General features: G+C 71.3%; 58 protein-coding genes (1 of these 58 only partly in view). 27 read left to right on the top strand and 31 right to left on the bottom strand.

The window, feature by feature from the left end; all coding sequences use genetic code 11:
- Positions 1–357, top strand: partial view of an RNA polymerase recycling motor ATPase HelR gene (gene helR, locus ACERZO_RS12015; RefSeq protein ID WP_372664676.1) — the 3' end only. 1,800 nt of this gene lie to the left of the window's left edge; only the last 357 of its 2,157 coding nucleotides appear in the window; its start codon lies off the left edge, out of view; its stop codon occupies positions 355–357.
- A 72-nt stretch (positions 358–429) separates the two neighbouring features.
- Positions 430–1,029 carry a hypothetical protein gene (locus tag ACERZO_RS12010; RefSeq protein WP_372664675.1) on the top strand — a complete coding sequence of 200 codons (600 nt, stop codon included), beginning with the start codon at positions 430–432 and terminating at the stop codon, positions 1,027–1,029.
- Between the two features lie 728 nt (positions 1,030–1,757).
- Here the strand turns inward: ACERZO_RS12010 and groL are convergent.
- The 9 genes from groL to ACERZO_RS11965 form a co-directional block, all read right to left on the bottom strand.
- Entirely contained in the window at positions 1,758–3,449 is a 1,692-nt protein-coding gene (gene groL / locus ACERZO_RS12005; RefSeq protein WP_372664674.1) for a chaperonin GroEL, read from the bottom strand.
- 11 nt (positions 3,450–3,460) lie between these two features.
- Complete coding sequence (locus ACERZO_RS12000; RefSeq protein ID WP_372664673.1) at positions 3,461–4,486, bottom strand: NAD(P)-dependent alcohol dehydrogenase; 1,026 nt, start codon at positions 4,484–4,486, stop codon at positions 3,461–3,463.
- Positions 4,483–5,181 carry a metal-sulfur cluster assembly factor gene (locus tag ACERZO_RS11995; RefSeq protein WP_372664672.1) on the bottom strand — a complete coding sequence of 233 codons (699 nt, stop codon included), beginning with the start codon at positions 5,179–5,181 and terminating at the stop codon, positions 4,483–4,485. The genes ACERZO_RS12000 and ACERZO_RS11995 overlap by 4 nt, the downstream gene beginning before the upstream one ends.
- A complete protein-coding gene (locus tag ACERZO_RS11990; protein WP_086674771.1) occupies positions 5,178–6,215 on the bottom strand; it encodes an amidohydrolase family protein in 1,038 nt (345 codons plus the stop codon). Before ACERZO_RS11990 ends, ACERZO_RS11995 begins: the two co-directional genes overlap by 4 nt.
- Positions 6,216–6,255: 40 nt before the next feature.
- Positions 6,256–6,627, bottom strand: a complete 372-nt coding sequence (mimD, locus tag ACERZO_RS11985; protein ID WP_372664671.1) for a propane 2-monooxygenase effector subunit MimD — start codon at positions 6,625–6,627, stop codon at positions 6,256–6,258.
- Positions 6,624–7,793: a toluene hydroxylase gene (locus tag ACERZO_RS11980; protein ID WP_372664670.1), complete on the bottom strand. Its 1,170-nt coding sequence runs from the start codon at positions 7,791–7,793 to the stop codon at positions 6,624–6,626. The genes mimD and ACERZO_RS11980 overlap by 4 nt, the downstream gene beginning before the upstream one ends.
- A gap of 8 nt (positions 7,794–7,801) precedes the next feature.
- Complete coding sequence (locus ACERZO_RS11975; RefSeq protein WP_372664669.1) at positions 7,802–8,830, bottom strand: NADH:ubiquinone reductase (Na(+)-transporting) subunit F; 1,029 nt, start codon at positions 8,828–8,830, stop codon at positions 7,802–7,804.
- A 20-nt stretch (positions 8,831–8,850) separates the two neighbouring features.
- A complete protein-coding gene (locus ACERZO_RS11970) occupies positions 8,851–10,503 on the bottom strand; it encodes a methane monooxygenase (protein WP_372664668.1) in 1,653 nt (550 codons plus the stop codon).
- Between the two features lie 107 nt (positions 10,504–10,610).
- The gene (locus ACERZO_RS11965; protein ID WP_372664667.1) at positions 10,611–10,859 is read right to left on the bottom strand and encodes a hypothetical protein; all 249 of its coding nucleotides are present in this window, start codon (positions 10,857–10,859) and stop codon (positions 10,611–10,613) included.
- Between the two features lie 167 nt (positions 10,860–11,026).
- Between ACERZO_RS11965 and ACERZO_RS11960 the strand changes: the two genes are divergently transcribed.
- On the top strand, positions 11,027–12,829 hold the full coding sequence (locus ACERZO_RS11960) for a sigma-54-dependent Fis family transcriptional regulator (protein ID WP_372664666.1): 1,803 nt from the start codon (positions 11,027–11,029) through the stop codon (positions 12,827–12,829).
- A 10-nt stretch (positions 12,830–12,839) separates the two neighbouring features.
- The gene (locus tag ACERZO_RS11955) at positions 12,840–13,331 is read left to right on the top strand and encodes a GNAT family N-acetyltransferase (RefSeq protein WP_372664665.1); all 492 of its coding nucleotides are present in this window, start codon (positions 12,840–12,842) and stop codon (positions 13,329–13,331) included.
- 14 nt (positions 13,332–13,345) lie between these two features.
- On the opposite strand, the gene ACERZO_RS11950 is transcribed toward ACERZO_RS11955, so the two are convergent.
- A complete protein-coding gene (locus tag ACERZO_RS11950; protein WP_372664664.1) occupies positions 13,346–13,456 on the bottom strand; it encodes an FAD-dependent monooxygenase in 111 nt (36 codons plus the stop codon).
- Between the two features lie 640 nt (positions 13,457–14,096).
- On the opposite strand from ACERZO_RS11950, the gene ACERZO_RS11945 reads away from it, so the two are divergent.
- The 3 genes from ACERZO_RS11945 to ACERZO_RS11935 all read left to right on the top strand — a co-directional run bounded on the left by ACERZO_RS11945 (position 14,097) and on the right by ACERZO_RS11935 (position 16,256).
- Complete coding sequence (locus tag ACERZO_RS11945) at positions 14,097–14,759, top strand: hypothetical protein (RefSeq protein ID WP_372664663.1); 663 nt, start codon at positions 14,097–14,099, stop codon at positions 14,757–14,759.
- A complete protein-coding gene (locus ACERZO_RS11940) occupies positions 14,756–15,541 on the top strand; it encodes a hypothetical protein (protein WP_372664662.1) in 786 nt (261 codons plus the stop codon). The genes ACERZO_RS11945 and ACERZO_RS11940 overlap by 4 nt, the downstream gene beginning before the upstream one ends.
- 70 nt (positions 15,542–15,611) lie before the next feature.
- On the top strand, positions 15,612–16,256 hold the full coding sequence (locus tag ACERZO_RS11935; protein WP_372664661.1) for a DUF5655 domain-containing protein: 645 nt from the start codon (positions 15,612–15,614) through the stop codon (positions 16,254–16,256).
- Here the strand turns inward: ACERZO_RS11935 and ACERZO_RS11930 are convergent.
- Entirely contained in the window at positions 16,251–17,519 is a 1,269-nt protein-coding gene (locus ACERZO_RS11930) for a YncE family protein (protein ID WP_444843219.1), read from the bottom strand. The two genes, ACERZO_RS11935 and ACERZO_RS11930, sit on opposite strands and share 6 nt — an antisense overlap.
- A gap of 173 nt (positions 17,520–17,692) precedes the next feature.
- On the opposite strand from ACERZO_RS11930, the gene ACERZO_RS11925 reads away from it, so the two are divergent.
- Positions 17,693–18,823 (top strand): helix-turn-helix domain-containing protein, encoded by a 1,131-nt coding sequence (locus tag ACERZO_RS11925; protein WP_372664660.1) that lies wholly within the window; start codon positions 17,693–17,695, stop codon positions 18,821–18,823.
- 90 nt (positions 18,824–18,913) lie between these two features.
- Here ACERZO_RS11925 and ACERZO_RS11920 read toward each other — a convergent pair whose 3' ends face one another.
- The gene (locus ACERZO_RS11920; protein ID WP_372664659.1) at positions 18,914–19,459 is read right to left on the bottom strand and encodes a TetR/AcrR family transcriptional regulator; all 546 of its coding nucleotides are present in this window, start codon (positions 19,457–19,459) and stop codon (positions 18,914–18,916) included.
- Between the two features lie 102 nt (positions 19,460–19,561).
- Here ACERZO_RS11920 and ACERZO_RS11915 point away from each other — a divergent pair, with 102 nt between their 5' ends.
- The gene (locus ACERZO_RS11915) at positions 19,562–20,446 is read left to right on the top strand and encodes an NmrA/HSCARG family protein (RefSeq protein WP_372664658.1); all 885 of its coding nucleotides are present in this window, start codon (positions 19,562–19,564) and stop codon (positions 20,444–20,446) included.
- A 22-nt stretch (positions 20,447–20,468) separates the two neighbouring features.
- Positions 20,469–20,663, top strand: a complete 195-nt coding sequence (locus ACERZO_RS11910; protein WP_372664657.1) for a hypothetical protein — start codon at positions 20,469–20,471, stop codon at positions 20,661–20,663.
- Here ACERZO_RS11910 and ACERZO_RS11905 read toward each other — a convergent pair.
- The gene (locus tag ACERZO_RS11905) at positions 20,660–20,869 is read right to left on the bottom strand and encodes a DUF2945 domain-containing protein (RefSeq protein WP_372664656.1); all 210 of its coding nucleotides are present in this window, start codon (positions 20,867–20,869) and stop codon (positions 20,660–20,662) included. The two genes, ACERZO_RS11910 and ACERZO_RS11905, sit on opposite strands and share 4 nt — an antisense overlap.
- A 55-nt stretch (positions 20,870–20,924) precedes the next feature.
- Between ACERZO_RS11905 and ACERZO_RS11900 the strand changes: the two genes are divergently transcribed.
- Positions 20,925–21,251 carry a DUF3140 domain-containing protein gene (locus tag ACERZO_RS11900; RefSeq protein ID WP_372664655.1) on the top strand — a complete coding sequence of 109 codons (327 nt, stop codon included), beginning with the start codon at positions 20,925–20,927 and terminating at the stop codon, positions 21,249–21,251.
- Here the strand turns inward: ACERZO_RS11900 and ACERZO_RS11895 are convergent.
- The 4 genes from ACERZO_RS11895 to ACERZO_RS11880 are packed head-to-tail and all read right to left on the bottom strand — an operon-like array spanning position 21,217 to position 27,711.
- On the bottom strand, positions 21,217–22,443 hold the full coding sequence (locus ACERZO_RS11895) for an FAD-dependent monooxygenase (protein WP_372664654.1): 1,227 nt from the start codon (positions 22,441–22,443) through the stop codon (positions 21,217–21,219). The genes ACERZO_RS11900 and ACERZO_RS11895 overlap by 35 nt on opposite strands.
- A gap of 31 nt (positions 22,444–22,474) precedes the next feature.
- Positions 22,475–25,465 carry an ATP-binding protein gene (locus ACERZO_RS11890; RefSeq protein ID WP_372664653.1) on the bottom strand — a complete coding sequence of 997 codons (2,991 nt, stop codon included), beginning with the start codon at positions 25,463–25,465 and terminating at the stop codon, positions 22,475–22,477.
- 48 nt (positions 25,466–25,513) lie between these two features.
- Entirely contained in the window at positions 25,514–26,590 is a 1,077-nt protein-coding gene (locus ACERZO_RS11885; RefSeq protein ID WP_372664652.1) for a winged helix DNA-binding domain-containing protein, read from the bottom strand.
- Positions 26,587–27,711, bottom strand: a complete 1,125-nt coding sequence (locus tag ACERZO_RS11880) for an epoxide hydrolase family protein (RefSeq protein ID WP_372665558.1) — start codon at positions 27,709–27,711, stop codon at positions 26,587–26,589. The genes ACERZO_RS11885 and ACERZO_RS11880 overlap by 4 nt, the downstream gene beginning before the upstream one ends.
- A 53-nt stretch (positions 27,712–27,764) precedes the next feature.
- Between ACERZO_RS11880 and ACERZO_RS11875 the strand changes: the two genes are divergently transcribed.
- Entirely contained in the window at positions 27,765–28,733 is a 969-nt protein-coding gene (locus tag ACERZO_RS11875; RefSeq protein WP_372664651.1) for a helix-turn-helix transcriptional regulator, read from the top strand.
- Here ACERZO_RS11875 and ACERZO_RS11870 read toward each other — a convergent pair.
- Positions 28,702–29,181, bottom strand: a complete 480-nt coding sequence (locus tag ACERZO_RS11870; RefSeq protein WP_372664650.1) for an SRPBCC family protein — start codon at positions 29,179–29,181, stop codon at positions 28,702–28,704. The two genes, ACERZO_RS11875 and ACERZO_RS11870, sit on opposite strands and share 32 nt — an antisense overlap.
- Before the next feature lies 1 nt (position 29,182).
- The gene (locus tag ACERZO_RS11865) at positions 29,183–29,518 is read right to left on the bottom strand and encodes an ArsR/SmtB family transcription factor (RefSeq protein ID WP_372664649.1); all 336 of its coding nucleotides are present in this window, start codon (positions 29,516–29,518) and stop codon (positions 29,183–29,185) included.
- Positions 29,519–29,608: 90 nt separating this feature from the next.
- On the opposite strand from ACERZO_RS11865, the gene ACERZO_RS11860 reads away from it, so the two are divergent.
- From ACERZO_RS11860 to ACERZO_RS11830, 7 genes are all read left to right on the top strand, one after another.
- A complete protein-coding gene (locus ACERZO_RS11860; protein WP_372664648.1) occupies positions 29,609–30,826 on the top strand; it encodes an ROK family protein in 1,218 nt (405 codons plus the stop codon).
- A gap of 101 nt (positions 30,827–30,927) precedes the next feature.
- Positions 30,928–31,947, top strand: a complete 1,020-nt coding sequence (locus ACERZO_RS11855; protein ID WP_372664647.1) for an ABC transporter substrate-binding protein — start codon at positions 30,928–30,930, stop codon at positions 31,945–31,947.
- Positions 31,944–32,717: an ABC transporter ATP-binding protein gene (locus ACERZO_RS11850; protein WP_372664646.1), complete on the top strand. Its 774-nt coding sequence runs from the start codon at positions 31,944–31,946 to the stop codon at positions 32,715–32,717. The genes ACERZO_RS11855 and ACERZO_RS11850 overlap by 4 nt, the downstream gene beginning before the upstream one ends.
- Positions 32,714–33,556 (top strand): ABC transporter permease, encoded by an 843-nt coding sequence (locus ACERZO_RS11845; protein ID WP_372664645.1) that lies wholly within the window; start codon positions 32,714–32,716, stop codon positions 33,554–33,556. Before ACERZO_RS11850 ends, ACERZO_RS11845 begins: the two co-directional genes overlap by 4 nt.
- Positions 33,553–34,866 carry an LLM class flavin-dependent oxidoreductase gene (locus tag ACERZO_RS11840; RefSeq protein WP_372664644.1) on the top strand — a complete coding sequence of 438 codons (1,314 nt, stop codon included), beginning with the start codon at positions 33,553–33,555 and terminating at the stop codon, positions 34,864–34,866. Before ACERZO_RS11845 ends, ACERZO_RS11840 begins: the two co-directional genes overlap by 4 nt.
- Positions 34,863–35,759: a TauD/TfdA dioxygenase family protein gene (locus ACERZO_RS11835; RefSeq protein ID WP_372664643.1), complete on the top strand. Its 897-nt coding sequence runs from the start codon at positions 34,863–34,865 to the stop codon at positions 35,757–35,759. The genes ACERZO_RS11840 and ACERZO_RS11835 overlap by 4 nt, the downstream gene beginning before the upstream one ends.
- Positions 35,760–35,810: 51 nt before the next feature.
- Positions 35,811–36,749, top strand: a complete 939-nt coding sequence (locus tag ACERZO_RS11830; protein ID WP_372664642.1) for an alpha/beta hydrolase — start codon at positions 35,811–35,813, stop codon at positions 36,747–36,749.
- Here ACERZO_RS11830 and ACERZO_RS11825 read toward each other — a convergent pair.
- Positions 36,700–37,887, bottom strand: coding sequence for an amidohydrolase (locus ACERZO_RS11825; RefSeq protein ID WP_372664641.1), 1,188 nt, complete (start codon positions 37,885–37,887; stop codon positions 36,700–36,702). The two genes, ACERZO_RS11830 and ACERZO_RS11825, sit on opposite strands and share 50 nt — an antisense overlap.
- Before the next feature lie 80 nt (positions 37,888–37,967).
- On the opposite strand from ACERZO_RS11825, the gene ACERZO_RS11820 reads away from it, so the two are divergent.
- The gene (locus tag ACERZO_RS11820) at positions 37,968–39,428 is read left to right on the top strand and encodes an aminotransferase class I/II-fold pyridoxal phosphate-dependent enzyme (protein WP_372664640.1); all 1,461 of its coding nucleotides are present in this window, start codon (positions 37,968–37,970) and stop codon (positions 39,426–39,428) included.
- On the opposite strand, the gene ACERZO_RS11815 is transcribed toward ACERZO_RS11820, so the two are convergent.
- Entirely contained in the window at positions 39,425–39,904 is a 480-nt protein-coding gene (locus ACERZO_RS11815; protein ID WP_372664639.1) for a hemerythrin domain-containing protein, read from the bottom strand. The genes ACERZO_RS11820 and ACERZO_RS11815 overlap by 4 nt on opposite strands.
- Before the next feature lie 8 nt (positions 39,905–39,912).
- A complete protein-coding gene (locus ACERZO_RS11810; RefSeq protein ID WP_372664638.1) occupies positions 39,913–40,272 on the bottom strand; it encodes a hypothetical protein in 360 nt (119 codons plus the stop codon).
- 98 nt (positions 40,273–40,370) lie between these two features.
- On the opposite strand from ACERZO_RS11810, the gene ACERZO_RS11805 reads away from it, so the two are divergent.
- Positions 40,371–41,459 carry a carboxylate-amine ligase gene (locus ACERZO_RS11805; protein WP_372664637.1) on the top strand — a complete coding sequence of 363 codons (1,089 nt, stop codon included), beginning with the start codon at positions 40,371–40,373 and terminating at the stop codon, positions 41,457–41,459.
- On the opposite strand, the gene ACERZO_RS11800 is transcribed toward ACERZO_RS11805, so the two are convergent.
- Positions 41,456–41,851 carry an STAS domain-containing protein gene (locus ACERZO_RS11800; RefSeq protein ID WP_372664636.1) on the bottom strand — a complete coding sequence of 132 codons (396 nt, stop codon included), beginning with the start codon at positions 41,849–41,851 and terminating at the stop codon, positions 41,456–41,458. The two genes, ACERZO_RS11805 and ACERZO_RS11800, sit on opposite strands and share 4 nt — an antisense overlap.
- 114 nt (positions 41,852–41,965) lie before the next feature.
- Between ACERZO_RS11800 and ACERZO_RS11795 the strand changes: the two genes are divergently transcribed.
- Together ACERZO_RS11795 and ACERZO_RS11790 are read left to right on the top strand one after the other, a co-directional pair.
- On the top strand, positions 41,966–43,099 hold the full coding sequence (locus tag ACERZO_RS11795) for a carboxylate-amine ligase (RefSeq protein ID WP_372664635.1): 1,134 nt from the start codon (positions 41,966–41,968) through the stop codon (positions 43,097–43,099).
- 9 nt (positions 43,100–43,108) lie between these two features.
- Entirely contained in the window at positions 43,109–44,110 is a 1,002-nt protein-coding gene (locus ACERZO_RS11790; protein WP_372664634.1) for an iron-containing redox enzyme family protein, read from the top strand.
- Here the strand turns inward: ACERZO_RS11790 and ACERZO_RS11785 are convergent.
- Positions 44,092–44,304, bottom strand: coding sequence for a CDGSH iron-sulfur domain-containing protein (locus tag ACERZO_RS11785; RefSeq protein ID WP_372664633.1), 213 nt, complete (start codon positions 44,302–44,304; stop codon positions 44,092–44,094). The two genes, ACERZO_RS11790 and ACERZO_RS11785, sit on opposite strands and share 19 nt — an antisense overlap.
- The gene (locus ACERZO_RS11780) at positions 44,291–45,001 is read right to left on the bottom strand and encodes a methyltransferase (RefSeq protein ID WP_372664632.1); all 711 of its coding nucleotides are present in this window, start codon (positions 44,999–45,001) and stop codon (positions 44,291–44,293) included. The genes ACERZO_RS11785 and ACERZO_RS11780 overlap by 14 nt, the downstream gene beginning before the upstream one ends.
- Positions 45,002–45,164: 163 nt before the next feature.
- Between ACERZO_RS11780 and ACERZO_RS11775 the strand changes: the two genes are divergently transcribed.
- A complete protein-coding gene (locus ACERZO_RS11775) occupies positions 45,165–45,320 on the top strand; it encodes a hypothetical protein (protein ID WP_372664631.1) in 156 nt (51 codons plus the stop codon).
- Between the two features lie 46 nt (positions 45,321–45,366).
- On the opposite strand, the gene ACERZO_RS11770 is transcribed toward ACERZO_RS11775, so the two are convergent.
- From ACERZO_RS11770 to ACERZO_RS11755, 4 genes are all read right to left on the bottom strand, one after another.
- Entirely contained in the window at positions 45,367–47,220 is a 1,854-nt protein-coding gene (locus ACERZO_RS11770; RefSeq protein ID WP_372664630.1) for a CheR family methyltransferase, read from the bottom strand.
- Between the two features lie 11 nt (positions 47,221–47,231).
- Entirely contained in the window at positions 47,232–48,002 is a 771-nt protein-coding gene (locus ACERZO_RS11765) for an ATP-binding protein (protein ID WP_372664629.1), read from the bottom strand.
- A complete protein-coding gene (locus ACERZO_RS11760) occupies positions 47,999–49,015 on the bottom strand; it encodes a chemotaxis protein CheB (RefSeq protein ID WP_372664628.1) in 1,017 nt (338 codons plus the stop codon). Before ACERZO_RS11760 ends, ACERZO_RS11765 begins: the two co-directional genes overlap by 4 nt.
- 81 nt (positions 49,016–49,096) lie before the next feature.
- Entirely contained in the window at positions 49,097–50,371 is a 1,275-nt protein-coding gene (locus tag ACERZO_RS11755) for an ATP-grasp domain-containing protein (RefSeq protein ID WP_372664627.1), read from the bottom strand.
- Between the two features lie 84 nt (positions 50,372–50,455).
- Here ACERZO_RS11755 and ACERZO_RS11750 point away from each other — a divergent pair, with 84 nt between their 5' ends.
- Positions 50,456–51,958 carry an FAD-dependent oxidoreductase gene (locus ACERZO_RS11750; protein ID WP_372664626.1) on the top strand — a complete coding sequence of 501 codons (1,503 nt, stop codon included), beginning with the start codon at positions 50,456–50,458 and terminating at the stop codon, positions 51,956–51,958.
- Positions 51,959–52,034: 76 nt separating this feature from the next.
- On the opposite strand, the gene ACERZO_RS11745 is transcribed toward ACERZO_RS11750, so the two are convergent.
- On the bottom strand, positions 52,035–52,550 hold the full coding sequence (locus ACERZO_RS11745; RefSeq protein ID WP_372664625.1) for a DUF1360 domain-containing protein: 516 nt from the start codon (positions 52,548–52,550) through the stop codon (positions 52,035–52,037).
- Entirely contained in the window at positions 52,547–53,341 is a 795-nt protein-coding gene (locus tag ACERZO_RS11740; RefSeq protein ID WP_372664624.1) for an SDR family NAD(P)-dependent oxidoreductase, read from the bottom strand. The genes ACERZO_RS11745 and ACERZO_RS11740 overlap by 4 nt, the downstream gene beginning before the upstream one ends.
- A gap of 96 nt (positions 53,342–53,437) precedes the next feature.
- On the opposite strand from ACERZO_RS11740, the gene ACERZO_RS11735 reads away from it, so the two are divergent.
- Together ACERZO_RS11735 and ACERZO_RS11730 are read left to right on the top strand one after the other, a co-directional pair.
- On the top strand, positions 53,438–54,451 hold the full coding sequence (locus ACERZO_RS11735; RefSeq protein WP_372664623.1) for a DNA topoisomerase IB: 1,014 nt from the start codon (positions 53,438–53,440) through the stop codon (positions 54,449–54,451).
- Between the two features lie 122 nt (positions 54,452–54,573).
- The gene (locus ACERZO_RS11730) at positions 54,574–54,915 is read left to right on the top strand and encodes a hypothetical protein (protein WP_372664622.1); all 342 of its coding nucleotides are present in this window, start codon (positions 54,574–54,576) and stop codon (positions 54,913–54,915) included.
- The last annotated feature ends 342 nt before the right edge of the window (positions 54,916–55,257 follow it).

The raw sequence follows: 55,257 nt of genomic DNA, 5'->3' as shown, positions 1-55,257 counted from the left end.
GCGCCGGACGTCCGGCCGCCGGAGTCGGTGCGGGCGTGCGGGGTCCCGCCGTGGTCCCGGCGCGTCACCGGGGACGAGCTGCCCGCGGCGATCGAGGAGTTCGTCCGCGAGGAGGCCGGGCGGCCCGGGACGAGTGTGGTGATCGGCCCGCCGGGGGTGCCGGGGGCGGTGCTCGCGTCGGAGACGAAGGGACTGGAGTTCGACGCGGTCCTGGTGGTGGATCCGGCGGCGATCCTCGCCGACAGCGCGGCGGACCTGTACGTGGCGTTGACGCGGGCGACGCAGCGGCTGGGCGTGCTGCACGAAGGGGCGTTGCCGCCGGCGCTGAGCGGGCTCGCGGAGGTCGTGCGGAGCTGACCGCGGTTCGGCGGGAGGGAGCGCGGGTACGTCACGGGCGCCCGCGCTCCCCCACCGCGAAAGGCGTTTGCGATGCAGTTCTACGCCGAACGGCCGATCCGCCGCACCGCCCAGCTCGTCAGCGACTTCCTCGCCCTGCTGCTCGTGATCTTCGCGGTCTGGCTGGGGACGTCGGTGTACGACGAGGTGCTGAAGCTGCGCGCCCCCGGGGACGGGCTCGTCGACGCCGGCACGGGGCTGCGGGGGACGTTCGATTCGGCGGCGAACTCGGCGGGCGGGCTCCCGCTCGTCGGCGACGCGCTGGCGAAGGCGCTGCACGGCGGTTCGGACGCCGGCACCAAGCTGGTGAACGCGGGCCACTGGCAGATCGAGGCGGTGGAGAGCCTCGCGTGGTGGATGGCGGCGATCATCATCGCGCTGCCGGTGGTGACGCTGGTGGCGACGTGGGTGCCGCTGCGCTGGCGGTTCACGCGCCGGGCCACGGCGGCGGCGCGGTTGCGCGCGCTCGGGGACGAGGGGCTGGACGTGCTGGCGTTGCGGGCGTTGACGACCCAGCCGCCGCGGCGGCTGGCGTCGATCGGTGAGGTCGCGACGGGCTGGCGGGAGCGGGATCGGGACGTCATCCAAGAGCTGGCGGGGCGCGAACTGGCGCGCCACGGCCTGGTGACTTGACCGCCGAAACGACGTGAATGACTCATTCATGTCGTCAGGCGACAGGGCTCCGGCAAAGTCGGGTGGGTGATGCTCCGCCGGGCACCACCGCCCGCGGAACGCCGGGCCGAAGAGGCGCTTCGGCAGGATGCCGAGCTTCGGCGGTCATCAACGACTCGTTCATCGCATCCGGCGAGGTGAACGACTCGTTCATGCCAACCGCCAACCGCCGCCTGAACGACTGCCCACCGCCTCGCCACAAAGCCGACACCAAAGGCGAGAGGCCCTCGAGAACAGGCACCGACGAGAACCCAGACTCCCCCGCACCCCGATCCGAAGCCAGAACACGGCCGGCAGCGCCGGGTCAAGGCATCTTTCCCGCCTTGACGCGGTGTTGCCGGCCGTAGTCACCATGACAGCTTCGGGGTGCCGGAAGGGCTTTTGACAGGACAGCTGCTCCCGCCCCGCCCGCGGAGCGCCGGACCGAAGAGGCGCTTCGGCAGAATGCCGAGCTTCGACGGTCATCAACGACTCGTTCATCGCATCCGGCGAGACGAACGACTCGTTCATGACGTCACCGGCCCCCGGACCGGCCGCACCGATCCGACTTTGCCGGGACCCTGTCGTCAGGCGACATGAATGAGTCATTCACGTCATGGGCCGCGCCGCGCGACGGCGAAGGTCCCCTCACCGGAGCTCAGGACACCGGTGAGGGGACCTCCGTTCCCCGTGGGCCGCGGACGAAAAGCTCAGCCCACGGAGGGGCCCATCCCGAGGGACTGCGGCGTGCTCGCGTCGGGCGAAGGCTGGTGCAGCCCTTCGTCCAGCGGCCCGAACTCCGTCATCAGGGCCGCGCTGCCGCCCCACGGGGTCTGTTCCTCGGCGATCAGCGAATTGGTCGTCAGCAGCAGGCCCGCCACCGACGCCCCGTTCTGCACCGCCGACCGGCACACCCGCAGCGGGTCGACCACGCCGAGCGCGATCATGTCGCCGTAGCGGTCGTGCAGGGCGTCGAAGCCCTCGTCGGCGCCCAGCTCCCTGGTCCGCGCGACGATCTCGTGCGCCGGGTGGCCCGCGTTGTGCGCGATGAGGAACGCCGGTTCGGCCAACGCGCGCCGCACGATCTCGACACCGATCGCCTGGTCGCCTTCCAAGCCGAGGCCTTCCAGCGCTTTCTCCGCGTGCAGGAGCGCCGCTCCCCCGCCGGCCACGATGCCTTCGGCCATCGCCGCCCGGGTCGCCGACAACGCGTCCTCGACCCGGTGCTGCAGTTCCTTCAGCTCGGCCGGTGTGGCCGCGCCGACCCGGACCACCGCGACCTTGCCGGTCAACGCGCCGATCCGCTCGGTCAGGACGTCTTCGTCGACGCCGAACTGGGCGCGTTCCAGCTCCGCCCGCAGCTGGCCGACGCGGAAGTCCACGGCGGAGGACGACCCCGCGCCGCCGACGATCGTCGTGCGGTTCTCGGTGACCCGGACCTGCTTGGCCCGGCCGAGGTGCTCCAGCGTCATCGTCTCCATCGTGAACCCGGACTGCCGCGAGAGCACCGCGCCGCCGACGATCGCGGCGAGGTCCTCCAGCTTGTGCAGCCGCCGGTCGCCGAAGCCGGGCGCGCGGATCGCGACCGACTGGAACGTGCCGTTCATGTGGTTGTGCACCAGCATGGACAGCGCCGTGCCTTCGACCGTCTCGCCGATGACGACCAAGGGCCGCGGCGCGCGCATCACCTTGTCCAGCAACGGCATCAGCTGCTGCACCTTGGTGATCTTCTCCGCGCACATCAGGATGTACGGGTCGTCGAGCACCGCCTCCAGCCGGCCCGGGTCGGTGACCAGGTACGGCGAGAGGTAGCCGTTGTCGAACTCGAAACCTTCGACGAAGTCGACACTCATCCCGATCGACGGCGACTCCTCGACCGTCACCACGCCGCCGTCGCCGACGGTGTGCAGCGCCTTCGCGATGACCGCGCCGACTGTGTCGTCGTCGTTCGCGGAGATCGCCGCCACCCGGGCGTAGTCCTGTTCGGACACCACCGGGTGCGCCTGCTTCTCCAGGTGCGCCACCAGCAACCCGACCGCGTGGTCGATGCCGCGCTTGACGAGCACCGGGTTGCCGCCGCCCGCGATCGCCCGCATGCCTTCGTGGACGATCGCCTGGGCCAGCACGGTGGCCGTGGTGGTGCCGTCGCCGACGACGTCGTTGGTCTTGATCGCCGCTTCCTTGACCAGCTGCGCGCCCATGTTCTCGAACTGGTTCTTCAGGTGGATCTCGCGCGCGATGGTGACGCCGTCGTTGGTGACCACCGGCGAACCGGTGATCTTTTCGATGATCACGTTGCGGCCCTTGGGCCCCAGCGTGGACTTGACCGCTTCGGCCAGCTTGTCCACGCCCGCCAGCAGCAGGTCGCGGGCGTCCGAGCCGAACCGCAGTTCCTTCGCCATGTTTCCTGCTCCTAGGGGGTGAGGATGGCCCGACCGCGCACGCGACCGGCGTCGAGGTCGGCCAGTGCGTCGAGAGCCGCGTCCAGCGGGTACTTCTTCGTGTGGAGCGTGACCTTCCCGGCCTGGGCGAGCACCATCAGCTCCACCAGGTCGTTGTAGGTGCCGACCAGGTTGCCGATGACGTTGCGCTCGGTGGAGATGATGTCGATGGTCGGGATGTCGATGTTGCTGCCGTAGCCGATCACGAAGTGCGATCCGGCCCGCCGGGTCATCGCGAACGCGTCCTGCTGGGCGCCCTGCTCGGCGACGAAGTCGAGCACGACCTCCGCGCCGTTGCCGCCGGTCAGGTCGAGCACGGCGTCGACCTGCTTGCCGTCGCCGAGCACCGTCTCGTCGGCGCCCAGTTCGGCCGCCAGCTTCAGCGCGTCGGCGTTGCGGTCGACCACGATCACGCGGGTCGCGGTGAGCGCCTTGAGCGACTGGATGCCGATGTGCCCGAGGCCGCCGGCGCCGTTGACGACGCAGGTCGTGCCCGGGTACAGCAGCGGCACGGCCTTGCGCACCGCGTGGTAGGCGGTGATGCCCGCGTCGGCCAGCGCCGCCACGTCCTCCGGCTGGGTCGACGGGTCGAGCTTGATGCACGCCCGCGCCGACGTCAGCAGGTACTCCGCCATCCCGCCGTCGCTGTCGATGCCCGGGAAGCTCCCGTTGGGACAGTGCATGTCGTCGCCCGCGCGGCAGGCGTGGCACAAGCCGCACGTCGGCGTCGGGTGCAGGATGACCGTGTCGCCGACCTCGACGTTCGTCACCGCCGGGCCGACCTCGTGCACCCAGCCCGCGTTCTCGTGCCCGATCGTGTAAGGCAGCTCGACGCCGGACTTCTCGGCCCACTGCTCCTCGATGATGTGCAGGTCGGTGCGGCACACGCCGGCGCCGCCGATCTTGACCACGACGTCGAAGGGCCCGGTCGCGCGCGGCTCCGGCACTTCTTCGATCACCGGGTGCTGGTGGTACTTCTGCAGCCGCACGGCCTTCATCCCGTGCCCTCCTCGTCTTCGGTCAGCGCGTACCGCGCGCGCAGCATGCCGCGGCACACGCCGGAGTTGGCCTCCATGCTCGTGCGGGTCAGCCGCGCGAACGCCAGGTGGCGCTTCGCGTCGGCGGGAGCCACCGCCTGCCCGGTGGCCGGGTCGAGCAGCAGCGGGTCGCCGTCCTCGGCGGGCAGGCCCAGCTCGCGGCGCCGGGCCCGCAGCCGGTCGAGGTCCGGGCTCGGCGGGACCTCGCCGAGGGTCAGCGACGCCGGATCACGCCCGGCCAGCGACCGGCAGACGCGGTCGGTGCCGGCCAGCACGGCCTTGCGGACGAAGTCGTACCGCAACGTGTCCAGCTCGTCGGCGGCCTCGCCTTCGAACGACGCGACGAACCCCTGCCGCGCGGCGACCCCGCGATTGATGACGTCCGACGCGAAGTGGTCGTCGAGCCGGATGTCGAGCGCGGTCAGGCCCGGCACGCCGGCCACGGCGTCGTAGGCGTCGGCCACCATCAGGAACGCGAAGTTGGGCGCGCAGAAGTACGTCGGCAGCCGCAGCCGGACGACGGCGCGGCCTTCGTCGTCCACTTCGCAGCGGGCGACGAACCCGAGGTCGGTGAGGGGTTCGTCCAGCTCGGGATCGCGGACGGTGCCCAGCGCCGCCCACACGGCGGCGCGGGCACCGAGCACCAGGGTGGTCATGAGTTCGGCACGCCGACCGGCTCGACGTTCTCCGGGTTCGCGAGCTTCAGCTCCTCGGGGACGTCGATGTCGTACAGGCGGGCGGCGTTCAGCCCGAGGATCTTCTTCTTCTGGTCGACGGTGAGCGGCGCGAAGTCCGACAGCTCCTCGTCACCCGGCATGTTCCAGTCCACGAACCCTTCGACCTGCCACTTGGGTTCCCAGATGGCGTAGTCTGCGCCGAAGATCAGCTTGTCCTCGCCGAGCCAGAACATCAGCTCGCCCATGACCTTCGCGAAGAACTTCGGCCGGGCGTGCATCAGGCCGCCGACCACGACGGCCAGCCCCGCGTAGACGTTCCGCTCCTGGGTGGCCATGAAGCAGAAGTCCTCGATGCGCGGCAGGCCGACGTGCTCGACGATGAAGTTGAGGCCCTGGAAGTTCGTCGCCACGTGGTCCACATCGGACACGTCGAAGGCGTCCTTGTCGAGGGGCCAGATCGTCGGTCCCTTGTGGATGTGGATGTTCTTGACGCCGAGCTCTTCGCACTTCTCCAGGTACCGCGCGGCTTCCGGGTCCTTCAGGCTCCAGCCGCGGGAGTCCCCGCGCCACTCGGCCGTGTACAGCTTGACGCCCTTGCAGCCGTACCGCTTGACGCGCTCTTCCAGCGCCTTCAGGCCTTCGTCGCCTTCACGCGGGTCGAAGGTGGTGTTGACGAGGAACTTGCCGGGGTGCTTCTCGGCGAGCGCCGCGTCGGCCTCGGTCGTGTTGAACCCGTTCTTGTACCACTGCCGCAGGTTGGTCGGCTGGAAGATGGCCGTGTCGACGTGCCCGACCTCGAACAGGTCGTGCATCATCAGTTCCTCGGAGTACTTCTGGAACCGGTCGATCGGCCAGTGCGTCTCCTGCGGGCCGAGCCCCTGGTAGGCGTGGAAGCACTCGATCCAGCCCTTGGCGTATTCCTCCTGGCCCTTTACCCAGTTGTCCGGGCTCGCGTCCCAGAAGTGGGTGTGGGCGTCCACCACGAAATACTTTTCGCCGTCTTTTTCGTACATGGTTGATCCTCCTGAGCGGGATCGAGTGCTTCCTACGGGATTACTTGAGGGGCTTGAGGTCGAAGTCGAGGTATTCGGCCGCGTCCTCGGGGTTGGCGAACATGATCGTGCGGTCGTCTTCGTGGATCATCCGCCCGTAGTGGGTGGACATGCTCTCCTCGAACTCCGCCGCGTTGAACCAGCCCTCCTCCTCGCCGGCGGCCTCGTCGACCTCGGCGTAGACGACGTCCATGCGGCCGACCGCGTCGACCCGGATCATCGACGGCAGCGGCGTGATGGTGACGTTGTCCTTCGTCCCCATGACCTCCGCGATGATCGCGCCGACCTGGTTGTTCATCAGGGTGAACCCGCACATGTTGGACGCGGTGTTGTCCGCCTTGAACGGGCTTTCCGCGGTTTTGAAGACAGTCACTGGCCCAGCTCCTCGGGTGCCTTGAGGCCCAATTCGGACAGGATTCCGGCGAACCGGCTCTTCACGCGGTCGAGACCGTCCTCGAACCGGATCGGCTTGGCGTCGGGCTGCGACCACAGCGGCTGCAGCGCCCGGGCGGCGGCGATGCTCTTCGGCACCCACTCCTGGAGCCACTTCTGCAGCAGCCCGCGGTTGTGGTCGGCGAACTCCTTGTCGTTGACCAGCAGGTCGAACATCGGCTTGGTGTAGCGGAGGTCGCGTTCGGAGAAGTCGAACTCCTCGGCGCCGATCAGCGTCGGGGTGACGAAGTCGCCGTTGGCCGGCGCGGCCTGCTGCACGAGGTTGCTGCGGAACAACTCGCCGACGAGGGGTTCGAAGACGATGTTGGCGGCGAAGATCGCCTCGCCCCAGTCCCAGATCCCGGTCAGCTGCTCGGCGGTCTCCCGCACGCCCTGCCAGGCCGGGTCCTCGTTCCAGGTCGAGAGGTGGGCCGTGCCGTCGAAGCCCTCGATCTCCTCGGTCAGCGTCAGGTTGTACAGCGCCAGGTCCTGGGCCGCGCGGATCCGGTGCATGCTGTTCACCGAGATCGCGTTGTTGTGCATGTTCGTCGGGGCGCGGCGGTTGGCGTTGGCGAACAGGTACAGGCCGAGGCCGTGGTCGACGTGCATCCACGCGCCGACGTGCTTGGCGACGAACTCGACCCAGTTGCGGTTCCACTGCTCGAACGCCTTGGCCTGGCGCGCGGCGTCGATGTTCTGGTTGAGCTGGCGCACGACGTTCGCGTTGTACCGGTAGAGGGTGAGCTCCCACTCCTCGTTGGGGTCGCGGAACTCGTGCCAGCCGTGGGCCGGCCAGTCGTAGCCCTTGCCGCCGGAGCCGGGGCCGCGTTCGGGTACCGGGCGGTCCGAGCCCCACGCCTTCAGCGCGGTCCACTCCAGCGGGTACCCGGCCTTGCCGTCGGCGAAGGCGTAGAGCCAGCCCTGGGACAGGTAGTGCCGCGGGTCGGGCTGGACCTCGACGGTCACGTCTTCGTAGTGGCTCTGCTTGCGCTTGGCCGGGGTGAAGTAGTTGTACTGGCGGGCAGTGGAGTCCGGGAAGACCTTCGCGCCCGCTTCGGCGTCGGTGAACGCCGGCTTCGGCACGCTGCGTTCGGAGGTGGCTGTCATGGGTTTCCTTACCCTTCGCCCGTGGTGGTGAACTTGTCGTAGAAGACGCGCTTGTCGGCGACGCCGAGCGCGGGCAGCAGTTCCAGCGCGGCTTCCACCATCGGCGGCGGTCCGCAGACGTAGGCGTCGGCTCCGGTCAGGTCGAGGCCGGCCCGGCGCAGGACGTCGGTGATCAGGCCGGTCTCGCCGTCCCAGGCGTCGTCACCCGGTTCGGAAAGCGCTGGTACGTAACGGAAGTTCGGCAACCGCTCCTCGAGCTCCCGCAGCTCCGCCTCGAAGCAGAGGTCGTGCCGGCGGCGGGCGCCGTAGTAGAAGACCGCCTTCCGGTCGAGGCCGCGCTCGGCCATGGACCGCAGCAGCGCCAGGATGGGCGCCATCCCGGCACCGCCGCCGACGAAGACCAGGTCCGCGCCCGGGTTGTCCCGGAGGGTGAACACCCCGAACGGACCGGTCACCCGGAGCCGGTCGCCGACCGCGACTTCGGCGTCGAGGAACCGGGAGAACAGCCCGTCGGGGTAGACCTTGATGACGAACTCCAGCAGCCCGTCGCGCGCCGAGGTGTTGGCCATCGAGAACGACCGCGTCTCCTCGGTGCCCGGGATCGCGAAGTCCAGGTACTGCCCGGGGAAGAACTTCAGCTCTTCGTCGAGCCGCACCACCAGGTGCCGGAGGTCGTGGGTGACGTTCTCGTTCGAGACGACCTCGACGGTCGCCTCCTGGATCGGCAGCCCGGACTGGATCATCTCCTCGTCGTAGTTGAGCAGCTCGATCGTGAGGTCCTCGTAGGCGTGGGCCCGGCACAGCAGCGTGAAGCCTTCCTCCTTTTCGTAGTCGGGGAGCGCGAAGGTCGAGTACCGGTCGTGTTCGACGTCGTCGCCGTCGAGGATGAACGACTTGCACGCCGCGCACTGCCCTTCCTTGCAGCCGTGCATGAGCATGACGCCCTGCTCGGCGGCGGCGCGCAGGATCGTGGTGTCCTCGTCGACGTCGATTTCGATCCCGACCGGCTCGAACCGGACGCGGTGCTTTTCCGCCATGCCAGGCCCTTCCCGTCTCGTCAGGCCGTCTGCGGCGCCGGGCGACCGGCCGGGCCCTGGCGGTTGTAGTCGGCCACGAAGGCGGCGCGCTGCTCGTCGGTCATCTGGTTCAGCAGCACGTTCGGCGACTGCACCTCCGGCATCCGGCGCAGGTGGTCGAGCGTCCACATCTTCTTCGGGTCGAGGTCCAGGTGCGGCTGCGCGACCATGGTCTTGCCGTCGTCGCGGACGAAGCCCATGTCGGAGACGACGTCGGCCCAGTTCCAGCCGTGGTAGAGCGTCTCCCACTCGCGGGCGCCGACCAGCTGGCCCATGTTCGGGGTGTTGCGGCCCTGGTAGGTGGGCCGGAACGCCTCGGCGTCGGTCCAGCGGCACGTCTCCGAGCAGTACGTGCGGTGCTGGCCGTCGACCTGGTCGACCACCATGTCCTCGCGGATGAGGCACGGCACCATGCACGTCCAGCAGCGGTGCGGGTACACGTAGTCGACGTCCTCGGCGACGATCGGGTGGTGCCCGTTCGGCGTCGCGAGGCGGGCGTAGTTCTCCCACCACTTGCCGTACTTGTCGTACCAGCCCGGGTACTTGTACTCGAACCACTCGAAGTCTTCGTCGGTCATCGGGTCGATGCGCCAGTAGTTGGCGAGCCACCCGGTGGCGAAGAACTGCGCGACCTCGTGGACGTAGCCCTTGTTCCAGATCCGGTTCCAGGCTTCTTCGATGAGGTCGTGCGGGATGACGAGCCCGTACTTCTCCAGCGGGACCAGGTACGAGCGGTAGTAGTCGTCGTAGATCCAGCGGCGCCACATCTCCGCGTAGCTTTCGCGGTCCTTGCGGCGGTCCTTGGTGCCGTACTCGATGAACGTGCCGATCGCGGCGTCGACGACGGCGTGGTTGTTCCACCACGCGTACCGCAGGTCGCGTTCGAGCAGCTGGTGGTTGCTCTCGTCCGACAACGCCATCAGCAGGGTGGCGTAGCCGTTGCTGATGTGGCGGGACTCGTCGGACTGCACCGAGTGGAACACCGTGGGCAGCAGGTAGTCGCCGTTCGCGGCGGCCTCGGCCGGCATGGCGACGAACAGCGTGTTCGTGAACGCCGTTTCGGCGACGATGGTGAGGTAGATGCTCGCCGCGGTGATGGCGTCACCGGTGATGAAGCCTTCGGCGAACTGGCGGCCGATGGTGCCGCAGTAGTCGTTCTGGAAGTTGCGCAGGCTCGAGTTGAAGCCCGCCGGGTCGATGTAGTTCTGCATGTACAGGCGCTTGAGGTTCTGCTGGATCGTCGAGTGCCGGACCTCGTCGATCATCTGGATCGCCTGGCCGTTGTGCAGCTCCGGGTTCGGGACCGTGCGGAACAGCAGCGGCATCGCCCGCGCCGCGGAGATCTCGGGCAGCGGGATGATCGACAGGAACAGCTTCTGCCACTCCAGCCAGCGCTCCTGCACCTGGCGGAACATGTTGCCGCGGATCGCGCCGTCCTCGGCGCCGTAGACCCGGTGGTCCTTCTCCTCCTGCATCGGGAAGTACGAGCGGAGGACCTGCTTCAACGGGTCCTTCTTCTTGGCCTTCTGGAACGTGTAGTCGGTCCCGTAGTGCGAAACCGGGGTGTGGTACGCCGGCTCCCACGACAGTTCCTGGATCTTCTGGTGGGCTTTCGCCACACTCTGGCGACTCATGGATCAACTCCTTGTCGGTCGCTCGCCGTCGGGGCGGACGTCCTGCGTTGACCATTGAAGGGGTGCGCTCGCGTGACGCGGGTCTCAATCTGAGACAGAACCGCTGCTCAGGGCGTTTCGTCCGGGCCGAGCATCCGGGCGCGCAGCTCGGCGAGCTCGCTGTGGACGCTCGTGCGCACGCGCGCGTCCCCCTCGACGGTCGGGGTGATCCCGAGCGCGCGCAGCAGCGCCGCGGCCGGCTCGCCCGGGTGGCCTTCCTCGCCGAACGTCGGGTGCAGCCCCTGTTCGGCCAGATGCGTGAAAACCAGGTTGACGATCGTCCACGGGTTGTACGTCTCCGCGGCATCGGCGGCCATGGGCACTCCTCCTGGTCAGCGGTGGGTCGGACCTCCATCGGACCGCCGGGGGCGCGGCCCGGGCGTCTCAATTTGAGACACCGCTCGTCGCGCGCCGCATCTAGGCTGAACGGGCGGCACAACGGGTGTGCCCGCACCCACGTGGGCCGCGGGAAGCTGGAGGTCACGTGGACGAGATGGCGCCCGGAACTCTGCTCGCCGACGACGAGCTCGCCCGCACCCGGGTGCGTTTCCTGACGGCCGAACCGGTGCCGCCGGGCACGGTCCGGCAGACGATCCTGGCCTCCTGGCGGCGCTCGCAGCAGTTCCGGGTGGAGGCCGACCGGATCGATCCCCGCTACTTCGGCGACCAGAACCTCGACATCCCGCTCATGCGCGGCGCCGAACCGGTGCTGGACAAGCTGGGCGAGCAGTTCGACGGCCAGCCGATCAGCCTGATCCTCACCGACGCCAGCGGCGTCGTGCTCACCCAGCGGACCGGCGACGCCGACCTGAAACGGCACCTCGAACGCGTCGAGCTGGTGCCCGGGTTCAGCTACGGCGAGCAGTCCGTCGGGACCAACGGCATCGGCACCGCGCTCGAGGACGGCCGCGCGACCACGGTGTTCGGGCACGAGCACTACGCCGAGCACCTGGAGAACCTGGCCTGCGCGGGCGTGCCGATCCACCACCCGATCTCCGGCAAGAAGATCGGCGCCGTCGACCTCACCTGCTGGTACAAGGACGCCGGCGGCCTGCTGATCGCGCTGGCGCGCTCGACGGCCGAGCAGATCCGGCAGGCGCTGCTGCGCCACAGCGACCTGCGGGAGATGATCCTCTTCCAGGCCTACCTGCAGACCTGCCGCCGGTGGACGGGCATCGTGCTGGCGTTCAACGAGGACATCGTGATGATGAACGACCGGGCCCGGCAGCTGCTCGACCCGGCCGACCAGTCGGTGCTGCTGAGCCACGGCACCGCGGCCCTCACCGACGGGCGCCGGACGTCGGCGACGCTCGCGCTGTCCAGCGGCCTGCGCGTGCGCGTGTTCTGCCGCCGCGTCCCGGGCCAGCGGGAGACCGACACCGCGGGCGGCGTGCTGTCGGTGAAGCTGATCGAAGCCGAAGAGGCCCTCGCGGTGCCGTCGACGCCGATGCTGCCGATGTACCTGCCGGGCGTGGTCGGCTCGGCGCCGCTGTGGCTGCGCTGCGGGCACGAGCTCGACACGGGCCACCAGCGCGACGAGTGGGTCGCGCTGGAAGGCGAGGCCGGGACCGGCAAGCTGACCCTGGCGAAGGGCCTGCACCAGCGGCACCACCCGGCGGCGCGGCTGCTGACCGTGGACGCGGCGGTGGCGAGCGGCACGGACTGGGCCGCGCTGCTGCGCGAGCACGCCGAGGCCCCGATCCGCACGCTGGTCGTCCGCCACGCCGACCGGCTGGCGGCGCCGGCGGCGAACGCGCTGGCCACGACGTTGCGGGAGCTGCGCGAGCGGGCCGACGCGCCGTGGGTGGTGCTCACGCTCGTGCCGGAGGCCGAGACGAAGCCGGCGCTGGCCGAGCTGCTGAAGTCGTTCCCGCGGACGGTGCGGGTGCCACCGCTGCGCCACCACGTCGAGGACCTGGCGGAGCTGGTCCCGCTGGTGCTGAGCAAGCTCGGCTACGGCGGGCGGCTGACGTGCTCGGCCGCGGCGCTGCACCTGCTGATGCGGGCGGAGTGGCCGGGCAACACCGGGCAGCTCTACCAGGTGCTGCGGGCGGTGGCCCAGCGCCGCCGGGCGGGCACCATCCGCCCGGGCGACCTCCCGGCGGAGTTCCACACCGTCGGGCGGCGGCCGCTGAACCGGTTCGAGTCGATCGAGCGCGACGCGATCGTGAAGTGCCTCGAAGACGCGGACGGCAACAAGGTCCGGGCGGCGAAGCTGCTGGGCATCTCCCGGGCGACGATCTACCGCAAGATCCACGAGTACGGGATCGTGCCGCCGGCCCGCTAGGTTGGCCGGTGTGACTTGGCCAGCTGCCCCTGTTCCCACCGAGCGGCTCGTGCTGCGCGAGTCCGAAGCCCGTGACCGGCCGGCGTACGTCGAACTGTTCGCCTCGCCGGAGGTGGGGACCTACCTCGGCGGGTCCCGGCCGCGCGCCGAGGTCGAGGCCGCGGTGCCCGAGCTGCCGGGGCGGCGGTTCGGCTCGTTCGTGGTGGACCTCGGCGGCGCGATGATCGGCATGGTCACCCTCGACCGGAGCGAGGACGGGGAGACCGAGATCGGCTACCTGTTCCTGCCTTCGGCGTGGGGGCGGGGGTACGCGACCGAAGCGTGCGCGGCAGCCCTCGAGTGGTTCGCCGGCGCGCGTCCCGGCGAGCCGGTGGCGCTGCGCACCCAGACCGCCAACGCCGCCTCGATGCGGCTCGCGGCGAAGCTGGGGTTCACCGAGGTGAAGCGGTACGAGGACTTCGGCGCGGAGCAGTGGCTCGGCCTCTGGTCACCGGCTCGCTGAGACGTTTGAACGACTCATTCAAGACCTCCGGCAGGCCCTACGGCCACCCGGACTAGCAGTCGGCCGAGCGCGACTGAGTCCTGGATGCCCGTGTTCATACCCTGCCCGCAGGCCGGGCTGCGCACGTGCGCGCGTCGCCGCCAGCGGGCCCCGGCACGCGCGGTAGTGGCCGGCCATCCGGCGTGGACGCGGAACCGCGAGCTCCACACCACTTCGGTAGCCCGCGACCGCGCACCCTTCGGACTCCGTTCGCCCACAACGGACTGGATGTCGGCGATCCCGGGGTGCTCAGGCGCTTCGGAGATGGGTCGCGAGCACCCGGTAGTGATCGTCGCTGCCGGGCACTGGGGCTACCACCGTCACGCCTCCGGCGACGGGCGCAGGCTGACCTGTTCGAGGGCCAGCGGCCAGTTCATCCCGAACATCACTCCAGGTCACCCTGCGGACGTCATGCGCGAAGCATGGCGACTCGACTGATATATGGAAGCCGCGTGGAGAGTCCATCTTTCGTCGCTAGTTGCTACAAACCTCCAGCTCAAAGGCGTCGGCCAGATATGTAGATACCACAGAACGTGGATGCATCCGCCATTCGTTCCAGTCTTCCGGAAGGATCGACGTAGTCTTCGGAAGGTTAGCCTCGTTTGCATGCGCTTGACCAGGCACAACAGTGCAGCGAGTCCGGTCATCTTGCCGAACCTCGAACATCGAAAAGTAGACAGAAGATGGACACAGTTGTCTACCATCCTTTCAGGATGTACAGTCGACATGACCACGACATGGAAGGCGGCAAACATGAACGTCAGTACTGTCCTGAAGGAGGCATGGTCCGCTGTCGAAGCAGCAGATCTGCCTGAGAAGATCCACGAAATCGCGTTCCGCGAGGCAGTGCGACTCATCGCGCCACCTGCGCCCACGCCGACTCAGCCAGCATCCTCGACATCCAAGACGGGTCGCCGCCCCAGCAACACGTCCGGCACAACCGGCGCCAGGTCGGCCGAAGACCAAAGTCAGGCGAATGAGAACGTCATCACCGTTTCCGAAGGAGATCTGGTGACGAAGACGTCAGCGGGGACAAACACCAGCGCGAGCGCACTGGAAAATCTGATCCACCTCGACGACGGCAGGTTGCGCTTGAGCCTGCCCGGCATCAAATTGGGAAAGAATAACGCGGACCGAACCCGAGCAATCGCCGCTATCTTCACCATAGTGCGCTCGTTCGGTTTGGATGAGGACGACACGTCGGTTGAGCTAGTGCGCGACGAGGCGCAGCGCCTCAAGTGCTACGACTCAGCAAATTTCTCATCGCACTTGAAGGCATTGCAGGGGTTCGTCATCAAGGGAAGCGGGAACAACCGTCGCATTCAGGCCAAAGGCCCCGGGATCAAGGCGTTCCCTGACCTAGTCAGCAAGCTGATGGGTGAATCGTGACCGCAACACTTGACGTGTCACAAGCCCTCGGCCACCTGCCCCAGAGCCTACGCACGGAGTTAATCGCCGAGTACTCCAAGATTGCCAAAAACTACACACGACATCACTGGCAAGCGACCGAACTGAACGGTGGACGATTTTGTGAAGTAGCCTACTCAATACTCAAAGGTTACATCGATGGGACTTACCCAACAATGGCCTCGAAGCCTCGAAACTTCCCCAAAGCGTGCGAGGAACTTGGCCAGGCAGACAAAACCAAATTCCCGCAGTCTGTCCGGATCGGCATCCCCAGAGTTTTAATCGGGCTCTACGAAATTCGCAACAACCGAGGCGTCGGACACGTCGGTGGTGACGTTGACGCCAACCACATGGACGCAACATTCGTGCTCCATGCCGTACAATGGGTGATGGCTGAGTTAGTACGGATCTTCCACGACACTGACGTCGAGACGGCCACCAAGACGGTCGAAGCATTGGTCGAGCGAACACTGCCGTTGATCTGGGAAGTCAACGGCCGCCGTCGCGTCCTGAATCCATCCATGCGCCTGGCGGACAAGACACTGCTGCTCCTCTATGCCGCAACCGGTGGAATGTCCGATATTGATCTTGCCACAAACCTGAAGCACCGTCGGATTCGCGACTACAAGAAGGTACTACGCTCACTAGATGACAACGTCCTAGTCGAGTACGACCAGGCCGACGGGCACGTGCAGATCTCGCCCAGCGGCGAGGCCGACGTTGAGGCCCGACTCTTACCATCCATTACGTTTGAATATATTTGAATGCGCCTCGAATCCGGTCGGCGCCACTAGGCCCTTCATAGTGATTACGTGAATTATTCATCGGCCGTCGGTGACGCGGCTGACCGACCAACTGGAGTCCCTCGGTTACGTGGCGCACGGGCGCTACGCGTGCAACCGGAGCGCCGCAACCCTCGAGGTCACCGATTCGGGCACGAGGCTGGTGGCGCGGATCTTGGAACGGCTGGCGCCGTCGCAGTGGAAATTCGCGGCACAGCGGCTGGTGAACACGGCCGCCCTGATCCCCGCGCTCGGCACCGGCGGCCGTGCCATCCTGGACGGCATGGCGACCCGCTGGACGTGCCCGCGCTGCGACCGCGAGTTCGCGCGCGCCGGCCAGGGCCACACGTGCGTCCCGGGCTGCACGGTCGAGGAGACCTTCGCCGGGCGCGACCCGAAGTTCCGCGCCATCTACGACGCCGTCCTGGACCACCTTCGGACGCTCGGCGACGTGCACGAGGACGCCGTCAAGGTCGGGGTGTTCCTCAAGCGGGACCGGAAGCTCGCCGAGCTCCGGCCCCGCTCGCGGGACGTCCTGGTGTACCTGTTCCTGCCGCACCCGGTCGAGTCGGCCCGGATCGCCCCGGCGCGCTGGGCGTCGGGGCCCCGGGTGGGTCACCAGCTGAAGCTGCGTGAAGTGTCCGATGTGGACGAGGAAGTCCGCGGCTGGTTCACGCTCGCCTACGACTTCTCATGACCCGGCCGGGCCGGTCCAGCCCTCGGGGACGTGGCCGAGGCGGACCCGCTGCGGGTGGTCGCCCACCGGCACCGAGACCAGCTTCTGCCCCGTCGCGAAGTCGATCGCCGTGACCCGGTCCGCGCCGGCTTCGGAGATGACGCACGCGCTGCCGTCGCCGCTCACCGTGGCCCAGTACGGCTTCACCGCCGGTACCAGCGTGCCCTGCTGCAGGGTCGTGCGGTCGACGACCGTGGCGTAGTCGTCCATCGTCCCGGCGACGCAGAGCTTGGTGCCCGCCGGGTTCATCGACAGGCCGTGGTGGCGGGAGTCGTTGACGAACGTGGTGCGGTCGTCGCTCGTGGCCGGGTTCTTCGGCAGCTCCTTGACGCGGGTGATCTTGTCGGTCGCGACGTCGTACTCCAGGAAGCCGTTGAAGAACGACACCTGGAAGTACAGTTTGGACTCGTCGGGGGTGAACGCGACCGGCCGCACGGCGTCCGAGAGGTCCCGGCGCCCGAAGGCGTCGAGCCGGTCGCGCATGTCGATCACCTTGACCTGCTGGAAGGTCGTGGCGTCGACGACCGTGATGCGCCGGTCCCCCTTGGTGAAGTCCCAGCCGGGGTCGTCGAGGTTCGTGTCGACGTTGCCGATCGACATGTTCCACAGGTACCGGCCGCCGGCGGTGAAGACGTTCTCGTGCGGCTTGTCGCCGGTCGCGAACGAGCCGACCTGCTGCCCGGTCACGATGTCCAGCACGTGCACGGTGTTCGACGTCGAGGCCGAGACGGCGACGCGGCGGCCGTCCGGCGAGACGGCCATGTGGTCGGCGCGGAAGCCGGAAACCGGGAAGCGCCAGTTGATCCGGCCGGTGGCGAGGCTGATCGAGACGACGTCGGCGAAGCTCGGCCGCGACGCCACCACCGAGGCCCCGTCCGGGGTCGTGTACATGTCGTCGACGAACTGGTCGTGCCCCTCCCCCGGCCCGTTGCGGATGCCGAGGAAGAACGCCAGCTTGATCGGGTTGAGGTAGATCTCCCGCAGCCGGTCGTCCTTGTCGGGGATGATGTTCACGCGCCCGATCTTCGCGAAGGAGCCGCGCGAGGCGATGACGTCGGCCGTCCCCTCCCAGTTGTTGCCGACGAACATCACCTCCCGCAGCGCCGCGGGGGCGCCGGTCGCGGGCACCGCCGCGCCGGTCGCCAGCAGGGCGACGGCGGAGGTCAGGTACGCCAGGCGCGAGAGGTAGGACCGCCGTCGGCGGGTTCCCGGGGAAGTGCGCACGACAAGACACCTTTCGACGCTGAAGAGGTGCGGCGGTGGTTTTTGCCCCGGGCAGGGGTTACTGTCCGGTATTGCCACGATAACCGGGCACCGGAGCCCGTCCGGTAGGGTCGGCCGCCCAACGTCGCCGGTGCCGGTTGTGGCGGTGCCACAACGGTTTCGGGAGGTGCCCGGTGACGCCGCTGCTCCGCCGGATCCTCGACGACCTGGCCGCGGACGAGGCCGTGCTCGACGAGCTGGTCAAAGCGGCGCGCAGCGAGTCGCCCGAGGTCGCGCGGCTGCCGGAGGCCGAGAACCGGCGGCACATCCAGGTGCTGCTCTCGGCGGCGCTGCGGGCGACGGCGAGCCCCGACGGCCCCGCGCGAGAGGACTACACCACTGCCGAGGCCCTCGGCGCGGACCGCGCGGCGCAGGGTGTCCCGCTCACCGAGCTGCTGCGCGGGGTCCAGGCCGGCCGCACGCACGCGGCCCGCGTCGCCGTCGAACGCGCCCGGGCGGCGGGCGTGCCGGACGACCTCATCCTCGAAACCGTCCTCGACGCCGACCGCTACACGGGAGCGCTGGAGCACCACATCGTCAAGGGCTACCACGCGGCCGAGCTCCAGCTGTCCCGCACGGTCCGCGACGCGCGGACCCAGCTGCTGCGGACGTTGCTGCTCTCGGGACACCCGCCGACGCCCGAGGAGCTGCGGCGGGCGGGGCTGCACCCGGACGTCCGGTACTTCTGCGTGGTGTCGGACGTCAGCGAGCCGGCCCAGGCGCGGACGCTGGAGCAGGCGCTGCTGGAGTTCGGCGGGGTGTACGGCCTGGTCGAGGGCAGGCTGACCGGCTTGGCCGTGCGGTCACCGGCCGGGGTCGCGCTCGCCGAGGACGTCCTGCTGGTGGTGGCGCCCCCGGCGGCGTTGCCGGCGTTGCAGGAGGTGCACCGGTTGTGCACGGCGGCGGCGCGCCTCGCCGGCCCCGGCTACCACGACTTGACGGCGCTGGCGGGCGAGATCGCGTTGACGGCCCAGCCGCTGCTGGCCGGTTTGCTGACGTCGGCGCTGCTCGGTTCGCTCGACCCGGCGAACCCGTTCCACCGCGAGCTGGCGGCGACGGCGCTGGCGTACCTGGACCACGGCCAGCGCCTGCGCCCGACGGCGGAAGCACTGCACCTGCACCCGAACACGGTCCGGTACCGGTTGGACCGGCTGGCGGAGCTGACGCCGTTGCCGTGGGCGGAAAACACGGGCGGCCGGGTGCTCGACGCGGTGCGCTCGTGGTGGGCGTTGCACCACTGGCTCACGGCCGCCGAACGCCCGTGAGGGGCACCCTGGCCGACTCGCGAAGACCGCGGCCGAGTGGGCCGCCCATGCCAATCTCGGTTGCCTCGGCGGAAACCGGTCGTGATCGGCTCAGCGGGCCGGGCTGATGCCGCGTACCGCCAGGTCCAGCAGCCGCTGTGCCTCGGCCGCCGGGTCGCGGTGGTGTTCCGTGGCCAGCACGATCCCCGTCACCACCGCGATCAGGTCCGCCGCCGTGACGTCCGCGCCGACCGCGCCCGCCTCGATCGCCCGGCGCACCAACGGCTCGCCCGCCGCGGTCATCGTCGTCGAGCACGCGTGGGCCATCGACTCCTCGTCGCGGACCAAGGCCGTCGCCAAGCCCCGGGCGGTCGCCGCGTACGTCGTCACCGCGCGGAGCCAGTCCAGCAGCGCCGTGCGGGCGTCCGATTCGGCCGCCAGGGCGTGGGCCCGCTCGGCGAGCGCGTCCACCTGCCGCCGGAACACCGCCTCCAGCAGCGCCGGCCGGCTCGGGAAGTGGCGGCGCACCGTCGCCGAGCCGACGCCCGCCGTCCGGGCGATCTGCTCCAGGGACGCGTCGGCACCGCGCGCCGCGACCTCCTCCTCGGCGACGGCGAGGATGCGCGCGTAGTTGCGGCGGGCGTCGGACCGCGGCACGGACCACCTCCGGAACAGGAAGTGGCGGGGCCCGCCACTTAGTGGCTAGTGTAGCGACCACGAAGTGGCGGGCCCCGCCACTTAGCGGCCCGAGGAGTCCCCATGTCCCCCGTCCTGGTCACCGGCGCCACCGGCAAGCAAGGCGGCGCCACCGCCCGCGCCCTCCTGAAGGCCGGCGTGCCCGTCCGCGCGCTCGTGCGGAATCCCGGCAAGGCGGAAGCCCTCCGCAGGTCAGGTGCCGAAATCGTACAAGGCGACCTCTACGACCCCGGCTCCCTCGCCCCCGCCATGAAGGGCGTACGCGGCGTGTTCTCCATCCAGATGCCCGACCTGACGAACCTCGAAGGCGACTCCGAGTGGGTCCAGGGCCGCAACCTGGTCGACGCCGCTCGCGAAGCCGGCGTGCCGCAGTTCGTGCACACGTCCGTCTCCGGCGCCGGGCAGCACCGGGGCGTGCCCGGCTGGGCCGAGGGCCGCTGGACGTCGATGGAGCACTACCTGGAGACCAAGACCGCGATCCAGGACCGCGTACGCGATGCCGGCTTCGCGCACTGGACGTTACTCAAGCCGGGCTTCTTCATGGAGAACTTCCTGCCGCCGTCGTTCCTGCTGCCCCACGGCCGGCTCGTCACGACCATCAAGCCGGCGACCGAACTGGCCCTGGTCGCGGTGGACGACATCGGCGCCGCGGCCGCCGCCGCGTTCCAGGAACCGGCGCGCTTCGACGGCGTCGAGCTGGAGCTGGCGAGCGAACTGATGACGATGACGCGGGTCGCCGAGATCCTGTCGCGTTCGCTCGGCGTCGAGCTGACGGCGCCGGACATGACCGCCGAGGAGGCGATCGCCGCCGGAGCGCCCGCGTTCGCGGTCCGGCACGAGTGGCAGAACGAGGTCGGCCACCCCGCGCGCCCCGAGTTCGCCCGGGCGCTCGGCATCCCGCTGACGACGTTCGAGGAGTGGACGGAAAAGCACCTGACAGCGGCGTGACCGCCTGGCTACGGTCGGTGCCATGGCCCAGCCACCACAGCTGCCCGCGACCACCGCCGACGGCGAGTGCGTCTTCTGCGCCATCTCCGCCGGGCGGGCTCCGGCGGCGTTCGTCCACGAGGACCTGGTCTCCCTGCCGGCCAGCGCGGGAACGCGGATGTTCGAGCTCGCCCACGAGCTGGCCGCAGTGGCGGCGAAAGTCCGCGCCGCGCGCTAAGCCTGGTGGAGCTTGTCCGGGTGGTGCACCGCGGTCTTCCCGGACTTCTCGCTCTTCACCAGGTACTGCGGCTCCTCCGGCGACGCCTTGACGTCCCGCTTGCCGGCGTGGGTGTCCTTGGTGATCTTCTCCTCGACCGTCCCCACCGAACTCTGGTTGCCCGCGTCCCAGCGGACGCGGTCGCCCTTCTTGAAGTCCTTGCTCACGAGAACCACCTCCTCGGGTGGGCATACCCGTGATCGCAGCGGGTATGCGTCCCGAATGGACGACGAAGAAACCCGCCGCGAGTTCGGCGAGAACGTCAACATGACCGCCAAGCAGCTCGAGGACTGGCTGAAGACCGACGAATCGAAGGGCGCCGGGCAGCACAAGGACGGCGGCGAGTCCGTCGGGCACGAGTCCGGGCGGCGGATCATCGGCATCCTGACCAAGAAGAAGGGCGACCAGACCGCCGACGACCTCGCCCACATGCGCAAGGTCGTCGGCTACGTCCACCGCCACCTCGCGCAACGGCCGGCCGGGGATGTGCAGGAGACGACCTGGCGGTACTCGCTCATGAACTGGGGGCACGATCCGCTGAAGAAGTGAAGTCCTCGAGCACCAAGGCGTTCGCCGCTTCCCGGACCGGGCGGGCCATCTGCTCCAGGACGCGGTTGCGGCCCGGGAGGTACGGCATCAGCTTGATCATCCGGGTGTTGAACCACGCGAACGCGCGCGACTGCGGGAGGATCCCGCGCAACGCCGTCTTCGCCAGGGCCTGGTTCTTCTCGATGTAGGGCCGCATCCCGCTCTCGTACCGGGCGAGCGCCACCCCGAAATCGGCGGCGGTGGCCAACTCGCCCGCCAGGACGTACGCACCCGCCAAGGCCAGGCTCGTGCCCTGTCCCGACGCCGGCGACGGGCAGTACCCCGCGTCGCCCAGCAGCGTCACGCGGCCGGCCGACAGGCGGTCCATGACGATCTGGCACACCGGGTCGAAGTAGAAGTCGCCGGCTTCGCGCATCGCGTCGAGCAGCGCGGCGGTTTCCCAGCCGAGGCCGGCGAACTGGTCGGCGACCAGGTCCTTCTGCCCCTCGACATCCCAGCGGTCGTACGGCAACAGCGGCGCGCTGAACCAGAACGCCGCCTTCGCGTCGTCGGCGCGGGCGGTGCTGTAGACGTTCACCATCTTGCCCGCGGCCGCCGAATGCAGCAGTTCCCAGCGGTCCAGTGCGAACGTGTTGGGCACGGTCGAGATCGAGATGTAGGCGTCGAACCGGCGCAGGAAGTCCTCCTCCGGGCCGAACGCCAGCGCGCGGACGCCGGAGTGCAGGCCGTCGGCGCCGACGACCAGGTCGAACCGGCGTGGCGCCCCGTGGGCGAACGTCACGTGGACGCCGTCCGCGCGCTCGTCCAGGCCGGTGATCCAGTCGCCGAAGACGTACTCGGTGTGCTCGCGGGTCGCGTCGTGGAGGATCTTCGCGAGGTCGCCGCGCAGGATCTCGGTGTCGTCGCCGTGACGGAAGCCGAACGTGTCGGCGTCCAGCGTGGCGATCTCCTTGCCGCGCTTGTTCACGAACGCCGCACCGCGCATGTCGGTGCTCGCCGCGTGCACCTCTTCGAGCAGCCCCATCCGGCGGACGACGTCGACCGCGACACCGCGGATGTCGACCTTGTAGCCGCCTTCGCGCAGGTTCGGCGCGCGCTCGACGACGGTGGCGCGGAAGCCGTGGTGGTGCAGCCACCAGGCGAGGGCGGGGCCGGCGACGCTCGCGCCGGAGATCAGGATCGTCTTCGTCATGCCCCGGACGGTGCGCGCGGCCGCTGACCGGTCACGAACCGAGTGCGAACCGCCGCTGACCGAACTCGCTCAACGCCTGCTCAGGGGGCATTTCTCGGCCGCGGTCGAAGGCTTCCGCGTAGGCCTCGGCGCCGATGCGGGCGCGCACTCGGTCGGTCACGCCCGCGACATCCGGGTCGCCGGTGACGGGCGCGCCGCGCAGCCCGACCGCGACGCCGAGCAGGAACGCGGCCCGCTCGTCCTCCTCCCGCACGGCGAGGACGCCGGCCAGACCTTCGATCGCCTGCGCCGCGCCCGGCAGGTTCGCGTGTTCGAGGGCGGTGGCCAGCGCCTCCTGGTGCAGTTCGGTCGCCTCGTCGAGCCGGCCCTCGGCGGCGGCGGTCCAGCCGAAGCCGGTGTGGAGCCGGATCCGCGTCTCGCCGCCGGTGACCGGGCCCGCGGCGAGGCCGACGGCGGCGGTGTACCAGCGCCGGGCCGCGGCCAGGTCACCCGCGCGCCGCGCGATCTCGCCGAGGCCGCCGCGGGCCCGCGCGAGCGTCACCGGCGTGCCGGCCGCGCGGGCCTGCTCGGCGGCGGTTTCGTAGTCGGCGCGGGCGGTTTCGACGTCGCCGGTGCGGAGGACGCCGTCGGCACGGCGGCAGAGCAGGTCGGCGGCGTCTTCGACGGAGCCGAGCTCGCCGGCCAGCCGGACGGACTCGTCCATCAGCTCGCGGAACCGCGCGTGGTCGCCACGCCAGTCCGCGAACTCGGCGAGCTTCTCCAGCGCGCTCGCTTCGCCCCAGCGGTCACCAAGGGCGCGAAACCCTTGCAACGCCGCCGAAAAGTGCGTCTCGGCCTCTTCGATCCGGCCGCGGTACTGGGCGCCGAGGCCGTCGCCGATGCGGGTGAACGCCCGCGACCACGGGTCGTCGCCCACCAGCGCGGCCAGCCGTTCGCCGTCTTCCACCTTGGTGCGCGGGGAAAACGCCCACAGCAGGAAGAGGTACGGGTGGCGCAGCGGCCCGGCCAGCTCCCGCAGGATCGGCTCCGGCTCGACGTCGGTGTCCGACGCGTGGATCAGGCAGACCACGTACTCCTCGGCCAGGCCGGGCGGCGGCTCCGCGCCGAAGGCGGCGACGACGGCGTCCGCGAACGGCGTCGCCTCGCCGCGCCGGCCGCGCAGCCACCAGTACCAGGTCAGCGCGGCGATGAGCCGGACCGCGGTTTCCGGGTCTTCGGCGGTGCTCCAGCGCAGCGCCGCGGTCAGGTCGGCGTGCTCGGCGGTCAGGTCGTCCAGCGCGCTCAGCTGCGCCGCGCCACGCAGCTTCGGCTCGGCCGCCAGCGCCAGGTCGAGGAAGTACTTCGCGTGCTCCGCGCGCCGGTCGTCCCCGTGTTCGGCGCAGAACGCCCGGATCGTCTCCAGCATCCGGTACCGGCCGCCGGCGAACTCGACGAAGGACTTCTCGACCAGGCCGGTGAGAACCGCGTCGGAGACATCGCAGACGCGCTCGGCCGCGGCGAGCCGAGCGCCGCCGGCGAACACCGCGAACCGGCCCGCGAGCCGCCGCTCGTCCGGCTCGAGGAGGTCCCAGCTCCACTCGACGACGCCGCGCAGGGTCCGGTGCCGCGGCTCGGCGGTCCGGTCGCCGCGCGAGAGCAGCCGGAAGCGGTCGCCGAGCCGGGCGGCGACGTCGGTGGCGGACAGCGACCGCAGGCGCGCGGCGGCGAGCTCGATCGCCAGCGGGAGCCCGTCGAGGGCGGCGCAGATCCGCGTCACCGCGCCCGGGTCGAGCTCCACGCCGGGCGCGACGGCCGCGGCCCGGTCGGTGAACAGCTTCGCCGCCGCGGCGGCGGGCAGGGCGCCGACCGGCACCAGCGTCTCGCCGGTGAGGCCGAGCGGTTCGCGGCTGGTGGCGAGCACGCGCAGGCCGGGGCACCCGGCGAGCAGCCGTCCGACGAGCCGCGCGGCCACGGCGACGACGTGTTCGCAGTTGTCGAGGACGAGCAGCAGCGGCCGGTCGGCGAGGGCGGTGGCCAGCCGGTCGGCCGGGTCCTCGGCCGCTCCGGGGGTCAGGACGCCCTGTTCGCGCAGGCCCAGCGCGGTGAGCACGGCCCGGGGCACGTCGGTCGTCGTCGCCAGTTCGACGAAGCAGGCGTCGCCGGTCGCGGCCTCGATGGCGAGGCGGGTCTTGCCGGCGCCGCCGGGTCCGGTGAGCGTGACGAGCCGGGCAGTGTCGAGGGCTGTCCTCAGCCGCTCGAGTTCGGTCCGGCCGACGAACCCGGTGAGCGGCACCGGAACCCGCCGGGCCGGGGCCGGCGCGGCGGAGCGCAGGACGGCGGCGTGCGCGTCCGCCAGCTCCGGTGACGGGTCCGCGCCCAGCTCGTCGGCGAGCCGCTCCCGCGTCTCGGCGAAGACGGTGAGGGCCTCGGCCGAGCGGCCGCCGCCGTGGAGCGCACGGACGAGCTGGGCGGCGAGCCGTTCGCGCAGCGGGTGTTCCCGGGTCAGTTCGCGGAGTTCGGCGACGACGTGGTCGTGGCGGCCGAGCACCAGGTCGGCTTCGACGCGGTCCTCGGTCGCGGCGAGGCGCAGTTCGGCCAGCCGGGCCGCGCGCGGCGGATCGGCGAGCCCGTCGAGCGCCGGCCCTCGCCACAGCGCGAGCGCTTCGGCGAACAGTTCCCGCTTCCCGGCCGGGTCCGGCGTCTCGCGCGCTTCGGCAGTGAGGCGTTCGAAGCGGTGGACGTCGACGTCCTGCGGGTCGACGGCCAGCCGGTAGCCGGCGGGCGTGAACTCGACGAGCCCGTCGGGCGCACCGCCGTCCCGGAGCCGGCGCCGCAGCCGCGACACCTGGGATTGGAGTGCTTCGGCGGCGCCCTCGGGCGGGTGGTCGCCGTGCAGGCCGTCGATCAGCCGTTCCGCGCTGACCACCCGCCCGGCGTCGAGGGCGAGGAGCGCGAGCAACCCCCGCAGCTGCGGGCCGCCCAAGGCGACGACGGTCCCGTCGGGACGGCGGGCTTCGACCGGCCCGAGGATCGCGAACTGCACGCGGTGATTCTGGCCCACCGCCTCCCGTCGTGAGTGGCAATCCGGGTTCTAACCCGGATTGCCACTCACGACGGCCACGGAAGACTGCTGCCGCGCGCCGAGGAACTCCAGCACGCGCTCGCCTTCCGCCTCGATATCCGCCCGCTCCCCCGCCGTGAGCCGGTCGTGCGCCGAGACCTCCAGGACGGTTCCGGACAGCCGCCAGTCCGCGCGGTAGAAGCCGTCCACCAGCAGCGTCCCGCGGGAAGCGCCGGTGCCCGGCGGCAACGGGACCCGCCGCCCGGGCGGGAGGACCCGGGCGCGGTTCGCGTGCGAGAGCAGGACGTTGTCGTATTCCGGCAGGAACCGGACCGGGGCCGGGGTGTCCGGGTCCGGCAGCACGCCGTCTTCGACGTCGTACAGCACTTCGCCGGACTCCGCGCGGAACGTGCGCAGACCCATCGGCGCCACGACCTCCCGCAGCTTCGTCAGCCCCGACCACGCCTGGACGTCGGCGACCGACGCCGGGCCGTACGCCCGGAGGTACCGCCGGATCACGGCGTCGAGCGACGGACGGCAGGCGAGCGGACGGCCGAGCCAGCCCTGCAGGGTGGTCAGGACGGCCGGGCCGGTCGACCCCCAGACGCCGCGGGGCGTCACCTGCGCGGTCGGCACCAGGTAGCTCACCGCGTAGGACAGTGCTTCGGCGTCGTGCTCCGGCCAGCGCTCGGCCAAGGCGTCCTGCACCTGCCGCCGGGTGCGGGGCCGCTCGGCCAGCAGCTCACGGCCGAAGCGCGCCACGGCGTCGAGATCGGCGTCGCCGACGCGGCCGCCGAAGTGCCCGGTGTAGCCGTTCGCCACCACGCGCTGGACCAGCGGCCGCAGCACCCGCGCGTCGTCGGCGGTCACGAGGTGGACGGTCCCGCGCATCAGCAGCCCGCGCACGGCAGCCCGCCCGGTGAGCAGGGCCGCCAGCTCGTCCGGCCGGAACCGGGCGAGCCGCGTCCACAGCCCGACGTACGGCGCGAGCGGTGCCTGCGCCTGCATCCCGACGAGGTGCTCGATCATCGCGGCGGCGGGCCGGGAAGACCGGTCGAGGAGGTGCTGTCGCGCCAGCAGCGCCCGGTTGAGCGCGCGGACGTTCACGGCCGCAGCCCGCGGAAGAACGCGCGGACGTCGTGCACGAGCAGTTCCGGCTCTTCCATCGCCGCGAAGTGGCCGCCTTCGGCGAAGTCCGACCAGTGCGCGATCTTCTCGTCGGGGTCCATGATCCGCCGCACCACCGGCGAGCTGTTGAAGACCGCCCAGCCGGCCGGCACGTCCGACGGCGCCAGCCAGCCGTGGCCGGAATGCGCGGCCTCGTACAGGAACCGGGCCGCGGTGGCGCCGCTGCGGGTGAACCAGTACAGGCTCACGGTCGTCAGCAGCCGGTCGCGGTCGACGCTGGCGCCGGTCCACGCCTGGAACTTCTCCGCGATCCACGCCAGCTGCCCGACCGGGGAGTCGGTGAGCGCGGCCGCGATCGTCTCCGGCTTGTGCGACTGGAGGTCGAGGTAGCCGCGGCCGGCCCGCCACGCCGCGCGGGCGGCGTCCAATTCGGACTGTTCGGCCGCGGACAGGTTCGCGGGCAACGGAAGCTGCTCGCCGGCGAGGGCGATCGTGCCGCGGTCGCTGGTGACGTGGGTGCCGATCACGCGGTCCGGGTACAGCGCGGCGAGCCGCCCGGTGACGCCGGCGCCGATGTCGCCGCCCTGCGCGGCGAAGCGGTCGTACCCGAGCCGCGTCATCAGCTCGGCGAACGCGTCCGTCGTCCGGGCGAGCTCCCAGCCCGGGCCGCTCAGCGGCGTCGAGAACCCGAACCCGGGCACCGACGGGACGACGACGTGGAAGGCGTCCGGTCCCGCCTCGGTGAGCGGCCCGATGACGTCGAGGAACTCGGCGAACGAGCTGGGGTAGCCGTGGGTGAGCAGCAGCGGCAGCGCGTCGACCCGCGGCGACCGGACGTGCAGGTAGTGGATGGTCTGGCCGTCGATCACGGTCGTGTACTGCGGGAACGCGTTGATCGCCGCCTCCTGCGCGCGCCAGTCGAAACCGTCGCGCCAGTACTCGGCCAGCTCGCGCACGGCGGTGGTGGGGATGCCGCGGGACCAGTCCGGCTCGTCGCCGGGCACGGGGTCGGCGAACCGGGCCTCGGCGAGGCGGCGGTGCAGGTCGGCGAGCTCGGTCTGCGGGATCTCGATGCGGAAGGGGTTCGTCATGAGCAGCACGTTACGAACCATTGCGGAAGACTTCCTTCCGCGATTCATGCGATCCTCGAAGAATGTTGCAGACCTCCGCCCGCCTGCTGCGGCTGCTGTCGCTGCTCGAGACGCGGCGCGACTGGACCGGCGCCGACCTCGCCGAGCGGCTGGGCGTCACCGCGCGCACCGTCCGCAGCGACGTCGGGAAGCTGCGCGACCTCGGCTACCCGGTCGAGGCCTCTCCCGGCGTCCAGGGCGGCTACCGGCTCGGCGCGGGTGCGCAGCTGCCGCCGCTGCTGCTGGACGACGACGAAGCGGTGGCCGTCGCGGTCGGGCTGCGGACGGCCACCGGGGTCGCCGGGATCGCCGAGACGTCGGTGCGCGCGCTGGCGAAGCTGGAGCAGGTGCTGCCGTCGCGGCTGCGCCACCGGGTCCACGCGCTGCAGGCCGCGACGGTCGCGGTGCCGGGCGGCGGCCCGGCCGTCGACGCGGACGTGCTGACCGCGATCGCGGCGGCGATCCGGGCCGGCGAGCGGCTGCGGTTCGACTACACGAGCCACACGCGCGCGGCGAGCCGCCGCGACGTCGAACCGCACCGGCTGGTCAGCTGGGGCCGGCGCTGGTACCTCGTCGCGTGGGACACCGCGCGCGACGACTGGCGCACGTTCCGCGTCGACCGGATGACGCCGAAGGTGCCGAACGGGCCGCGCTTCACCCCGCGCGAGCCGCCGGAGGGCGACGTCGCGCAGTTCGTCCAGCGCAGCGTCGGGGCGGCGACGTGGCGGTTCCACGCGAAGGTGCGCCTGCACGCGTCCGAGGCGTACGTCCGGGCCCGGCTGCCGCTCGCGGTCGAGGTGACGCCCGACGGACCGGATCGCTGCGTCGCGGAAGTGGGCTCGGACAACGCGCAGCTGCTCGGGCTGTACCTCGGGCTGCTCGAAGTCGACTTCGAGGTGCTCGACGCGCCGGACCTGGCCGCCGAGCTGGCCAGGACGGGCGAACGGTTCCTGCGCGCGGCTAGCGCAGGGAGTCCGCCAGCTCCTGGATGAGCACCATCTGCTCCCGGACGCCGACCTCCATACCGGACTGGAGGATCGTGTCGCGCAGCTCCTGGCTGCCGGTGACGGTCAGCAGTTCGAGCCGCGTGCGGTCCCCGTCCAGGGCGGTGAAGGTGACGGTGTTGAGCGGCCCGTCCACGGAGTCGAGGTCGACGCCCGGCATTTCGAACACCTCGGTGTAGACGATCCGCTCGTCCGGCACGACCTCGCGGTACTCGCCGTGGAAGCCGACCTCGGCGCCGTCGTTCGTCTTCAGCACGTACCGCCAGCGTCCACCGGGCCGCAGGTCCAGCTCCACTTCGGTGGTGGTCCCGCGGTGCCCGCTCCACCAGCGACGCACCAGCTCCGGCGTGGTCCACACGCGGTAGACGAGGTGCTTCGGCGCGTCGAATTCGCGCGTGATCAGGATCTGGTCGTCGGCGGGGGTGGTGATCTCCACGTCACTTCTCCTGTTCCTTGAGCTCTTCGAGGACTTCGTCCATCAGGTCGAACCGCTCGGCCCACGTCCGCTCGTAGCGCTTGACCCAGTCGTGGATGGGTTTGAGCGCGGGCCCGTTGAGCCGGTAGAGCCGCTGCCGGCCGTCACCGCGCACGTCCACCGCACCCACCTCCCGCAGCACGCGCAGGTGCTTGGACACCTGCGGCTGGGCGAGGCCGAGCAGGTCGACGAGGTCGCCGACGGACCGCTCGCCCGCCATCAGAAAGTCGAGGATCTGCCGCCGCCGGGGTTCGGCGACGGCGTTGAAGGTGTCGGCGGTCGTCGCTGCTCGTGCCACGCGAGCCATCATATGCCCATATGGGTATGCGTCAAGCCCCACATCCTGGACACGCTGGGCTCGCGCACCCGCGTCTGCCACGATCAGCCCATGGCCACCCCGGTCGACAGTCCACAGAGGACGGACGCGCGCGGCGCGCGGCGCAGTGCCAGTGCCAGCGCGGTCCTCCGGACGGTCCTCGACGAGGGGCCGATCGCGCGCAGCACCGTCGCGCGGCGGACGGGGCTGTCCGCGGCCGCCGTCACCGGGCACACCGCCGAGCTGCTCCGGCACGGGCTGCTGCGCGAACTCCCGGAAACCGGAAAGCGAAGCGTCGGGCGGCCGCACGTGCCGGTCGACCTCGACACCGGACGGCACGTCGCCGGCGCGGTGCACTTCGCCGTGCACCACGCGACCGTCGCGCTGCTCGATCTGCGCGGGAACGTCCTGGCACAGCACGAAGAACCGCACGACGGGCTGGCCGCCGAAGACCTCCTCGCCCGCGCTGCCGAGATCCTCGACGACCTGCTGCTCGGGCACGCCCCGGACCGCGAGCCGCTCGGGCTCGGCGTCGCCACCGGAGGCTGGGTCGACCGCGAATCCGGCACGGTGGTCGACCACCCGCTGCTGGGCTGGCGGGACGTCCCGGTGCGCGACCTGCTCACCGCGACGACCGGGCTCACCGTCGCGGTCGACGGGCACGCGCGGTCCCTGGTGCACGCCGAGCAGCTCTTCGGGCACCCGCGGGCGCGGGACAGCGTCGTGCAGCTGTTCACCGGCAACGTCGTGGACGCCGCGTTCGCCACCGGCGGCACCGTGCACCACGGGCCGCGCTCGGCCGCGGGCGCGGTCGCGCACCTGCCGGTCGACGACAGCGCCGAGCCGTGCCGCTGCGGGCGCACCGGCTGCCTCGAAGCCACCGTCTCGGAAGCGACGCTCGCGCGCAAAGCCGCGGAAAGCGGGCTCATCACGCGGCCGGACTTCCCGGAATTGCTCGCGCTCGCGACTTCCGGCGATTCCGCGGCGGTGCGGGTTTTCCACGACCGCGCGCGGCTCATCGGACAGGCCGCCGCTTTGCTGCTCGACGTCCTGAACCCGGCCGTGCTCGTCGTGGTCGACCGGAGTGTAGCCCAGGTGCCCGGTTGCCTTCCCGCCATCCGGGACGAGGTCGGCGAGCGTTCGCGGACCTGCGCCGATCCGGCGGAAACCGTTGTGCCGACGAGCTTCCCGGGCACGGAGCTGGCGACCGCGGGCGGCGCGGTGCTCCTCCAGGCACTCTACGACGACCCGCTCGGTCCGCTTCTCACCCGGTTGTCGCACGCCTCGTGAATCACCGGAGTTATTTCACGAACTCGCAAAATTGACCGTCCGGCCGGTGGGCCCGAACAATCGGTGCATCCCCACCGACTCCCGGAACGGACGAAACCACCGTGAAGAAAACCCTGCCCCTCCTGGCCGCCGCCGCGCTCCTGCTCGCCGGGTGCGCGTCGGCGACGGCGACCGGCACGCCCGGGCAGCCGGAGAAACTCGAACTGCGCTACCAGGGCAGCGCCAACGCCGTGACGCTGCCCGAACTCGCCGAAGACCTGGGCTACTTCGGCCCGGTCAAGCTGAAGTGGGTCGGCAACACGATCAGCGGCCCACAGGACATCCAGTCCGCGGCCACCGACCAGACCGACTTCGGCGGCGCCTTCACCGGCGCGGTCGTCAAGCTCGCCGAAGCCGGCGCGCCGATCAAAGCGGTCGTCAACTACTACGGCTCCGACGACAAGGCGTTCATCGGCTACTACACCAAAGAGGACAGTCCGATCCGGACCGCCCGCGACCTGATCGGCAAGAAGGTCGGCGTCAACACCGCGGGTGCGAACCTCGAGGCCGCGCTCGACACCTGGCTCAAGGGCCAGGGCCTGTCGGACGACGAGATCAAGCAGGTGCAGCTCGTCGTCATCCCGCCGGTGAACGCCGAGCAGGCCCTGCGCAACGGCCAGCTCGACGTCGTCGCGCTGCAGGGGATCCTGCAGGACCACGCCCTCGCCGTGGGCGGCGTCCGGTCGCTCTTCAGCGACGTCAAGGCGTTCGGGCCGTACAACGGCGGGCCGTACGTGCTGCGCACCGACTTCATCAAGAAGTACCCCGAGACCACGAAGATCTTCGTCTCCGCCGTCGCGAAGGCGATCGAGTGGGAGCGCACCACCCCGCGCGAGCAGGTGATCGCCCGCTTCACCAAGATCATCCAGGCCCGCGGGCGCAACGAGAACACCGACACGCTCAAGTACTGGAAGAGCGTCGGCGTCACCCGCGGCGGCCTCATCGCCGACAAGGACTACACGCTCTGGGAGCCGTGGCTCAAGCAGCAGGGCTACATCAAGGGCGACCGGATCGACACCTCGAAGCTCTACACCAACGAGTTCAACCCCTACCGCGACGGCGCCCCGGCGGTGACCAAGTGATCAGCATCCGGGCGGTCACCAAGACCTTCGGCGCGCTCACCGCTCTCGACGAGGTCTCCCTCGACGTCGCCGACGGCACCTTCCTCTCCCTGGTCGGGCCGAGCGGCTCGGGCAAGTCGACGCTGCTCGACCTCCTCGGCGGGCTCACCACCCCGACGTCCGGTGAAGTCCGCATCGACGGCGAACCGGTGCGCGGCCCCGGGCTCGACCGCGGGGTCGTCTTCCAGCAGTACGCGCTGTTCCCGTGGCGCACCGCGCGCGCCAACGTCGAGTTCGGCCTCGAAGGCGGCCCGCTCGGCAAGCGCGAGCGGGCCGAGCGGGCGCGGGAATACCTGTCCCTGGTCGGGCTTTCCGGCTTCGAAGACCGCTACCCGCACGAGCTGTCCGGCGGGATGAAGCAGCGGGTCGCGATCGCCCGCAGCCTCGCCTACGACCCCGCCGTGCTGCTGATGGACGAGCCGTTCGCCGCCCTCGACGCCCAGACCCGCGAGCAGCTGCAGGACGAGCTGCTGCGGATCTGGCGCCGCACCGGCAAGACGATCGTCTTCATCACCCACGGCATCGACGAAGCCGTCTACCTGGGACAGCGGGTGGCCGTGCTGACGTCCCGGCCCGGGCGGCTCAAGGCCGTCGTCGACATCGAGCTCGGCGACCGCTCCGGTGACGTCCGCTCCGACCCGGCGTTCGGGCGGCAGCGGCACCGGCTCTGGGAACTGCTGCACGACGAGGTCCGCAAGGCGGCCGAACACGAACGGAGCGCGGCCGGATGACCACCACCCTCGAGAAGCCGTCCGTCCACATCGGACCGGACCTTCGGTCACCGAAGCCGCGGTGGGTCCGGAAGAAGCTCACGCGCGCGGTGCACGCGTCCGCCGCGGTCGTGCTGTTCGTCCTGCTGTGGGAGCTGGTCCCCCGGTTCGTCCTCGACGAGGGCACCCGCACGTTCCTCCCGCCGCTGTCGGAGGACCTGCAGGCGCTCTGGGAGCTCACCCTGGACGGACAGCTCGCCGACCACCTGCTGGCCAGCATCGGCCGGTCGGCCGCCGGGTTCGCGATCGCCGTCGCGGTCGCGGTGCCGCTGGGGCTGCTGATCGGCTGGTACCGGCCGGTGGCGCGGTTCCTGCAGCCGCTGCTCGAACTGGCCCGCAACACCGCCGCGCTGGCGCTGCTGCCGGTGTTCACGCTGCTGCTGGGCATCGGCGAACTGTCCAAGGTGACCTTGGTCGTCTACGCCTGCGTGTGGCCGGTGCTGCTCAACACGATCGCCGGCGTCAACACCGTCGACCCGCTGCTGGTGAAGGCGGCCCGCTCGCTCGGGCTGTCCAGCCCGCGGCTGTTCCGGAAGGTGATCCTGCCCTCGGCCGTGCCGACCGTCTTCACCGGCATCCGGATGGCGGCGTCCTACTCGATCCTGGTGCTGGTGGCGGCCGAGATGGTCGGCGCGAAGGCCGGGCTCGGCTACCTCATCAACACCAGCCAGGTGAACTTCCAGATCCAGCAGATGTACGCCGGGATCATCGCGGTCTCGGTGCTCGGCGTGCTCGTCAACGCCGGCTTCGTCGGCCTCGAACGGCGGTTCTCGACCTGGCGTCCCAAGGAGAAAGCATGATGCACCTCAACGCGTTCGTGATGCCGAACGGCCACCACGAGGCCGCCTGGCGGCACCCGTCGACCGACCCGCACCGGGCACGGACCCTCCAGCACTACGCCGACATCGCCCGGACCGCCGAACGCGGCAAGCTCGACTCGCTCTTCCTCGCCGACGGCGTCGCGTTGTGGGGCAACGTCAAGCACAACTCCCACAGCCACTTCGAGCCTTTGACGCTGCTGTCGGCCCTCGCGGCGAGCACAGTCCACATCGGACTCATCGCGACGGCGTCGACGACCTACAACGAGCCCTACCACCTGGCGCGCAAGTTCGCCTCGCTCGACCACCTCTCCGGTGGCCGGGCGGGCTGGAACATCGTCACTTCGGCCGGCGTCGACGAAGCCCGGAACTTCAACCTGGCCAAGCGGCCGGCCCACTCGGCGCGCTACGAGCGGGCCGAGGAGTTCATCGAGGTCGTCAAGAAGCTGTGGGACAGCTGGGACGACGACGCCGCGCTCGTCGACCGCGAGACCGGCGTCTACGCCGACACCGACCGGATCCGGGCCATCGCGCACGACGGCGAGCACTTCCAGGTCCGCGGGCCGCTCAACATCGAACGCCCGGTCCAGGGCCACCCGCTGCTCGTGCAGGCCGGCTCGTCGGAGACCGGCAAGGAGTACGCGGCCCGGCACGCCGAAGCCGTCTTCACCGCGCAGCAGACCTTCGCCGAGGGCAAGGCGTTCTACGACGACGTCAAGGGCCGGCTCGCCAAGTACGGCCGGACACCGGACGAGATCAAGATCCTGCCCGGCATCTCCCCCGTTCTCGGCCGCACCGAGGCCGAAGCCCGCGAACGCGAAGCCGAACTGAACGCGCTGATCACGCCGGACTACGGGCTGCGGCAGCTGTCGAAGATGCTCGACCACGACGTCACCGGGTACCCGCTCGACGGTCCGCTGCCGGACGTCGGCAGCTTCACCGAGGGCGGCCAGAGCCGGTTCGAGCTGGTCGTCGGCCTGGCCCGGCGCGAGGACCTCACCATCCGGCAGCTCCTCGAACGGCTGGCGGGCGGGCGCGGGCACCGCGTCTTCGCCGGGACGCCGGTCCAGGTCGCCGACGAGCTGGAGGCCTGGTTCACCGGCGGCGCCGCCGACGGCTTCAACGTCATGCCTCCCACCCTGCCCGGTGGGCTCGACGACTTCGTCGACCTCGTCGTCCCGGAGCTGCAGCGGCGCGGCCTCTTCCGCACCGAGTACTCCGGCACCACCTTGCGCGAGCACTACGGCCTCGCGCGGCCCGTCAACCGCAACCGAGTGAAGGAGCCCGCATGACCGCGATCAGCACCGACGTCCGCAAGATCACCGGGAACATCGGCGCCGAGATCATCGGCCTCGACCCGGCCGGGGAGCTCGACGCGTCCCAGGTCGCGTTCCTCGCCGACGCCCTGCACGAGCACAAGGCGCTGGTGTTCCGCAACACCGAGCTCGACGACGAGGGCCAGCAGCGGTTCGCCGCGCGCTTCGGCGAGCTGACCAAGGCGCACCCGACCGTGCCCGCCGTCGACGGTGCCCCGGCGATCCTGCCGGTGGACAGCGAGCGCGGCCGGGCCAACCACTGGCACACCGACGTCACGTTCGTGCTCAACCCGCCCAAGGCCAGCACGCTGCGCAGCCTGGTGGTGCCGCCCTACGGCGGGGAGACGCTGATCGCCAACGCGGCCGCGGCCTACCGGGACCTGCCGGAGCCGCTGCGGGCGTTCGCCGACACGCTGCGGGCGGTGCACACCAACGACTACGACTACGTCCAGCCGCCGGAGACGGTGGACGAGCAGGAGCAGGCGCGCCGGGCCCAGTTCGTCTCGCGCAAGTACCGGACGGTGCACCCGGTGGTGCGGGTGCACCCGGCGACCGGCGAGCGCGGCCTGTTCATCGGCGGGTTCGCGCAGCGCATCGAGGGCCTGTCGGTCGCCGAGTCGCGGGACCTGCTGCGGCTGCTGCAGTCCTACGTGACGCGGCCGGAGAACGTGGTGCGCGTGGCGTGGGAGCCGAACCAGCTGGTGCTGTTCGACAACCGGATCACCCAGCACTACGCGATCGACAACTACGACGGCCTCCCCCGGCGCCTCAACCGCGTCACGGTGGCCGGCGACGTCCCGGTGGGCGTCGACGGGCGGGCCAGCGAATCGCTCGAGGGTGACGCGTCGCACTACACCTCCGTCGCCTAGTTATTCCCGTCCGGGCCCGGGTACCCGGGCCCGGACGGGAAGGAGTGCGTGGTGGTCAGTGTGCAGGCGAAGGTCAGGATGGGGTTGCTGCGGGCGTCGGGCCAGAAACGGTTCTACGACAACGCGTCGGCGCTGCACCACCGGCTGCCCCGGCACCAGAAGCCGTCGATGGCCCGGCCGCCGCGGCGAGTCGAGCGGCGGTGCGAGGTGGAACGGCACGAGGTACACGGCTTCCCCTGCTTCACCTTCCGGCCGCGCGGCGGCGCTTCGAGCGACCTGCACGTCCTGCACCTGCACGGCGGCGGGTACGTCGAGCAGGTCGAGAAGCACCAATGGAAGTACGCCGCCGACCTGGTGGCACGGCTCGGCTGCGCGGTGACCCTGCCGGTGTACCCGCTGGTGCCGCACCACGACCACACCGCGACGATCCCGATGGTCCAGGCCGCCTACGACGGGATCGAGGCCGAGCGCGTCGTGGTTTCCGGCGACTCCGCGGGCGGCGCGCTGGCACTGGCGATCGCGCAGAACCTGCGGGCCGACGGCCGGCCGCAGCCCGAACGGCTGATCCTGTACTCGCCGTGGCTGGACGTCCTGCTGGAGGACCCGGTGTCGGAACTGCTCGACGAGACCGACCCGATGCTCGGCATCGCCGGGCTGCGCGAAGCGGGCCGGATGTACGCCGAGGGCACGGATCCGCGCGACCCGCTGGTCAGCCCGGTCCACGCCGACCCGGCCGGGCTGGCGCCGATCACGCTGTTCATCGGGACGCGGGACGTGCTGCTGCCGGACTGCCGCCGGTTCCGCGCCCGCGCGCGGGAAGCCGGGACCGAGGTCGACTACCGCGAGTACGGCGGGATGTTCCACAACTGGCTCATGCAGGCGATCCCGGAAGGCGTCGAGGCGATGAACCACGTCGAGCGGCTCCTGCGCCGCCCGCCGGTCAGTGGCCGTTCCGCTCCAGGTCCCGGAAGCAGTCCCACACCCGGCTGACCAGCGCCGGGTGCGTGCGCAGGTCGATCGCCGTCCGGGCCAGCGCCGCCGCCGAGGCCAGCATCGCCGACCGGCCGCGCGGGCTCGCCGCCGCCGCCGCGAACTCCGCCGTGTGGTCGGAGTACTCCTCCGCCGTGATCGCCACGAACGGGTGGATCGCCGGGACCCGGACGCTCACGTCGCCGATGTCCGACGACCCCAGGAACACCCCCGGCGCCGGTGGGGTCGCGTGGATCCCGCACGCCGCCAGGTGCTCGGTGAACCGCTCCGACAGCACCGGGTTGTCGCGGAAGTGCGCGTAACCGCGGCCGAGGCGTTCGACGTCGACCTTCGCCCCCGTCGCCAGGGCCGCGCCTTGGGCGCACGTCGCGACGTCCTCGGCCAGCCGGTCCAGCGCGTCGGTCGTCAGCGCGCGGAGGCCGAAGCGGCCTTCGGCACGGTCGGGGACGATGTTCGTGGCGTCGCCGCCGTGGGTGATGATGCCCTGGACGTGCGAACCCGCCGGGAGCCGCTGGCGCAGGGCCGACACCGCGCCGAACGCCTGGATCAACGCGGCCAGGGCGTCGATGCCGGCCTCCGGGTCGCCGGTCGGGTGGGCCGCGCGGCCGTGGAAGGTCACCTTGAGCTCGACCTGCGCGGTCAGCGGGGCCCACGACCACGAGTGCACGCCGGGGTGGACCATCAGGGCCGCGTCGACGTCGTCGAAGACGCCCGCCTCGGCCAGCGCCACCTTGCCCCCGCCGCGCTCCTCGGCCGGGCAGCCCACCGCGAGCAGCGATCCCGGGCCGTCCGCCAGCACCTCGCGCGCCGCCAGCGCGGCCCCGAGCCCGGCCGCGGCGATCAGGTTGTGCCCGCACGCGTGGCCGAGCCCCGGCAGCGCGTCGTACTCCAGCAGCAGCGCCACGCACGGCCGCCCGCTCCCGGCCCGCGCGACGAACGCCGTGGGCAGGCCGGCGACGCCGGTCTCCACGGCGAACCCGTCCGCGGCCAGCTCCCCGGTCAGCCGCTCGGCGGCCGCGTGCTCCTCATAGGACAGTTCCGGCCGCTCGTGCAGTGCCGTCGCGACCGCCCACAGCCGGTCGGCCAGCGACCCGATCCGCTCGTCGGCCCGCTCGTGCAGCTCTTCGTGCCACTCCATGCCCACGGGAATACCCCTACCACGCACGGTCACACCAGTGGGGGTGTTTCACCCGGCCGGCTTCCGGCTACCCGCGCGGAATGGACCACAGCAAGGCACCGGTGCTCGAAGCGCTTCGCGACTACCACCGCATCGGGTACGTCCCGTTCAACGCGCCCGGCCACAAGCAGGGCCGGGGCATCGACCCGCGGGTCCTCGACGTCGTCGGCGCCGACGTGTTCAAGTCCGACGTCATCGCGCTCAACGGCCTCGACGACCGGCTGATGCGCCAGGGCGTCCTGGCCGAGGCCCAGCGGCTGATGGCCGACGCGGTCGGCGCCGAACACACGTTCTTCTCGACCTGTGGCAGCTCGTTGTCGGTGAAGAGCGCGATGCTCGCGGTCGCCGGCCCGCACGAGAAGCTGCTGGTGCCGCGGCACGTCCACAAGTCGGTCATCTCCGGCCTGATCGTCAGCGGCGTGCGACCCGTGTGGGTACGGCCGCACTGGGACGCCGACCTGAAGATGACCCACCCGCCGGGCGTCGAGGAGTTCGCGGAGGCCTACGAGCGCGACTCCGACGTCAAGGGCGCGCTGATGGTGACCCCGACCGACTACGGCACGTGCGGTGACATCCGCGCGGTCGCCGACTGGTGCCACGGGCACGGGATCCCGCTGATCGTGGACGAGGCGTGGGGCGCGCACCTGCCCTTCCACGACGGCCTGCCGCCGTGGGGCATGGACGCGGGCGCCGACGTGTGCGTCACGAGCGTGCACAAGATGGGTGCCGCGGTCGAGCAGAGCTCGGTGTTCCACCTGCAGGGCGACCGGGTCGACCCCGCCGTGCTGAAGGCGCGCGAGGACCTGCTCGGCACGACCAGCCCCAGTTCACTGGTCTACGCGGCCCTCGACGGGTGGCGGCGGCAGATGGCCGAGCAAGGAGAGCAGTTGCTCGACGGGGCGCTGCGGCTGGTGACGTCGGTGCGCGGCCGGCTGGGCGAGCTGGGGTTCACCGTGCTGCACGACGAGTTCCTCGGCCCGGACCTCGCGGACTCCGTCGACCCGCTCAAGGTCGTGCTCGACCTGGACCCGCTGGGCATCAGCGGCTACCAGGCGGCCGACTGGCTGCGCGAGCACCGGCACGTCACCGTCGGCCTGTCGGACCACCGCCGGACGGTGGCCCAGTTCACCCATTCCGACGACGAGGGCACGGCGGCCACGCTGGTCGACGCACTCGGTGCGTTGCTGAAGGCCGCGCCGTCGTTCGAGAAGCCGCCGAAGGTCGAGATCCCGCCTCCGCACGAGTTCGAGCTGGAGACGGCGATGCTGCCGCGTGACGCGTTCTTCGGCCGGACCGAGCAGGTGCCGGTGGGCGAGGCCGCGGGCCGGATCGCGGCGGAGATGATCACGCCGTACCCGCCGGGAGCGCCGGGGGTGCTGCCGGGCGAGGTGATCACCGAGCCGATCCTGGACTACCTGCGCAGCGGGTTGGAGGCGGGCATGGAACTGCCCGACCCGGCCGACTCCGAGCTGGCGTCGGTCCGGGTCGTGGCGCGCGGCTAAGCCTTGGCGCTCTTGAGTTCCAACGGGTTCTTGGGCGCGTCGCCGCGGGCGTCGAGCATCCGCTGCCCCAGCTCCTGCAGCCGCTTGCGGCCCATCGCCGAGCGAACCTCCGGGAACCACTCGTCTTCTTCCTCTTCGACGTGGTGGCGGACGTTCTCGGTCAGCACCGTCACCTTCGCGTCGAAGGTCTCGTCCTTCGGGTCCATGCCGACCAGCTCGGACAGCATCCACACGACGACGTGGTGCTCCTCCACGCTTTCCAGGACGTGGTCCTTCGTCTCCGGCACGGCTTCGCGCGCGGCCGGGTAGAAGATCTCCTCCTCGATGTACGCGTGGACGGTCAGCTCTTCGATGATCGAGTCGGCGAGCCGCCGCTTCTCGGCGTACGCCTCCTCACCCGCTTTCTCGAACTCCTTGAACAGCTTCTCCACGGTCTTGTGGTCGTTCTTGAGCAGCACGATCGCGTCGGTCGACATCGGTGTCCTCACGGTGCGGCCAGGTCCCGCAGCGGGACCTGGGCGTTCTGCAGTTCCTTCGTCATCAGCAGGGCCACGGTCCGGGCGTGGGTCAGTGCCCGGCCGACGGCGCCCACCGCGTCCCACGTCGCCGCGACGGCGTCGCCGCCGCCGTGGCCGGTCACCCGGCCGGACAGCAGGCCCTCCTCCAACCGGCCCTGCAGGGCCGGCAGCAGGTGGGTCAGGTCGTCCGCGAGCAGCCGCAGGGCGCCCAGCACGCGGTACATCTCGGCGGGTGAGTCGAGCTCGCCGTCGCCGACGCAGCGGGCCAGCCGGCGCACGGTGGCTCCGGCGTCGGCGGCCAGCAGTGACGGCGTGGGAGCGTCCATGAGCGCCCGGTTACCCGCTCCCCGCCCGGGAAAACGCCGTTTGCGCAGGCATCCGCCCGGGTATTCCCCCGGCTCCCCGACCCGCAGGAGAAACCCCGGTGAACCCAGACGTGCTGACCTTCGGCATCGAAGAGGAATTCTTCGTCGTCGACCGGCGTGGTCACCTTTCGCAAGCCGGCGACGACGTCGTCGACGCCGCGGAAGCCGCCGAGGACGTCCAAGGCGAGCTGCAACACGAACTGAACCTGTCGCAGGCCGAAGCCGCCACCGACGTGTGCAGTACGCACGCCGAGGCCCTGCGCCAGCTGAGCGGCCTGCGCGAAGACCTGGCCAACGCGGCCCGGGCGCGCGGCTACCGGCTGCTGCCCGCCGGCGCGCCCCCGCTGGCCGAAACCGAGCCGCCGCGGATCACGCCGAACCCGCGCTACCAGCGGATGGCCGAGCACTTCGGGGCCACCGCGTGGACTTCGCTCACCTGCGGCTGCCACGTGCACGTCGCGATCCCCGACAAGGCGCGCGGGATCGACGTGCTCAACCACGTCCGGCCGTGGCTGCCCGCGCTGCTGACGATCACCGCGAACTCGGCGATCGTCGACGGCTACGACACCGGTTACGCCAGCTGGCGCTACCACCAGTGGAGCCGGTGGCCCTCGGCCGGGCCGCCGCCGCGGTTCGCCTCCCTCGACGAGTACGAGAGCATCGTCGACGGCTGGCTGCGCAGCGGCGCGATCCTGGACCGCGCGATGATCTACTGGGACGTCCGGCTCTCGGAGAAGCAGCCGACGCTGGAGTTCCGCATCTCCGACGTCGCCGCGACGCCGGCGGAAACGGTGCTGCTGGGGGTGCTGGCCCGCGGGCTCGTCGCGACCGCGCTGGCGGAAGACGGGCCGGCGCCGGAGCTGTCGAACGAGGTGCTGCGCGGCCGGCTCTGGCGGGCCTCGAAAGAAGGCGTGACCGGCACGTGCCCGCACCCCCGGACGGGCGACCTGGAGCCGGTGAAGGCGGTGCTCGACGACCTGATCACGGTGACCACCCCCGCGCTGGCGGCGGCGGGCGACCTGGACTTCGCGCGCGAGGGCGTGGCCCGGCTGGTGGCCGAGGGCGGCGGCGCCGACCGGCAGCGGCGGGCCTTCGCGGAGAAGAACCGGGCGGAAGCGGTCGTCGACCTGCTGACCGGTGGGGGCTAGGACTTCGGGAGCGGGTCGGCGCCCAGCCGGCCCAGCAGGTCCAGCGCGCGCCCCACGGCACGGGACCGGCCGGCGTCCACCACGAGGTGCACCCCGGCGTCGTCGGCCAGCAGGTGTGCCCGCTGGAGCGCCCGGATGCCGGCCGTGCCGAGGAAGGAGACTTCGCCGAGGTCGACCCGGAGGGCGGCGGGCCGCGCGAGAACGTGCGCGACCAGGGTTTCTTCCAGGTCCGGCGCCGTGCACGCGTCGATGTCGCCCGCCACCTCGACGACGATCGCGTCGGCGCTCTTCCACCGGACCTCGCTGTGCAGGTCGGCGGGAGCACGCGGAGAGGGCAGCTGGTGGGCCGGAGAGGCGGTCCTGGCCTCTCCGCGCCGGGAATCGGTCGTCATGGGAAGTGAGGTACCCCTCGCACGTCGACGGCCAAACAACGGCCGGGCCCAGGCGCATTTCCGGCCGCCGAACGGGTAACCGCCGCCGAGCGCCCGCGCGGAAGGAGCCCGCCCATGTCCGACGGCCCGCCCACGATGGGCGTCGAAGAGGAGTTCCTGCTGGTCAACCCCCGCACCGGGCACGCGTCGCCGGGCGCGGAGCCGGTGCTGGCGCGGTACCGCCACCACGGCCCGCTGCCGGACGGCGTCCGGGTGCACCGCGAGTTGCGGCTCACCCAGATCGAGGCCGCCAGCGGCGTCTGCACCACCGCCGGCGAGCTGCGTGACCAGCTGACGGCCGCCCGGCGGGTGCTCGCCGGCGCGGCCGCCGCCGAAGACTGCGCGCTGCTGGCCACCGGGACGCCGGTGGGGCCCGGACCGGCCACGCCGCCGCCCGCGGCCACCGGCCGCTACGCCGACATCGACGCCGCCTACGGCGCGCTGGTCGCCGACTACGAAGCCTGCGGCTGCCACGTCCACGTCGGGGTCGCCGATCCCGACACCGCGGTCGCGGTCGTCAACCACCTCGGCCGCTGGCTGCCCACCCTGCTCGCGCTGTCGGCCAACGCGCCGTTCGACCACGGCCGGGACACCGGCTACCACAGCTGGCGGATGGTCCTGCAGTCCCGCTTCCCCGGCTCCGGCGTCGCACCGCACCTGCGCGACCACACCGAATACCGGCAGGCGGTCGACACGCTCGTCGACTGCGGCGCGCTCGTCGACCCGGACCAGACGTTCTGGCTGGCGCGGGTCTCCGGTCGCTTCCCGACCGTGGAGTTCCGCGTCGCCGACACCGCGCTGACCGTCGACCACGCCGTGCTGCAGGCCCTGCTGAGCCGGGCGCTCGTGCGGCGGGCCCTGGCCGACCTCGCCGCCGGGCGCGAAGCCGCCCCGCTGTCCCCGCAGGTCGCCGCGGCGGCGGTCTGGGCCGCGGCGCGCCACGGGCTCGCCGGCCCGCTGGTCGACCCGCTCGAAGGGACGCGCCACCCGGCGTGGTCGCGGGTCGAAGCGCTGCTGGACCACGTCCGCACGGCGCTCGAGGACAGCGGGGACCTGGCGGAGGTCCAGGCGCTCGTCGCGGCGCTGCGCGCCGACGGAACCGGTTCGGTGCAGCAGCGCGCGGTCGCCGGGCGCGGGACGGCGGAGGCGGTGCGGTGGCTCACCGCGCGGACCGTGCCGGCCGGGCATGGAACGCGGCTGACCGGGTAAACCCCGGCCATGACGACCTTCACCGCCGCTGCCACCCTGCCGGCGTCCCGCGGTCCGCTTTCGGAGACCGTCCTGCAGACGTTGCTGCGGGCACAGCCGCGTGCGGACCTGGGTTTCGACGGCCTCGCGGACGCCGACCCGCTCGGCGACGACCTCCAGCTCGCGCTGCACCTGTGCTACGAGCTGCACTACCAGGGCCTGCCGGGTGTCTCGCCCGACTGGGAGTGGGACCCGGAGCTGCTGCGGCTGCGCGGGGCGCTGGAGGCGCGGTTCCTGGCCGCGCTGCGGGAAAACGTGCCGGGCGGCGAGGACGTCACCGCCGAGCTCGACGCCCTGCTCGTCGAACCCCTGGACGCCGAAGGGGTGTCGCACTTCCTGCGCGACCACGGCGGCTGGGACCAGATGCGGGAGTACTTCACGCACCGCTCGATCTACCACCACAAGGAAGCGGACCCGCACGCCTGGGTGATCCCGCGGCTGCGCGGCCGGGCCAAGGCGGCGCTGGTGGCGGTGGAGTTCGACGAGTTCGGCGGTGGTCGCGCGGAGCTCGCGCACGCCCGCCTGTACGCGGACCTGCTGCGCGCGGCGGGCCTGCCGGACGGGTACCTCGAGCTGATCGACCGGGTGCCGGGCACGATGCTCGCCGTGGTCAACATGATGTCGATGTTCGGCCTGCACCGGTCGCTGCGGGGCGCGCTGTGCGGCCACTTCGCGGCGGCGGAGATCACCACGGCGCCGTCCGCGACGCGGCTGGACCAGGCGTTGCGACGGCTCGACGCGCCCGAAGCGTGCCGGTTCTTCTTCACCGAGCACATCGAGGCGGACGCCGTCCACGAGCAGGTGATGCGCCACGACGTGCTCGGCGACCTGCTCGAGCAGGAGCCCGGGCTGGCCGCCGACGTCGTGTTCGGGATCCAGGCGACGGAGTTCCTCGAAGGCCGGTTCGGTGCCCGGCTGCTGGAGAGCTGGCGCGCCGGGCGGTCTTCGCTGCGTCAGCCGTCGGCGGGCTGAGCCCGGACGCGTTTGCGGTGGCTCGTGTCGCAGAAGGGGAACCGCTTGCTCCGGCGGCACGCGCACACCGCGACGACGAACCGGTCGGACGTGACGACCTCGCCGTCCGGGGTGCACAGCTCGACCGGTCCTTCGACGAGGACCGGTCCACCCGGGACGACGGTGACGCGGCGGGGACGGTCAGCGTTCGGCACGCAGCACCACCAGTTCCTCCATCCGCTGCCCCGGCTCGATCAGGCCGGCGGCCTCCAGGAACTCCGTCCGTCCGGAGAGGACCGGACCGAACGGGATGCGGGCGCGCCGGACCACCTCGGCACTCAGCCCCTGAGCGCTGAGCATCCTCAGCGACTTGTCCACATCGGACAGTGCGGAGTGGACGATCAGCATCGTCCCGCCGGGTCGCAGGAGCGTGCGCGCCCGGGCGCAGAGCGGGTCGAGGACGGCGCGGCCGTCGGGGCCCGCGTCCCAGCCGCGGGTCGAGCGGACCGTCGCGGCCGGGGCGGGCACGTACGGCGGGTTCGCGACGACGACGTCGAACGGCCCCTCCCCCAGCGCCGTCGTGAGGTCGCCGCGGCGGGGCCGGATCCGCAGGCCCCGGGTGAGGGCGTTGAGGCGGACCGACGCGAGCGCGCGGCGGGAAAGGTCCAGCGCCAGCACGGTTTCCGCGCCGCGACGCGCGAGCGTGAGCGCCTGGGCGCCGGTGCCCGTGCAGAGGTCGAGGGCCCGCGCGCCGGGCGGGATCGCGAGGTCGCCGATCGCCGCGGCGAGCAGCGCTGTGTCCTCCTGGGGGCGGTAGACGCCCGGGAGCCGCAGCAGCCGCGGGACGGGCCGGAGAACGACGGGCCGGGCGGCCAAGGGGCCCGGGCGGACGGGTTCCGCCGACGTGGTCATCTCGGTCTCCTTCACTCGCCGCGGCCCGGCGCACTCGCCGGCGGACAACCGCGTCGACCCCGGCTACCCGGCGAAGATCGGCGCAAACGGATCAGCAACGGGTGGTTGAACGGCGGGCCGCGGGGTAACCGCATCCGAAAGAAACCCAGGAGGAGGATCCGAAATGACGTCGCAAGACCGCACTCAGCACCCGACCGATCCGGCCGAGGGCGAAGACCCGCACGGCGACACCCCCGAGGCCCAGCGGGAAACCCTGCGCGGCGAGCAGGGCACGTCGAGCGGCGACGAGCACGACGACAGCGACCCGCAGTCCGGCTGACCCGGCAACTGCGCGGATTTCTCCCCGCCACTCCGGCCGGAACCAGCTACGTCGCCGGCGTGGTCTCCTCCATCATCAGCAGCGCGCCCTGGCTCTCGCCGTTCGCGCTCCGCAGCGCGCTGCAACGCAAGTGCACCACCGTCGCCCGGCCGCGGCGGTTGATCGCCTCCAGCGTGACCTCGGTGTGGAAGGTGGCGTCCGCGAGCGCGTCGCGGACCGCCGGCCGCAGCTCCGTCAGCGGGAGCCCGATGTCCAGGTTGAGCAGGTGCGTGCCCTCGGCTTCCTCGCGGCGCACGCCCCACAGGTCCTCGGCGCCGCGGTTCCACGCCTTGACCCGCATCTCGCGGTCGACCACCACGATGCCCGCCTGGACCGAGGTCAGCACCGACTCGAAGAACTCGTTGACCTCGTCGAGGTCGAGGCTGCGCTCACGCAGGGCGTCGTTGATCGTCTGGAGCTCGTCGTTGGTCGACTGGAGTTCTTCGTTCATCGTCTCCAGCTCTTCGTTGGTGGACTGGAGCTCTTCGTTCGTGGTCTCCAGTTCCTCCACTGTGGACTGGAGCTCCTCGTTGGTCGTCTCCAGCTCTTCGTTCGTCGACTGCAGTTCTTCGTAGGCCGACTCCAGCTGGCGGTTCGTGTGCTCCAGCTCGGTGAGCAGCTGCCGCGCCCAGCTGACGTCGTGGAACACCACCGACACGCCGAGGAGCTTCTTCTCCTTGCCCACCAGCGGGTTGACGTGCACCTCGTACCAGACGACCTCGCCGGCCCGGCGCCACTCGACGTCCTTGATCCGCAGTGACCGCCGCTCCAGCCGCGCCTGCTCGACGTATGCGCGCAGCGCCACCGGGCGGTAGGAGACGTCGAGGTCGCGCAGGGGCCGGCCGATGTCGCGTTCGGACAGTCCGAACGCGACCTCCGCCTGCGCGTTGACGAGCGCGGTGACCTCGTCCTCGGTCACCACGATCTGCGCCACCGGGCTCGCCGAGAAGGCGTGTTCGCGCAGCTCGTCCAGCCCGGAGATGTCGCGGGTCCGGCGCTGCGGGAAGCCCGTCGAGACGAAGTGGTTGTAGCTGACCGGGGCGTTGACGGCCTTGCGGAAAACGCGGCGCTTGAGGTCGAGGGGTTCGAAGATCCGGGCGTGCGAAAGCAGCATCTCGGCCTTGCCGAGGAACAGCATGCCCTTGGGCGCCAGCGCGAAGTGGAACCGCTCGAGGATCTTCGTCTGCGTCTCGGCGTTGAAGTACATCAGCGTGTTGCGGCAGACCAGGAGGTCGATGCGCGAGATCGGCGCGTCCTGCACCAGGTCGTTGCGGCCGAAGATCACCGAGCGGCGCAGGTCCTTGCGGAAGCAGTACCGGCTGCCTTGCAGCTCGAAGTACTGCTCGAGCTGCTCCTCGGTCAGGCCCTCGACCTCGGCGGGCGTGTAGGCCGCGTGCCGCGCCTGCGCCAGCGCCTCTTCGTCGACGTCGGTGGCGTAGATCTTGACCCGCTGGCGGAACGCGTCGATGCCGATGGTGTCGGCGAACAGCATGGCGAGGCTGTAGGCCTCCTGGCCGCCCGCACAGCCGGCGCTCCACACCCGGATCGGTTCCTCCGGGCTGCGCTCGGCCAGCAGCCCGGGCAGCACGTGCTCACGCAGGTAGTTCCAGGCGTCGGGGTCGCGGAAGAACCCGGTGACGTTGATCAGGATCGTGTTGAACAACGACACGAACTCCTCGGCGTTCACCTGGAGCTGGTCGATGTAGTCGGTGTAGCTGTCGGTGCCGATCTGGCTCATCCGCCGGCGGACCCGCCGCATCAGGCTGCTCCGCTTGTACCCGGTGAAGTCGAAGCCCCGCGACTCCTTCAGGTAGGCGAGCACCGACTCGAATTCGCCGTTCGGCTCCTTGGGCTCGGTCACGGTCCGACACGCTACCCGCCGCGGCGGTCACCGGACGGAGCGGCACGCCCGGGGAGGACCGCCCAGACGACCTTGCCGCCGGACCACGACCGGTTGCAGCCCCAGACCTTCGCGACCTGGGCGACCATCCGCAGGCCGAGGCCCGGTTCGAGGGCACCGAGCCGCTCGAGCAGGATCGCCTGCTTCTGATCGTCGTCGCTCACCGCGACGCTCAGCAGGCCACGCCGCAGCTCCAGCCGCACCCGTGGGGTGGAGCCGGTGTGCTGGATGACGTTCTCGACGAACTCCGTCACCACCAGCAGGGCGTCGTCGGCCAGCTCCGGCACGGTCCACTCGATACAGACACGGCGGACGAAATCACGGGCGAGCGCCGACGAGTTCGCCGACCGGGTCAGCAGCTGCACTGCGCGACGGCGCGGCGGCACCAGCAGCCGGTCCTCGGCGGTTTCGCGGTCGCCGAGCACCGGCACGAACCGGTCGACCGTCCGGTCGGAGAACATCGTCCGGTGCTCGGCCCGGCCGGTGACGACGCTGAAGGGGATGCCCGGCCAGTCCCCGATCCGCATGGCGACCAGCGAGAACACGGTCACCAGCGCCGGGTCGTGGATGGTCAGCCCGTCGATGTCCGCGATGAGCCCGTCGGGGGACTCCGCGGCGATCTTGAGCAGCCCGTCGCGCAGCTGGGGATAGGACTCGATGTCGAGGACCCCCGTGACCAGCGCGGTCGTCGCGCTCGCGCGGTAGCTCGGCTCGAGGTGGACCCGGCCGGCCGCCGCGCTCACGGCCCGGCCTCCTCCCGGCCGTCCGTCGACAGCGACAGCAGGAACTTGCGCAGCGTCTCCGCGGCCGTGGTGCATTCCTTCGCCGTGACGGCGTACCGGTCGGCGAGCAGGCCGTGGTGGCGGTGCTTCGACTCCTTGTGCAGGCGCTCCGCCAGCCCGGCCTTCTCGTCGAGCGAACGCAGTGCCGTCCACAACGCCCGCTGGAACTCGGTGTCGTGGGCGCCCAGCAGGGCTTCGGCCGACCACGCGTGCCCGATCCGGCACCGGTACTGCCCGGCCCGGTCGACCTCGAGCAGGGTGCCCTGGCAGTCCGGGCAGGTGTAGCCGGACGGCGGCAGCTCGGCGCCGGGCAGCACGGCGCCCAGCCGCACGCCGTCGCGGGCGATCCGGTCCTCGAGCAGCAGCGCGGGCGACGGCGTCGGCTCGGCGGACTGGTCCAGCGGGACCCGGGTCAGCTTGTCCAGCGCCGCGCCGAGCTCGCTCGCGGGCAGGACGAACTCCGCGTCGACCGCGGCCAGCGCGCTCTCCGGCATGCCCGAGTAGATCGCGTCCGCCGGGTCCTGCACGACGGCAAGGCCGCCGCATTCGACGATCGCGCGCAGCCCCGCGGCACCGTCGTCGAGGGTGCCCGACAAGATGACGCCGATCGTGCGCGGCCCGGCCGTCACCGCCGCCGAGCGGAACGTGGCGTTGATGGCCGGGCGGTGCCCGTTCTCCGTCGGGCCCTGGGTGAGGATCACCGAACCGTCGTCGGTGAGCAGGTGCCGGTCGGGCGGTGCCACGTAGATCACGCCCGGCCGCAGTGGCGCGCCGTGGGTGGCCGGCAGGGCCGGGAGCGGGCCGGCCCGGTCGAGGATCTGGGGCAGCGCGCTGCGCGCACCCGGCGACAGGTGCATGCACACCAGCAGCGTGGCGGGAAAGTCGGCGGGCAGCGAGCGCACCAACGCGCGCAGCGCCTCCACCCCGCCGGCCGACGCCCCGGCGACCACGACGTCCCGCCGGACTGCGGGCACGGTGACCACCTCCTCGCGAACCACGGTAGACCTCACCCCGGTCCCCGGGTAGCCCACCCGGTGCTCGTCGAAACCCGGCCGTCACCCTTCGTCGAACTCGAACCGCAGGGCGTCCACGCACGCCTGGTACTTCTGCGTCATCTCGTGCTCGGTGTGCGCCGCCACGAACAGCTGAGCCAGCTCGAAGCTGTAGCTGTCCTGCTCCGGCAGCTCCGAAAGCCGCTGCCCGGCCGCCGGCACGATCTCGATCTGCGTGCCGTCGATCCGGTCTTCGATCGCCGCGATCTCTTCCCGGCTCGGCACGCGCGTGACGACGCCGTCTTCGAAGCGGCGCAGGTACCACTTCCCCGCGATCTGGTACTTGCCCTTGCTGGGCCGGCGGCCGGGATCCTGGCCGAGGCCCAGGCGCACCATGATCTCGTGGTTGGCGACGCCGTCGACGAACTCGAACAGCTCGGCGTGCGACTGCGAGTGCCGCGGGTTGATCTCCAGCAGGGCGACCTGGCCGGATTCGGGGTCGCAGAAGAACTCGATGCTGAAGGTGCCGTTGTCGTAGCCGATCTGCCGCATCACCCGCTCGGCCACGTCGCGCATCCGCTGCACGGGCTCCTCCCCCAGCTGGGACGGGTACTGGTGGCGCAGGAACGACGAGCTCTCCGGGTAGTTGATCGAGTCGAGGGCGCCGTAGACGACGACCTCGCCGTGGTAGACGTAGCCCTCCACGGCCGCCTGGACGCCGTGCAGGGCTTCTTCGGCCAGGCAGGCGGCTCCGCCGACCTGGGCGATCTCCGGCGGCAGCTGCACTTGGTCGAGCACGTACCCGAACGGCTCGCCCACGCGGCCGACGCCGGCGCGGATCTCGGCGACGGCGTCGGCGAACTCGGCCTCGTCGCCGGCTTTGAAGGCGAGTTCGGAGGAGAACGACTTGACCGGCTTGAGCCACATCGGGAAGCCGACCCCGCGCGGCGGGGCCGGGTGCTCGTCGTCGAGGTCGACGACGCCGAAGTTCGGCAGCTCGTCGATCACCTTCCGCTGCTCCAGCCGGCTCCAGTACTTGTGTTCGCACTTCAGCACCGCCTCCAGCGAGAGGCTGGGGAGACCGTAGCGGGCGCACAGGATCGGGACGAGCGTCGCCGCCGGGAAGTCCCAGTAGGTGACGATCGCGCCGACGTCGCCGTCGAAGGCGTCGAGCTGGTGCTGCGCGGTCTTCAGCAGCGCTTCGAAGTCGATGTCGCCGTGCTGCAGTTCCTCGGGGGTCAGCAAACCGTGGAACTCGTAGGCGCCGGCCCACGGCAGTCTCCGCAGAACGCGCTCGTTCTCCTCGTCCAGTCCCACTACGAAGATGTTGGTACTCATGACGTTGGGCCTACCCGGCACCCCTGGGCCGAAACGGTCCGGACGGCCGAGTTTCGGGCCGCCGGGAACGGGCACCCCGCGCGCATGACCGCTCTGCCCGAACCGCTTTCCCTGTGGGTCGAGACCGCTCCCGCGCCGGACCGCACCGGCGTGCCGGTCCCGGAGTCGGCCGACGTCGCGGTGCTGGGCGCGGGCATCGCCGGGCTCACCACCGCCCTCCTGCTCGCCCGCGGCGGCCGCTCGGTCGTCGTGCTGGAAGCGGACCGGGTCGCCGCCGGGGTGTCCGGCCACACCACCGCGAAGGTCAGTGCCCAGCACGGCGCCAAGTACGCGGACCTGGCCTCCAGGCACGGCGAGAAAGCGGCGCAGACCTACGCCAAGACGCAGACCGCGGCCCTCGAGTGGATCGCCGCCACCGCGGCCGACCTCGGCATCGACTGCGGCTTCACCCGCGCGGACAGCTACGTGTACACGACGCGGGAGAAGACCGTCGACTCGCTCAAGCACGAGGCGGAAGCCGCCGCCGCGGCGGGCCTGTCCGCGTCGTTCACCACGGACGTCGCTCTCGACGTGCCCGCGCTCGGCGCCGTCCGGACGACCGGGCAGGCGCACTTCCACCCGCGCCGCTGGCTGCTGGGGCTGGCCGCCGAAGTCGAGCGCGCGGGCGGCACGGTCGTCGAGAACGCCCGGGCGACCGCGCTGAACGGGCAGACCGTCCGCACCTCGCGCGGCGACGTCGCGGCCGGCGAGGTCGTCGTCGCCACCCACTACCCCGTCCTCGACCGCGGCCTGTACTTCGCCCGGCTCGAGCCGATCCGCGACCTCGTCGTGGCGGGTCCGGCGGCCGGGAACGCGGCACCGCAGGGCATGTTCCTCGACGCGGACACGCACCACTCCGTGCGCGGGTACACCGAGGCCGGCACGCCGATGGTGATCGCCGGCGGCGAGCACTACCGCGTCGGGGCGCACGTGCACGTCGAGCGCCGGTACGGGCGGCTCGCGGACTGGGCGGACGCGCACGCGGGCCTGCACCGGGTCACCCACCGCTGGTCCGCGCACGACCTGTCCACTGTGGACCTGTTGCCGTACGTCGGCCGGTACCTGCCGGGGACGAAGAACCTGTGGGTGGCCACCGGGTTCGGCCAGTGGGGCATGACCGGCGGCACCGCCGCGGGGCACGTGCTCGCCGCGCGGATCCTCGATGAGCCGCACCCGGCCGCGGACCTGTTCGACCCCAACCGCTTCGACGCCCGCTCGGTGCTCGGGGTGGCCGAGGACAACCTGACCGTCGCGAAGTACCTGATCGGCGACCACGTGGCGGCGCTGTGGCGGTCGGAGAAGCTCGACGACCTCGCGCCGGGTGACGCCGAGGTCGTCCGCGTCGGCGGCGAGCTCGTCGCGGCGCACCGCGACGAAGCCGGGCAGCTGCACACGGTCGGCGCGCACTGCACGCACCTGGGCTGCCTGGTCTCGTTCAACGACGCGGAGAAGACCTGGGACTGCCCCTGCCACGGCTCGCGGTTCGGCGTGGACGGCGAAGTCGTGCAGGGGCCCGCGGTCCGCCCGCTGCGGCGTGGACCCACCTGAGCGGTTTGCCCGAGCTGGAGGACGCTGGCCCTCTCCCGCCGGGCGCGTGGCCGGCCCGGTCCCGTGAAGACGCCGGTCAGCCGGACGCCAGCTTCTTGCCTGCGTCGTAGAGCAGGTGCAGCGCGTCGGCGACGCCCACGGCCGTCAGGACCGTCGCCGCCAGGCGGGTCGGCCGGGGTGCGATGACCAGGCCCGCCGCCAGCCCGGTGCCGACCCACACGTTCAGGCAGAACGGGCACGTCAGCAGCTCGCCGAGCGCGTGCTCGACGTGGCCTTTCGCGGGCACGGACTCGTTCAGCTCGTCGTCGCCGGCCGGCTCTTCGTAGCGCGTGAACGGCGCGCGCAGCGGGCTGGTCACGGCATCCTTGGCCAGCAGGCGGCTGGCCTTGAACGTCGCCGTGCCCAGCAGCACGGTGTCGCCGGCGCCGAACCGGCTGGGCAGCCGCTTGCCGAGGACGCGGCCCACCGCGGTCAGCCCGCCGACGAGGGTGCCGTAGGCGCCCATCACCCCGAGGTACCCGGCCAGCGGGCGGTCGGCGTCGCCGGCGTAGCCGCGCTGCACCCGCTTCGCCTTCTCCTTGACCACGCTCATTCCTCCGCCGATCCGGGCTTCATCATCTTGCCCTGCTGCTTCGCCTTGGCCTGGTCCGGCAGCACGCGGGAAGCGGCCGCCTGGACCTTGTTCTTCGCCGCGCCGGGCACGATCTTGTCCTCGCCGTTCATGAGGGCTTCGTAGCCGGCCTCGGCGATCTCGGCGGGCGAGTCCTTGTCCCCGGCGGCGATCTTCGTGTCTTCCATGTCCGCGCGTTCGAAGAACTCGGTGTCGACCGGGCCGGGCAGCATCGCCGTCACGGTGACGCCCTTGTCCTTCACTTCGGCCCGCAGGCCTTCGGAGAACGACGTCAGGAACGCTTTCGACGCGGCGTAGACCGCCTGGTAGGGCGCCGGGGACGTGCCGGCGATCGAGGAGGTGAACAGCACCCGCCCGTGACCGCGGCCGACCATGCCGGGCACGACCCGCTTGGTGAGGTGCACGGCCGAGCGCACGTTGAGGTCCACGACGGTCAGCTGGTCTTCCAGGAGGGTGTCGCCGGCGAACTCGCCGTTGATGCCGACCCCGGCGTTGACGGCCAGCGCCTCGACCGGGCGGCCGTCGAGGTGCCGGACGAGCTCCTCGACCCCGTCGGCGGCGGCCAGGTCGGTCCGGACCGCCTCGACCCGGGCGCCGCAGGCGCGGACCTGGTCGGCGGCCGCGGCCAGTTCCCCGTCTTCGGCGGCGAGCACGAGGTCGAAGTCGTGCCGGGCGAACTGCTTCGCCAGCTCGAGCCCGATCCCGCTGGAGGCGCCGGTGACGACGGCCAGTGGCTTGGTGGCGGTGCTCATGCGAGGCACTCCCTTCCGGTTGGCTCCCCCCGGCGTACCCGGCCCGCCGCCGGGCAATCATGGTTTCCCGGTTCGCCGGGCGGGTATTTCGCGGCGATGGGACGCACCAGACTCCGCCGCAGCGACCTGCGCGGCCCCGGCATCCGGCGGATCCGCCGCGGCCGGGGCTTCTCCTACGCCATGCCCGATGGCTCGCCGGTCGCCGACCCGGAGCTGCTCGACCGGATCAAGGGCCTGGTCATCCCGCCCGCCTGGCGGAACGTGTGGATCTGCCCCTACCCCAACGGGCACGTCCAGGCCGTCGGCACCGACGACGCCGGGCGGCGGCAGTACCTCTACCACGAGCAGTGGCGCCGGGACCGCGACGAGGAGAAGCACGACCGCGTGCTGGCGATGGCGCGCCGGCTGCCGTCGTGGCGGGCGTCGGTCGAGGACGACCTCGCCGGGTCCGGCCTCACCCGGAAGCGGGTGCTCGCGGCGGCGCTGCGGATGCTCGACCGGGGGATCTTCCGCACCGGCGGCGAGGAGTACGCGGAGGAGAACGGCACCCACGGCGTCGCGACGCTCCTGCGTTCCCACGCGTCGGTCCGCGGCGACGAATGCCGGTTCTGCTACGTCGCCAAAGGCGGTCTCGACCGCGAAGTGGCGATCCGGGACGCCGCGCTGGCGTCGGTGGTGAAGTCGCTGCTGCGCAGCAAGTCCGGCAGCGACCGGCTGCTCGTCTACCGCGAGGGCCGCACCTGGCACGAGGTGCACGCGGCCGACATCAACGAGCGGTTCAAGGAGCTGGCCGGCGACGACTGCACGGCGAAGGACCTGCGGACGTGGAACGCGACGGTGCTGGCCGCGGCCGCGTTCGCCGCGGCCGAGGCGCCGGCGTCGAAGGCCGCGGCCAAGCGCGCGGAGTCCGGGGTGATGAAGGAGGTCTCGAAGGCGCTCGGCAACACGCCGGCGGTGTGCCGTTCGTCCTATGTGGACCCGCGACTGGTGGAGGCCTACCGCGACGAGCGCACGATCTCGGCGGCGGCGAAGCGGGCCGCGCGCCTCGAGGGCGACGACGCGCGAGCGGTGCTGGAGAAGGCGTGCGCGCGGTTGCTCAGCCGCGCGTGATTGAAGATCACCCGGACGGGGAAGACCTCCCCAGTCGAGTGACAGGAGACACGGTGAGTGAACTGCGATCCACCCGTCCGTGTACTGGCCCGCGGACGCGGTCTTCCGGGAACCTGGGACCGATGAACCCCGACGCTTCCCCCGTGCGCTGGCGCGCGTCGATCGGCCTGACGGTCGGCGGCGACGGCCCGGTGTCGAGCATCGTCGAGTCCGAGCACGGCAGCGAGGGATCGGCGCGCGAGTGGGTCGAGCGGAAACTGCCGCGGACGAGGTTCCCGGCGTGGATTCCGGCGGCCCGGCGAGCCGACGGCGTCGAGTTGTTCGGCCAGGTGGCCCGCGGACGGGTCGTGACCGGACGGCTGGTGCCCACCTGGGAGTCCGAGGGGACGGCTGTTTGGCACGCCGATCCGGCTGGGGACCAGGTTCGGTGGCGCCGGTGTGCCGCGGAGCCCGCGGAAAGCTGAGACTCTCGGTGGCTGGTTGTGCGGAGAGCCCGCCGGTTGCCAGCTGGCGGGGCCGGAAGGGCCAGTTGCGCGAAGAGCCCGCCGGTTGCCGGGTGGCGAAACCAGAAGGGCCCGTTGCACGGAGAGCCGCCGGTAGCCGGCTAGCGGGGCCGGAAGGGCCGGTTGCGCGAAGAGCCGCCGGTAGCCAGCTGGCGGGGCAGGAAGGGCCGGTTGCGGCGGCAAGGAACTTTGCCGCGCGAGTCGACTGGCCCCAGCGGCTCGCCCAAAGGTCTTGAATGAGTCATTCAAGACTTCCCAAGACCTGAATGACTCATTCAAGACCTCCGAAGCCCTGGGCTTGAT

Origin of the sequence: Amycolatopsis kentuckyensis (assembly GCF_041679295.1) — a bacterium.
Classification (GTDB): domain Bacteria; phylum Actinomycetota; class Actinomycetes; order Mycobacteriales; family Pseudonocardiaceae; genus Amycolatopsis; species Amycolatopsis kentuckyensis_A.
This window is presented reverse-complemented; position numbering and strand designations above follow the sequence as displayed.

Coding starts and splice junctions, on each gene's coding strand:
- ACERZO_RS11790 (WP_372664634.1), top strand. CDS start 43,109: ATGACGACCTTCACCGCCGCTGCCACCCTGCCGGCGTCCCGCGGTCCG.
- ACERZO_RS11775 (WP_372664631.1), top strand. CDS start 45,165: ATGACGTCGCAAGACCGCACTCAGCACCCGACCGATCCGGCCGAGGGC.
- ACERZO_RS11795 (WP_372664635.1), top strand. CDS start 41,966: ATGTCCGACGGCCCGCCCACGATGGGCGTCGAAGAGGAGTTCCTGCTG.
- ACERZO_RS11740 (WP_372664624.1), bottom strand. CDS start 53,341: ATGAGCACCGCCACCAAGCCACTGGCCGTCGTCACCGGCGCCTCCAGC.
- ACERZO_RS11975 (WP_372664669.1), bottom strand. CDS start 8,830: ATGGCGGAAAAGCACCGCGTCCGGTTCGAGCCGGTCGGGATCGAAATC.
- ACERZO_RS11990 (WP_086674771.1), bottom strand. CDS start 6,215: ATGTACGAAAAAGACGGCGAAAAGTATTTCGTGGTGGACGCCCACACC.
- ACERZO_RS11915 (WP_372664658.1), top strand. CDS start 19,562: ATGTCCCCCGTCCTGGTCACCGGCGCCACCGGCAAGCAAGGCGGCGCC.
- ACERZO_RS11815 (WP_372664639.1), bottom strand. CDS start 39,904: ATGTCGACCGACGCGATCGTGCTGCTCAAGAACGACCACAAGACCGTG.
- ACERZO_RS11825 (WP_372664641.1), bottom strand. CDS start 37,887: ATGGAGTGGCACGAAGAGCTGCACGAGCGGGCCGACGAGCGGATCGGG.
- ACERZO_RS11895 (WP_372664654.1), bottom strand. CDS start 22,443: ATGACGAAGACGATCCTGATCTCCGGCGCGAGCGTCGCCGGCCCCGCC.
- ACERZO_RS11845 (WP_372664645.1), top strand. CDS start 32,714: ATGACCACCACCCTCGAGAAGCCGTCCGTCCACATCGGACCGGACCTT.
- ACERZO_RS11995 (WP_372664672.1), bottom strand. CDS start 5,181: ATGACCACCCTGGTGCTCGGTGCCCGCGCCGCCGTGTGGGCGGCGCTG.
- ACERZO_RS11965 (WP_372664667.1), bottom strand. CDS start 10,859: ATGGCCGCCGATGCCGCGGAGACGTACAACCCGTGGACGATCGTCAAC.
- ACERZO_RS11735 (WP_372664623.1), top strand. CDS start 53,438: ATGGGACGCACCAGACTCCGCCGCAGCGACCTGCGCGGCCCCGGCATC.
- ACERZO_RS12010 (WP_372664675.1), top strand. CDS start 430: ATGCAGTTCTACGCCGAACGGCCGATCCGCCGCACCGCCCAGCTCGTC.
- ACERZO_RS11755 (WP_372664627.1), bottom strand. CDS start 50,371: ATGAGTACCAACATCTTCGTAGTGGGACTGGACGAGGAGAACGAGCGC.
- ACERZO_RS11970 (WP_372664668.1), bottom strand. CDS start 10,503: ATGAGTCGCCAGAGTGTGGCGAAAGCCCACCAGAAGATCCAGGAACTG.
- ACERZO_RS11800 (WP_372664636.1), bottom strand. CDS start 41,851: ATGACGACCGATTCCCGGCGCGGAGAGGCCAGGACCGCCTCTCCGGCC.
- ACERZO_RS11980 (WP_372664670.1), bottom strand. CDS start 7,793: ATGACAGCCACCTCCGAACGCAGCGTGCCGAAGCCGGCGTTCACCGAC.
- ACERZO_RS11730 (WP_372664622.1), top strand. CDS start 54,574: ATGAACCCCGACGCTTCCCCCGTGCGCTGGCGCGCGTCGATCGGCCTG.
- ACERZO_RS11820 (WP_372664640.1), top strand. CDS start 37,968: ATGGACCACAGCAAGGCACCGGTGCTCGAAGCGCTTCGCGACTACCAC.
- ACERZO_RS11945 (WP_372664663.1), top strand. CDS start 14,097: ATGACCACGACATGGAAGGCGGCAAACATGAACGTCAGTACTGTCCTG.
- ACERZO_RS11910 (WP_372664657.1), top strand. CDS start 20,469: ATGGCCCAGCCACCACAGCTGCCCGCGACCACCGCCGACGGCGAGTGC.
- ACERZO_RS11860 (WP_372664648.1), top strand. CDS start 29,609: ATGGCCACCCCGGTCGACAGTCCACAGAGGACGGACGCGCGCGGCGCG.
- ACERZO_RS11900 (WP_372664655.1), top strand. CDS start 20,925: ATGGACGACGAAGAAACCCGCCGCGAGTTCGGCGAGAACGTCAACATG.
- ACERZO_RS11835 (WP_372664643.1), top strand. CDS start 34,863: ATGACCGCGATCAGCACCGACGTCCGCAAGATCACCGGGAACATCGGC.
- ACERZO_RS11875 (WP_372664651.1), top strand. CDS start 27,765: ATGTTGCAGACCTCCGCCCGCCTGCTGCGGCTGCTGTCGCTGCTCGAG.
- ACERZO_RS11745 (WP_372664625.1), bottom strand. CDS start 52,550: ATGAGCGTGGTCAAGGAGAAGGCGAAGCGGGTGCAGCGCGGCTACGCC.
- ACERZO_RS11840 (WP_372664644.1), top strand. CDS start 33,553: ATGATGCACCTCAACGCGTTCGTGATGCCGAACGGCCACCACGAGGCC.
- ACERZO_RS12000 (WP_372664673.1), bottom strand. CDS start 4,486: ATGAAGGCCGTGCGGCTGCAGAAGTACCACCAGCACCCGGTGATCGAA.
- ACERZO_RS11750 (WP_372664626.1), top strand. CDS start 50,456: ATGACCGCTCTGCCCGAACCGCTTTCCCTGTGGGTCGAGACCGCTCCC.
- ACERZO_RS11810 (WP_372664638.1), bottom strand. CDS start 40,272: ATGGACGCTCCCACGCCGTCACTGCTGGCCGCCGACGCCGGAGCCACC.
- ACERZO_RS11780 (WP_372664632.1), bottom strand. CDS start 45,001: ATGACCACGTCGGCGGAACCCGTCCGCCCGGGCCCCTTGGCCGCCCGG.
- groL (WP_372664674.1), bottom strand. CDS start 3,449: ATGGCGAAGGAACTGCGGTTCGGCTCGGACGCCCGCGACCTGCTGCTG.